At 51.0% G+C, this 42075-nt stretch carries 35 protein-coding genes and 1 pseudogene; 10 read left to right on the top strand and 26 right to left on the bottom strand.

The genetic code is table 11. The annotated features are described in order from the left end of the window. Window positions 1-95: 95 nt before the first annotated feature. From EOE67_RS19030 to EOE67_RS18990, 9 genes are all read right to left on the bottom strand, one after another. Window positions 96-2498 carry a beta-L-arabinofuranosidase domain-containing protein gene (locus EOE67_RS19030; protein WP_206099667.1) on the bottom strand — a complete coding sequence of 801 codons (2403 nt, stop codon included), beginning with the start codon at window positions 2496-2498 and terminating at the stop codon, window positions 96-98. A 188-nt stretch (window positions 2499-2686) separates the two neighbouring features. After that, window positions 2687-3631: a glycoside hydrolase family 43 protein gene (locus tag EOE67_RS19025; RefSeq protein WP_127700949.1), complete on the bottom strand. Its 945-nt coding sequence runs from the start codon at window positions 3629-3631 to the stop codon at window positions 2687-2689. Beyond that, window positions 3631-5064 carry an MFS transporter gene (locus EOE67_RS19020; protein ID WP_127700947.1) on the bottom strand — a complete coding sequence of 478 codons (1434 nt, stop codon included), beginning with the start codon at window positions 5062-5064 and terminating at the stop codon, window positions 3631-3633. Before EOE67_RS19020 ends, EOE67_RS19025 begins: the two co-directional genes overlap by 1 nt. 365 nt (window positions 5065-5429) lie before the next feature. Beyond that, on the bottom strand, window positions 5430-8285 hold the full coding sequence (locus EOE67_RS19015) for a TonB-dependent receptor (RefSeq protein ID WP_127700945.1): 2856 nt from the start codon (window positions 8283-8285) through the stop codon (window positions 5430-5432). Window positions 8286-8578: 293 nt separating this feature from the next. After that, window positions 8579-9556, bottom strand: coding sequence for a glycoside hydrolase family 43 protein (locus EOE67_RS19010; RefSeq protein ID WP_127700943.1), 978 nt, complete (start codon window positions 9554-9556; stop codon window positions 8579-8581). Between the two features lie 80 nt (window positions 9557-9636). Further along, complete coding sequence (locus EOE67_RS19005) at window positions 9637-13188, bottom strand: LamG-like jellyroll fold domain-containing protein (protein WP_127700941.1); 3552 nt, start codon at window positions 13186-13188, stop codon at window positions 9637-9639. Continuing rightward, a complete protein-coding gene (locus tag EOE67_RS19000; RefSeq protein ID WP_127700939.1) occupies window positions 13185-13835 on the bottom strand; it encodes a hypothetical protein in 651 nt (216 codons plus the stop codon). Before EOE67_RS19000 ends, EOE67_RS19005 begins: the two co-directional genes overlap by 4 nt. Before the next feature lie 364 nt (window positions 13836-14199). Next, window positions 14200-14358, bottom strand: a complete 159-nt coding sequence (locus EOE67_RS18995) for a hypothetical protein (protein ID WP_206099666.1) — start codon at window positions 14356-14358, stop codon at window positions 14200-14202. Window positions 14359-14416: 58 nt separating this feature from the next. Beyond that, window positions 14417-14701 (bottom strand): damage-inducible protein J, encoded by a 285-nt coding sequence (locus tag EOE67_RS18990; RefSeq protein ID WP_127700937.1) that lies wholly within the window; start codon window positions 14699-14701, stop codon window positions 14417-14419. 368 nt (window positions 14702-15069) lie between these two features. Here EOE67_RS18990 and EOE67_RS18985 point away from each other — a divergent pair, with 368 nt between their 5' ends. Further along, the gene (locus tag EOE67_RS18985) at window positions 15070-15819 is read left to right on the top strand and encodes an SDR family oxidoreductase (RefSeq protein ID WP_127700935.1); all 750 of its coding nucleotides are present in this window, start codon (window positions 15070-15072) and stop codon (window positions 15817-15819) included. Between the two features lie 63 nt (window positions 15820-15882). On the opposite strand, the gene EOE67_RS18980 is transcribed toward EOE67_RS18985, so the two are convergent. Continuing rightward, on the bottom strand, window positions 15883-16782 hold the full coding sequence (locus EOE67_RS18980) for a LysR family transcriptional regulator (protein ID WP_127700933.1): 900 nt from the start codon (window positions 16780-16782) through the stop codon (window positions 15883-15885). Window positions 16783-16914: 132 nt separating this feature from the next. Here EOE67_RS18980 and EOE67_RS18975 point away from each other — a divergent pair, with 132 nt between their 5' ends. From EOE67_RS18975 to ykgO, 3 genes are all read left to right on the top strand, one after another. Further along, window positions 16915-17679, top strand: a complete 765-nt coding sequence (locus EOE67_RS18975; RefSeq protein WP_127700931.1) for an SDR family oxidoreductase — start codon at window positions 16915-16917, stop codon at window positions 17677-17679. A 382-nt stretch (window positions 17680-18061) separates the two neighbouring features. Next, on the top strand, window positions 18062-18325 hold the full coding sequence (locus EOE67_RS18970; RefSeq protein WP_127700929.1) for a type B 50S ribosomal protein L31: 264 nt from the start codon (window positions 18062-18064) through the stop codon (window positions 18323-18325). Window positions 18326-18355: 30 nt separating this feature from the next. Then, complete coding sequence (gene ykgO, locus EOE67_RS18965; protein WP_127700927.1) at window positions 18356-18481, top strand: type B 50S ribosomal protein L36; 126 nt, start codon at window positions 18356-18358, stop codon at window positions 18479-18481. 125 nt (window positions 18482-18606) lie between these two features. Here ykgO and EOE67_RS21140 read toward each other — a convergent pair whose 3' ends face one another. The 3 genes and pseudogenes from EOE67_RS21140 to EOE67_RS18955 all read right to left on the bottom strand — a co-directional run bounded on the left by EOE67_RS21140 (window position 18607) and on the right by EOE67_RS18955 (window position 21800). Continuing rightward, entirely contained in the window at window positions 18607-19020 is a 414-nt protein-coding gene (locus EOE67_RS21140; RefSeq protein ID WP_420849794.1) for an RICIN domain-containing protein, read from the bottom strand. A 471-nt stretch (window positions 19021-19491) separates the two neighbouring features. After that, window positions 19492-20406: pseudogene (locus EOE67_RS21135) on the bottom strand (glycoside hydrolase family 43 protein); the annotation flags it as partial. 92 nt (window positions 20407-20498) lie between these two features. Continuing rightward, on the bottom strand, window positions 20499-21800 hold the full coding sequence (locus tag EOE67_RS18955) for an aldose epimerase family protein (RefSeq protein WP_240652880.1): 1302 nt from the start codon (window positions 21798-21800) through the stop codon (window positions 20499-20501). Window positions 21801-22107: 307 nt separating this feature from the next. Between EOE67_RS18955 and EOE67_RS18950 the strand changes: the two genes are divergently transcribed. Continuing rightward, window positions 22108-22338 carry a ribbon-helix-helix domain-containing protein gene (locus EOE67_RS18950; protein ID WP_127700923.1) on the top strand — a complete coding sequence of 77 codons (231 nt, stop codon included), beginning with the start codon at window positions 22108-22110 and terminating at the stop codon, window positions 22336-22338. Beyond that, complete coding sequence (locus EOE67_RS18945; RefSeq protein WP_127700921.1) at window positions 22335-22733, top strand: type II toxin-antitoxin system VapC family toxin; 399 nt, start codon at window positions 22335-22337, stop codon at window positions 22731-22733. Before EOE67_RS18950 ends, EOE67_RS18945 begins: the two co-directional genes overlap by 4 nt. Window positions 22734-22751: 18 nt before the next feature. Here EOE67_RS18945 and EOE67_RS18940 read toward each other — a convergent pair whose 3' ends face one another. The 4 genes from EOE67_RS18940 to EOE67_RS18925 all read right to left on the bottom strand — a co-directional run bounded on the left by EOE67_RS18940 (window position 22752) and on the right by EOE67_RS18925 (window position 27575). Then, window positions 22752-23339 (bottom strand): HAD family hydrolase, encoded by a 588-nt coding sequence (locus tag EOE67_RS18940; RefSeq protein ID WP_127700919.1) that lies wholly within the window; start codon window positions 23337-23339, stop codon window positions 22752-22754. A gap of 247 nt (window positions 23340-23586) precedes the next feature. After that, complete coding sequence (gene araA, locus EOE67_RS18935; RefSeq protein WP_127700917.1) at window positions 23587-25116, bottom strand: L-arabinose isomerase; 1530 nt, start codon at window positions 25114-25116, stop codon at window positions 23587-23589. Window positions 25117-25170: 54 nt separating this feature from the next. Continuing rightward, a complete protein-coding gene (locus EOE67_RS18930) occupies window positions 25171-25878 on the bottom strand; it encodes an L-ribulose-5-phosphate 4-epimerase (RefSeq protein WP_127700915.1) in 708 nt (235 codons plus the stop codon). Then, the gene (locus EOE67_RS18925; RefSeq protein ID WP_127700913.1) at window positions 25875-27575 is read right to left on the bottom strand and encodes a ribulokinase; all 1701 of its coding nucleotides are present in this window, start codon (window positions 27573-27575) and stop codon (window positions 25875-25877) included. The genes EOE67_RS18930 and EOE67_RS18925 overlap by 4 nt, the downstream gene beginning before the upstream one ends. A 139-nt stretch (window positions 27576-27714) precedes the next feature. Between EOE67_RS18925 and tal the strand changes: the two genes are divergently transcribed. Beyond that, window positions 27715-28671, top strand: a complete 957-nt coding sequence (tal, locus tag EOE67_RS18920) for a transaldolase (RefSeq protein ID WP_127700911.1) — start codon at window positions 27715-27717, stop codon at window positions 28669-28671. Between the two features lie 186 nt (window positions 28672-28857). Here tal and EOE67_RS18915 read toward each other — a convergent pair whose 3' ends face one another. The 4 genes from EOE67_RS18915 to EOE67_RS18900 form a co-directional block, all read right to left on the bottom strand. Continuing rightward, window positions 28858-29160 carry a type II toxin-antitoxin system RelE/ParE family toxin gene (locus EOE67_RS18915; RefSeq protein ID WP_127700909.1) on the bottom strand — a complete coding sequence of 101 codons (303 nt, stop codon included), beginning with the start codon at window positions 29158-29160 and terminating at the stop codon, window positions 28858-28860. Then, window positions 29160-29408, bottom strand: coding sequence for a type II toxin-antitoxin system ParD family antitoxin (locus tag EOE67_RS18910; RefSeq protein ID WP_240652881.1), 249 nt, complete (start codon window positions 29406-29408; stop codon window positions 29160-29162). Before EOE67_RS18910 ends, EOE67_RS18915 begins: the two co-directional genes overlap by 1 nt. 278 nt (window positions 29409-29686) lie before the next feature. Continuing rightward, a complete protein-coding gene (gene tkt / locus EOE67_RS18905; protein WP_127700904.1) occupies window positions 29687-31702 on the bottom strand; it encodes a transketolase in 2016 nt (671 codons plus the stop codon). 113 nt (window positions 31703-31815) lie between these two features. Next, window positions 31816-33444, bottom strand: a complete 1629-nt coding sequence (locus EOE67_RS18900; RefSeq protein ID WP_127700902.1) for a sodium:solute symporter — start codon at window positions 33442-33444, stop codon at window positions 31816-31818. A 371-nt stretch (window positions 33445-33815) separates the two neighbouring features. On the opposite strand from EOE67_RS18900, the gene EOE67_RS18895 reads away from it, so the two are divergent. From EOE67_RS18895 to EOE67_RS18885, 3 genes are all read left to right on the top strand, one after another. Further along, window positions 33816-34532: a FadR/GntR family transcriptional regulator gene (locus tag EOE67_RS18895; protein WP_127700900.1), complete on the top strand. Its 717-nt coding sequence runs from the start codon at window positions 33816-33818 to the stop codon at window positions 34530-34532. A gap of 87 nt (window positions 34533-34619) precedes the next feature. Beyond that, a complete protein-coding gene (locus EOE67_RS18890) occupies window positions 34620-35399 on the top strand; it encodes an SDR family NAD(P)-dependent oxidoreductase (RefSeq protein WP_127700898.1) in 780 nt (259 codons plus the stop codon). A 244-nt stretch (window positions 35400-35643) separates the two neighbouring features. Continuing rightward, complete coding sequence (locus tag EOE67_RS18885; protein WP_127700895.1) at window positions 35644-36345, top strand: sulfite exporter TauE/SafE family protein; 702 nt, start codon at window positions 35644-35646, stop codon at window positions 36343-36345. A 62-nt stretch (window positions 36346-36407) separates the two neighbouring features. Here EOE67_RS18885 and EOE67_RS18880 read toward each other — a convergent pair whose 3' ends face one another. The 5 genes from EOE67_RS18880 to EOE67_RS18860 form a co-directional block, all read right to left on the bottom strand. Beyond that, complete coding sequence (locus EOE67_RS18880) at window positions 36408-37211, bottom strand: 3-keto-disaccharide hydrolase (protein ID WP_206099665.1); 804 nt, start codon at window positions 37209-37211, stop codon at window positions 36408-36410. Window positions 37212-37262: 51 nt separating this feature from the next. Then, window positions 37263-37898: a gluconate 2-dehydrogenase subunit 3 family protein gene (locus EOE67_RS18875; RefSeq protein ID WP_127700893.1), complete on the bottom strand. Its 636-nt coding sequence runs from the start codon at window positions 37896-37898 to the stop codon at window positions 37263-37265. A gap of 1 nt (window position 37899) precedes the next feature. Continuing rightward, complete coding sequence (locus EOE67_RS18870) at window positions 37900-39591, bottom strand: GMC oxidoreductase (RefSeq protein ID WP_127700891.1); 1692 nt, start codon at window positions 39589-39591, stop codon at window positions 37900-37902. Between the two features lie 123 nt (window positions 39592-39714). Next, window positions 39715-40677 (bottom strand): hydroxypyruvate isomerase family protein, encoded by a 963-nt coding sequence (locus tag EOE67_RS18865; protein ID WP_164852437.1) that lies wholly within the window; start codon window positions 40675-40677, stop codon window positions 39715-39717. After that, window positions 40674-41915, bottom strand: a complete 1242-nt coding sequence (locus EOE67_RS18860; RefSeq protein ID WP_127700889.1) for a nucleoside permease — start codon at window positions 41913-41915, stop codon at window positions 40674-40676. Before EOE67_RS18860 ends, EOE67_RS18865 begins: the two co-directional genes overlap by 4 nt. Between the last annotated feature and the right edge of the window lie 160 nt (window positions 41916-42075).

Below are 42075 nucleotides of genomic sequence, written 5' to 3'. Positions count from 1 at the left end.
AAAAGTAGGGCGTACTCACCCGAAGGGTAGTACGCCGAAGTGGTTTAGATGCACATGCGGCGTACTGCCTTCGGCGAGTACGCCCTACCCGATTTTTATTTTTCAGGCTCTTGTCGCATCAACCGAATGCCGTAAATGCCCCCGGCGACTGAGCCTGGATCGGCGACAAACTTCAGCTGATGTTTGCCGTTGCTCGATAAAGCCAATACTTCAGGCGGAATTAGGTAATCAACGCTATAAAAATCAGCACTGCCCGGTTGGCGAAGCTGCTGCGACACCGGCAAACTGACATCGGCTAGCTTTTTACCATTCAACCAGATACTAAAACTCCGGCCGACATCACCGGCGAAATAATCCACCCTCAGCACCCTCAATGGCGATCCATTCGCGACTGGTGCAACATCGGCCAACTGATAACCAAACCAAGCCGTGCTGTCGCGCCAATGGCGGCCCAAATGCATCCCGGCGCGGCTTTGCTCACCCTGATATTGATGTTCAACTTCAGGTTGTTGCTCGCCGGGGTTGATTTGATCCAGCGTCAGCGCGGTTAATTTTGCTGCAGCCTGCTGTTGTTGCTGGGCTTTTTCAATAAAACCCGGATATTCGGCTTTCGTCATTTGTTGCCAATACAGCTGATAACGGCTGTCGTGTAGGCGGAAAAATGGCATCAGCGTCAGGGGTTGTGCACCTGGATTTTTCACGGGCGCATTGACGCTAAACGCCAGCGGCACGCCTGGAACACGTTGTAACCCCGCCAAAAATTCGGCCGACTCGCCCACCAATAACGGCGCGGCTTCAGGTGGGCACTGTGGGCCGTCGGCGATATGCCCCATCCGGCCATCACCTGCGACAAACTGCAATGTTTCTTTGCCCAAAGGCTGCACGGCACTGGCCAATACCACCGGGCCATAGAGCGCGGCGACATACTGATGTTGCTCGGCAGTTCGCCCCGGCAATGGTTCCAGCGTCAATTGCGGTTTGAGTTCAAACTGAATTTCATCACCGGCGCTAAAAGGTTGGGTCACGCTCAGATAACCCGGTCTGCTGCGGGTCACCGTTAACGGTTTGCCGTTGAGCAGTAATTGCAGCGGCTGGCCCTGCAGCCAATCCGGCTCGCGGATACTTAAAGTTTGTAGCGACGCCGCAGCTTTAGTCACTCTAAGGGTGACACCATTCGCATCCGGGAATTCGGTCGCCAGCTGCAGCTGCAAACCACGTTCCGGCCAATCCAGCGTCGAAGGAATAAACAAATTCAGCAGCAATTCGTCGCCGTCACGGGCGTAAATCAGTTCGGCGTATTTACTATGGTTTTCGATGCCGGAACCGACACAGCACCACATCGAATCCTGCACCGATGAATAAGTGCGGTAATGGCCGGGACGCATCGAGGTGAAATATACCAGCCCGCCATGCTTGGGGTGCTGCGACGATAAAATATGGTTGTAACTGGTGCGTTCGTAGTAGTTCAGATATTTGACATCGCCGCTTTGGCTAAACAATAACTTACTGAGTTTCAGCATGTTATAGCTATTGCAGGTTTCCGGCCCTTCGGCATCTTCGACCATCGGCTGAAAATCGGCCGCATCATGAAAATGCTCGCGCACGCTGTTGCCACCAATAGCGACAGTGCGTTTTTCAGTGACGGTGCGCCAGAAAAAATCGGCGGCCTGTTGCCAGTCGGAGTTTCCGACACCATTTCCACCCGCTTGCCCAACCCGCCAAAAGCCAATCACTTTAGGAATTTGGGTATTGGCGTGCAGACCGTTTAGCTTATCTTGTTGTTTTAACAAAGGTTCGAGCAAGCTCTGCTGCGAAAACTGCTTGGCGAGTTCAAGATAAGCCTGGTCGCCGGAAAGCTGATATACATCCACCAGGCTTTCGTTGATGCCACCAGGTTCGGCAATCAGCATTTGCTGAATTTGCGCCGGCGTTAACTTCGAAACCAAGCGTTTTAGCCAATCGCCGTAATCCAGCAACATGGTTTTCGCTAAAGGCTCGCCGCCAAATTGATAGGCATCATGCAAACCGGCAAACACTTTGTGCAGATTGTACAGCGGCACCCAGGCTTGATTGAGGCTAAACAGTTCGGCACGTATATCGCCTTGCTGAATTTGCGCCCACAGCTTGCGGCTTTGCGGCACACCACCAAGATAACCCTTGAGCTGCGGATCGGTGCTCATCTGAAGCTGCGCACGCCGCAGTTCGCTCAGCATATAACGTAAACGTCGGTGTAACTCAGCATCGCCGGTGGCGGCAACCGCCAGACTTAACGCACTGAGATAATGGCCGCCGATATGCCCATCCAGGCCGCTGCTTTCCCAGTTGCCATAAGGCTCGGCTTTGGTGGCTAAACCGGCTTCGCGCAGGTATGGTGCCAATAACCGATCCGGTTCCAGCGCCAGCAGATATTGCACATTCAACTGCTGTGCATCGGCAAAAGGCCCAGTGGTCAGCTTGACCTGCTGCAGTGGAAAATAGCTGATCGACGTGCTCGCCAAGCCCGGTAGCGCCACGAGCAGCAGGAGGCTAGAGGCGAAATTTCGAAGAAACAATTTATACCCAAAATCATTGAAGATTCGGGTAGGCGACAAGTGAGTGAGACCCCAGGAGCATAGCTGTTCTATGTGACTGGGGCGAATGAGCGAAGGCAACAACCCCGAATTTTCAAGGATGACGGGTATAATCATTAAGGCTGACCAGGTTTACCAAACACCGGCATGCCGGTCTCATCCCACCGAATGGTTTTGACAAAAGTATGCCGATCCGGATTCCACAGCGGATCCCCTTCAATCTCGGTATATTGTCGCGCGTGATACACCAGCACATCGGTGCCATCGGCCAGCTTGGTAAAGCTGTTGTGACCAGGACCAAACATTTTCACTGACGCATCCGTGGCAAACACCGGCGCTGGTGCTTTAGTCCAGCTTTTTGGGTTGAGCAAATCGGCATCTTCCGCCGCGGACAATAAACCCATACAGTAATTTTCATCGGTGGCACTGGCCGAATAACTGATAAAAATTTTGCCATGACCTTTGAGCACTGCCGGGCCTTCATTGACCCAAAAACCGCGAATTTCCCACGGCAGTTCAGGTTTGGTCAGCAGCACCGGCGTACCTTTAATGGCGGTCGGCGACGCCATTTCTGCCAGATACAAATTCGAGTTGCCGGTAATGCCCGGGCCTTTTTGCGCCCACAGATAATAAAGTTTGCCCTGATGTTCAAAGGTGGTGGCATCAAGGCAGAAAGTGTCGATACCGCTGTCGATTTGGCCAGCAAACTGCCAATCGGCTTCGACCGGATTCTCCGCTGCCACGCTCACCACATACATCCGGTGCTGGAATAAATTGTCTTTAATTTCCCGACTTGGCGCCGCCGCAAAATAGATATACCAGCGGCCATCGTGAAAATGGATCTCCGGTGCCCAAATCAGCTCTGAATAAGCACCGGTATCCGGCTTGCGCCACACCAACCGCGCCTGTGCTGTTGCAAGCTCTTCTAAAGTTTTCGCCCGGCGCAGCTCAATGCCTTCGTAAGATGGCACCGAAGCGGTGAAATAATAATAACCATCGCTATGGCGATAAATATGCGGATCGGCACGCTGCGGGATCAAAGGTGTATTGGTGTTTAACATCAAGAAGATACTCCGGGTACTACGGTCATTTTTACGGAAGGTGTTGATTCTGCTGTTTGCTGTTGCTGCAACCCTGCCAAGGACTCTGCCTGCTGCGTCACCACCAGCCCCGCCAGCAAAGTACGGTAAGCTTCATCAGTAATGCGGTAGCGTTGCATCAGCGCACCGACCAGATAATGAAACACGCCAGGAATAATGGTCAGCATCAAGGCAATACCGGTCAAAGCCAGTTCGGTTTGTGCCACATCCGGCTGATAACCAAAACCGGCCAGCATCCAGCCGACCATTGCCCCTGCTACGCCCATACCGGCTTTTTGACAAAATGAAATGCCGCCAAAAGATAAACCTGCCACACGTTGCCCGGTTTTGCTTTCGCCATAATCGACCGCTTCAGCAATCGCCGACCAAAACACCGGCGCATGTAAATCGACTACAAAAGAAATCAGGAAAAACAGTACAAACGCCAGCACCACATCACCGGGGCCGACCAGCGCAAACATCAGCAGACTTAAAGCGCCCACCGCCATCTGGCTGTATTTAAACAGTTTTACTTTGCAATACACCTTAGTGATCCAGGTGGACGCGATCATCGACAAAATCGCCGCACCCACGCCGGTCGATAAAAACAACGACTGCAGCACCGTATCACCACCGAGGTAATATTTGGCGTAATACAGCGCCACCGAGCCGCGCACCACATAACCGACAGTACCCAGCACACATACGCCGCAAAGCACCAGCCACTGATCGTTTTTCAGCAGCAATGCAAATTGTTGTTTCAGCGGTTGTGGATCGACTTTATGTTGCAGTCGTTCGGTGGTGGTGAAAAAACAAAACAGGAAAAACAATACCGCAAGCGCAGCCATTAGCCCCATCGCCGCCTGATAACCAGCAGCGCGGTCGCCTTGCCAATAATCGGCACCGGCCAAAATCGGCACAATAATAGTCACTAAAAAGGCAGCGATTTTGGCGAAAAATAACCGGTAGCCGTTGGCGGACAAACGCTCTTTTGGATCATCGGTCATCACGCCAATCAACGAAATATAAGGAATGGTCACCGCAGTAAACATCAGCGTGACAAAAATATAGGTGGCATAAGCCCACACCAATTTGGCGTTGTAGTCCATGTCGGGTGTGCTGAAAGTGAGAAATACCGAGATGCCAAACGGAATGGCAAAAATCAATAAATACGGCCGGTACCGACCCCAACGACTGTTAAATTTATCGGTGATAAGACCCATTAAAGGATCGGTGATGGCGTCCAGGATCCTTACCACCAGCAACATCAGCGCCATATCGGCGGGATCCATGCCGTAAACGTCGGTGTAAAAGAAGGTAATAATCAGCATCATCGCCGAAATCACGACATTCACCGCCATATCACCGGCACCAAAACCCACTTTTTCTAACTGCGAAAGCTTGTAACCACTCATCTTGCGCTCCTGTCGGATGGATCTGCACTGCTACAGAACCACACGGCTAATTGGCAGACTGTCGCCGCCTTATAATTATGTTTTGAAGATAATATTGTAGGATAAATGAGCCGACAAGCTTTTTTGCCAATGGCACAGCAATCCTGCTCACTACTAAAAAAAGCCCCGGTCAGAACACATATTGACTGCCGGGGCGAAGTTCCTACTTACAACACACTACACACAACACATTAGATATTTCCCCTAAATCATTGACGTTGTAGGTAGGCGCCGAAGGAGCGAGACCCCAGGAGCATAGTTTACTATGTGACTGGGGCGAGCGACTGAAGGCAACAACCCTACAACGTCAAGGATGACGGGGAAATTTACATCGAATAACGCACACCTAAGGCAAAGGTCCGGCTATACAACGAAGTGCCAAAGTTATTGGTGGTCGCGTTATTACCGTAATAACTCTGATACACCTCATTCGTCAGGTTGGTCCCGTCGACAGTGACTTCAAAGTTGTCGGTGACCTGATAACTCAGCTGGAAATCCATACTGGACTCAGGACGGCGGCGCATTTCCAATGGGTTGGCGAACAAAGCGGCTTCGTAGTTGGCGAGGAAATCTTCACGCCATGAATACGATAAACGCATACCTAACTTATCTTTGTCATACGCCAACACCATGCTGTACGACGAATCTGACACGCCAAATACATCGGTATCTTTGTAGCCAGTGATATCACCGGCCGAGTTGGTATCCGGCGTGGTTTGTGACGATGACAGCACGGTGTAACTCGCCTGTACGCCAAAACCATCTAATACCGGCGGTAAATTGTCCGGGAACCAGACTAAACCAAGCTCGGCACCGGAAATATCACCGTTCGAAGCGTTGTACGGCTGGCTCAAGATAAATTTGTACGGCGTTGGATCAGTCGCTGATTTGTCATGCGTTACGGCACGGCGGAAACCCACCACAAAACCTTCCACATCACGACGGAACAAAGTGCCGTATAACGAGCTGGAATCGGCAAAATACCATTCCAACGCAAAGTCATAGTTGGTTGATTCAGTTGGTTTTAAATCAGGGTTACCACCACCGGCAGTACCATAACCAATACCAGTGACGTCTTCGTTATAAATAATCAGCGGGTTTAAATCACCAAACGACGGGTAACGCAGCGTTTCGGTATAAGCCAAACGCATTTGCAAGTCATCCATCAGTTCATAACGCAGGGTCAGACTTGGCAATAAAGTACGGGTTTTACTCTCTCCCAGCGTCATTGGCTGCGGCACACCAGGCGCGGTTTCCTGATAAAACTTCGAATCGGTATCGATGCCGGTATAACGTAAACCAATTTCACCATCCAGGGTACGGCCAGCCAGCTCAGTTTCGTATTTACCCTGCACATAAGCCGACAAGGTGGTGGATTCAATGTCAAAAGAACGGTTGAGCCCCAGTTTGCTCATGCCATACAAAGTACGGAATTCATCCGCATTGGCGCGGATATGATGACCATTGGCCACCACCCACGACGTTGGCACCTGTGCTTCGCCATCCATAAAACCGCTGTTGATTGAAGCTAAACCCTCAATAGACGCGACGTTCCGGCCACCACCACAACAACGATCCTGGCGGCTGAAGGCAGTTTCCGCACCCCGTTTGTCGTAACGGATACCGGTTTCAACTTTGGTGAAAAAGCCAGCCAGACTGTAAGACAAATCCGAGGTCAAGGTAACGGCGTCGCCTTCATCACTGTTGGCATTGTCGTACATGCCGTCAATCAGGTAAGCAGATGCTTCGGCCATGGTCGATTCATCCACAGCCGCAGTGGCCGGATCATCTTCAAAACCAAACCCAGGCATACCGTCATTTTGGTTAAAGTCGACGTTCAATTTGTAGTTATTACCCGGACGCACAAAGCGCATGGCAAAGAAGTCACTTTCGTATTTACTGGACTGATAGACGATTTCCGATTTCAGGCTCATGTCTTCATTGAGCTGCCAATTACCGCCAAAGGCGTACAACATACTGTCGGTTTTACCGGTCGATAAGTCACCGCTGGTAAAGACCCACGGATGCAACACTGAACGCGATTTCACGATATTGGTGCCAGGGTGATACACCACATTCGCCGCAGCTGCAGCCTGTGATGGATTCATCCCGGCATAGTCACCCCACCAATCGGCGAACGAGAACAATAAGCTGTTAAAACCTTCGTTGCGGTAACCGTTGTAGAATGTTTCAAACACATATTCAGCGTTTTCATTGGGTGAAAACTGGAACGACACGTTTGCTGCCGGACGTTCGCGCTCGCCATTGTAATCACTTTGGAAAATCGCATCCCGGCCTAACATATAAGCGGTTGGCTTGCCATTAATGTTAAAAGTAGAACCTGCGGCTGATGGCAAACCTTCGAGCAAACCAGCTTGCCAGATTGGATCTTCACTGACGCCACCCCGGTTTGGCCACACCCGTTCAAACGGTGTAAAAAGTGCGGTGGTTGATTCGGTCATAAAAGGCACCATCGCGCCAGCGGTCACGCTTTGATCACGATAGCGGATCCGCGAAAATGACAAATTCACCAAAGCACCAACCTGACCCTGAGCGGTATCCCAGCGATCGCTAGCCAAAGCGCTGATGGCCGGATTGGTGGCATCATTTTGTTCGTTGTAAATACCACGGCCAGACACAATAAACTTCGAGCCTTCAAAATCGAATGGGCGATGGGTTTTTACGTCAATGGCGCCGGCAATGCCACTTTCAATCTGACTGGCGGAACGGGTTTTATACACGGCCACTTGTTTTAATAAACTGGCAGGAATGTCCTGCAGCGCCACGGCAGTGCCGGCAGCGGTGAAAATATTACGGCCGTTAACGGTGGTGGTGATATCACTTAAACCCCGGATCGACACGCCAGAAACTTCGCCGGATCCACGGTTGGTCACCTGCACACCGGTCACCCGTTGCAACGACTCCACTACGTTATTATCCGGGAACTTGCCGATATCTTCGGCAACAATTGAATCAACAATTTGTTCGTTTAATCTTTTGATACCTAAAGCTTTATTCAGACTGCCGCGGATCCCGCGCACCTGGATCACTTCAACTGCTTCAGTTTTATCTTTTTTAGCGGCTTGGTTATCTGCCGCTGATGTGTTGGTTTCCTGCGCATAAGCAAACTGGCCGGTCAGAACCAGCAGGATAGCGCTGGACAAATGGCTTTTCTTAAACATGGGTCGTCTCCCGTCGTTGATTTGTATGCCTTTGTTCCTTCGCTGCCAGAAGCTAACGCTTCGTTGCGCTGCAGGAACCAACCCTGTACTGCCCGGGCTTTTTTGGCTTATTTTTTTTACTGCTTTGTCCATTTGTCAGATCTGCATTGATATCACTGCAAAACCGACACTGTCAAATCTTTATAGCTATAATACTATTGTATGACTAATGAGCTGTCAATCAAAGATTCACTTGGTTTAAAACTTAATTTTTTAGTTTTAAACCAATGATTTATTTACTAAAAGTGGTTGTTTTAGCGAATACCTTCGCTGGTCATGAGCACCCGTTTTAACGAACCGTCCGGGTTATAGTGCAAAAGATCGATGGCGACTGAACGGCGAAAGCGTCCGCCACTTGGCTCTTCACCGTTTGGGCCATCTTTAGGCGGCAAAGCGCCGGTGTGGTAAATAAAATACGATTGGCCTTTGAATTCAATAATCGACTGGTGATTGGTTTCGCTATTACCAGCAATTTCATTCAAGATGCCGCCGTATTGCCAGGGGCCGTGAATGCTTTGACTTTTGGCATAACAGATTTTTTCCGGGAACTCGCAGGCATATGAAAGATAATAGGTTTTATCTTTTTTATGTAGCCACAAGGCTTCGGTAAAGTCTTTTAAAGCAATGACTTTAATCTCGCCGTCTAACTCGGTCATACTGGCCTTTAACTTGACGTATTTGGGTACGCTATTGCCAAAAAACAGATAAGCCTGACCATCGTCGTCGATAAAAGCCGCCGGATCGATATCGTCCCAGTCGTTTTTAGTCTGGGTGGTCATCTCGTTGGTGATTAACGCTTTACCAATCGCGTCTTTATAAGGACCCAACGGACTATCTGCGACTGCCACCCCCACAGCAAAACCGGGCTTGTCGTCTTTGTGTCTTACCGTGGTATAAAAGTAAAATTTGCCATTGCGTTCAATAGCATGCGCCGCCCAGGCATCGCCTTTAGCCCAGTTAAAATCGGTGGCTTTTAACACAGCGCCATGGGATTGCCAGGTTTTCATATCTTTCGAGCTAAATAACAACCAGTCATGCATTTCAAAAAATTTGTCGTTATGCGGCGCTTCATCGTGGCCGGTAAATAAATACACGGTATCGCCATGCACCATCGCCGCCGGATCTGCGGTAAATACATGATCAAACACTGGATTTTTGGCATGTAGCGGTGCGCTGACAGCCGTCAACACTATGGCAGCGATTGCGGTTAGACGACATAAATGCTTTTTCATCAAATTCCCTCGAAACTGGCGCCTTGGCAAATATCTGCTTCGGCGCCTTTAAATTATCATACAAATATATGTTCGGTTACTTATGGCTGCGACAGTTGCTGCACTTCCTCGGCGGTAATCGCCTCGCCATAGATCCGCACTTCATCGAGCAAACCTTTATAAGGTGTATCCCAGAAATTTACGCCCAGGCCAAACCCTTTAGTCCCGGCTGCGCCAAATACATTCGGGAAACCGTTGCCACTAAAGCGTTGCTGACCGTTGAGGTACAGGGTCAACTCACCGTTTTTCACCACCACCGCCAGATGCGACCAGCTATTCAGCGCAATGCGTTGTCCCATACCCGCGTCATACCAGGCAGTGCCTGACCAGAGCATGGTGTTTTCGCCGACACCACCATGACCGCGTGGTACCACACTTATCCAGCTGCTGAGATTGGCATAACCAAAAAATGCCGTGCTGAAATTGGTTAAGGCTTCCGGATTTAACCACATCGTCACGGTATAGCTATGATCGGTCAGCAGATTATCCGGTAACCGCACACCAGAGCTGCCATTCAAACGCAGCGCCTGGCCAACCACACCCGCCTGATAACTTAAACTGCCACCGGCTTGATCCAGCCTTGCCGCAGTGCTGCTACCACTGGCAAAGTTGCCGGTTGCATCCAACAGATTTTGCCCGTCAAAGCTAAAGTGCGCGACCGGTACCGGCGGTGCTAACGATCGCACCGTCACCACAAACTCACGCTGCAGCAGTTGACCGTTCAGCGTCACCGTTGCCGTTAACGTCACTTGCTGATCCGGCTCATCAATACCAGGACGCACCACTTTGCCATCCAGATGAATGGTGCTTTCATCACTGGATTGCCAGGCGATCACGGCAGCATAAGCGCCACTACGCGGCATTACCAAATCCGAACGAACGGCGCTGATGTCGCCCAAATCTAGCTGATTGACTGCCGATTGCAGCAATTGAGCGTCGGTTAAGCGGTCGATATCCAGCGCCTGAATTTCCGCGGCCGTGAGTGCCGTTTCATAAATCGCCAATTCATCAATCAGCCCCTGGAATGGGATATCCCAGTAATTAATGCCTAAGGTAAACAAGCCTTGGCTATTGCTGAAAAAGTCCCGCAGATTGTTGCCGCTAAAACGCTGCACGCCGTTGATATATAACCGTAATTGGCCTTGTTTGACGCTAAATGCCACATGACTCCATTGCAAAAGCGGAATACGCATGCCGGCGCTCCCATCAAACCAGGCTTGCGAGCCACTCCACAGCATGGTGTTTTGATCCCAGCTATTGGGCACCAGACTGATCCAGTTATCCGGCGATGCTGCGCCAAAAAACGCCGTGGTGAACTGGGTCAAAGCGGCCGGGTTTAACCACAGGGAGACGGTGTATTCAGAACTATTAATCAGCCCATCGGGTAACCGCACGCCGTTATTGCCATTTAGCTGCAGTGCCGAACCGGCATGACCGGCGACAAATTGCACAGTGCCGCTGCTATCAGGACGGGCGCCGGTGGCATTGCCATTGGCCAAGCGACCGGTGCTGTCGACAAGGTTTTGCTCAAACCGATACCAGGCAGTGCGATTAAGCGGTGTTCTGGCTTTGACCAGTACCGTAAAGGTTTTGGTCACAGTAGCGCCATCGAGCGAAATCGTCGCTTGCAACACCACTTGTTGATCCGCACTTCCGGCAGCAGGGCGTTCAACCCGGCCCGAGGTGTTGATCACCATGGGCGAGCTGGAGCTCCACAGAATTTGTGCGCCTTGCGCCCCCAATACCGGCAAGGTTAAATCGGTGGTGGTTGCAGCTGGTAAATTCAGCGCATCAGACACTGCCTGCAGCACTTGCGCATTGGTTTGCGGCGGTAACCGACTGCCCCACACCGCTTCGCCCGTTGCTGATAACGCACTGAAAGTCGGTACTAATTGCTGCAGGTTTTCGTTGTATTGCCAGGCCAGCACGCCTTTGAGCGTACCAACACCCGCCAACTGCAAGCTGATCTGATTATCCGCCAGCAACTGATAACTGCCGCTATAAGCGCCGCTCACTACACCGTTTTCCAGGCGCAGATAGGTCGATTTATGCACAGTGCGGTTGATATCTTTGCCATGGAGGATCAGCTGATACACGCCTTGCACATCCACTGGGTCCACCACATTAGCACCCTGCATCGGTGTGTAACGATGTGGCGAAGCCACCAACCAGCCATCGGCATTGACAAACATTTCATGCACCCGAATTTCATGGCCTTCACCACGATCCGGGAAACGGGTATGTAAAATTAACAGATGTTTGCCGGTAGCGACGTCAAAGTAAGCCGAGTTATGGCCAGGCGCCATATAACCGTGATCCGTGCCCGGATCGCCAGGATGGGCATCAAATAAATGGCCGCCCATGATTTTCACGCCAAAGGGTGCAATCGACGACCAGCCACCAGATGCGCCAATCATATTGCGGCCTTCAGCGTCCAGGAATGGTCCTTGTGGATTACGCGACCGGGCGATGCGCATGTTGTAACCATCGTTTTGGGCAAAACCGCCAAAGGAGGTAAACAGGTAGTAGTAATCCGACTCCGGGCTATACAGCATGTAAGGGCCTTCAATCGCACTGTAATAACCACCCATAATTTTGGTGCCATAACCCTGGCCTGGCAGCGGGAAACCGGTGCTTGGACTTAATTCCATCACCCAAATACCGCCAGAATATGACCCATACACCATCCACAAGCGGCCGGTTTTATCAAAAAACACATCCGGATCAATGGCATTGGGGTGAATATTGCCGTTGTAGTTGTTGCCGTCGATGCCAGGGTTTTCACTGCCGCGATGGCCGCTTTTCAGAAATAACCCTAAGTTTTGATACGGGCCTTCAATATTGCTGGAAACGGCTAAACCGAGGTAAGAGCGCGACGAATCACATTCGCCATTTTCCGGCGAGGCGCAGTGGTTGTAGTAAAAATAATATTTCCCATCAGCCAGTTGAATGACATCCGCCGCCCAGGACCCCATATGGTCACCGGACCAGGCAATGCCTTCAGCCGCTTCGCTGGCGTAAGTGGCAAACAGCGGATTGTTGTTATCGACGCCATCGGAAATTTTGGTCCAGTTCAGTAAATCCGGGCTTTTCGCCGCAGCTAAATGCGAGCCAAATACATAAAACTGGCCGTCGTCGAGCCGGATCACCGATGGGTCATGCACTGAAGCATTTTGATAATTCACTGGCCCGGCCAGGGTTGGATCCGGCTGGTTCGGGTCTTGCTGCTGATAAAGCGCAGTGCTGTAACTAAAAGCACCACGGCTATTGGCGAAATAAATCCGCACCGCTTTGGCGATATCGGTCACCTGAAAATAGGGCCGGCCGCTTTCGTCCAAACCATCAGCATTGGTGACGGCGTAACTGCTGTTTAGCACCACCAGGCGCAGCGGCGCTGTCGGCACCGGCGTTAAAGTAATTTTATTGTCGGTGTAATAACCCACATTACGCACCGCTACTTTGGCACCTTGGCTTATTTTTGCTTCAGGCGCCAGTTGCCAGTTGGCATGCGCCTGAGGGCTGTTCAAGGCTGCGGCCAAAGCCAGCGGTGTCAACAGCAGGCTGAGCCAAAATTTTTGTAATGGCTGGATCATGATTGTTGCTCCTGCACTGCACCAACTGCGGAGCCGACACCGCCACGACGCAGCAGCCATAACGCCGGCAGCAATAACAACGCTGTCGCTGGTGCTGGCACTGCGTTGTTGGCTATGCGTAGATTTAAATCGCTGACGGTCAACATATCACCGAGCTGAAAATCGTTATCCTGCAAGCCAAATTCCAGCGTCAACGCCCGACCTGTCCAACTACTGATGTCAAAGCTGCCGCCAGCGGTTAAATCCAGCACGTCATCGGTGGCAAGGTCACGCAGCTGGGCAAAATAAAAATCATCAGCGCTGCTAAGCCAGGACAACACGCTCAGCGACAACCACAGGCTTTGACCACTCGCGAGCACATCAAATTGCAGATCCTGAAATAACACCAGGCTCCAGTTTTCTAAATCTTGCTGATAAGCGGTGCTAAGCGTCAGGCTATTGCCCGCCAGACTAAAACTTTCCGGAAACAAGCCCGCGATACTGCCACTTTGAGCCGAAGACTCATTGGCTGCCGGATCAAACTGGCTGACTTGCGCCTGCCAATGCTCAAACCCCTGACTAAAATCCGGATTGAGAATGCTGGCCTGGCTGAAACCGCTGAATCCCAGCAATAACGGCAACCAGCAGCGTAAAGATGCTTTGTTCATCGTGCTCTCCTGTCGTGCGGCCAGTCAGGCTGGCAGCTTTGTTGTTCTGCTTAAACGCAGATTTTATGCACCGGCGCGCAAACACCGGTGTTGGTTCAAATGGCGGATCAAAGGGTGGATCTCCTCTTCGAACAGACTTCTGAAGTCCTTAGGCCACAACATCTCCAGGCGATCCGGCCAACAACAGGCAAGAGCACAACAACTCACAGGAAAACGGCCACAACCTCAGGGCGGCTTTGCCAATTTAGCAAAACCCACCATTAAAAGTATTGTATTACAATATTAATAAATCAAATGCAGGGCGAAAGTAAAGGCCTGTTTTGGGTAACTTTGTCGGAGGGTTGTTTTTAAAGGGATTTTTGGCTCAATCAACCCAATACACCACGACCATTGAGATCTCCGGAATGATCAAAAGCCGACCGCGCATACCTGCACGTTGCACGCCCAGCATTGGATATTGCAGCAAATGTTCAACTTTGGCTTCAATCAGGTCATCGGTTTTTTCAGCGGCAACCGGGTTCACTTGATAAGAAATTCAAAGATTTGCTCGCGGTGTTGTAGCGATCTTTCTTCCCAGAAAATCATTTGGCGTGCCGGTTGCGGATTTTCGCTTTCTGTTCGGCCATCCGGTTTTTTGCACTCTGATGGTCAACAAAGCTAGTTTCCCCCGCAGCTAATCTGGCAAAAGCTTGATCCACTTGTTCAGTTAACCAAGCGTCCTGCGCCAGGATTTTGCGTTGTTGCGCTGCCAGTTGCTCAGTCAGTTCACGACAGGCATCGCTCAGCGTCCGGCCCTGACTTTCGGCCATTTGCTGCGCTAAACGTTTGGTTTCGTCATCAACACGAAATTGAATGCGGGTGTCCATATCGTACTCCAGTAGTACTCCTGACATACGTGAGTACAAATGTTAGCGCTGACTGTAATGACGAACAATGCCGACAACCAAAATGATCGGAGTTACGTTCATTTGGATTCCCCCGGCGTACTGCCGCTGACGCGGTGAGTACGCCCTACCTTTGGCGCCGAATATTGAGCTGTTAAAAACCAACCGTAGGGGGCGACTCGCCACCTTCATTCATAAAAGCTGAACTAATCATCAACATTCTGGGGTTTGTTTGATATTTCCTAAGCTCTTATCTTATGTCCACGGCAAGCGCCGGATGAAATGAACCGGCCGAGCCAGCAACAATAGAGCATGCGACAGCCGAACCAAACCAATCTGAGGAGTTTTATATGAATCGTTTTGCAAACAAAACTGTATTAGTCACCGGCGGCAACAGTGGTATTGGTCTGGCGACAGCCTTGCAATATGCCAGAGAAGGCGCACGTGTAGTGATCACCGGGCGGGATCAGACGACTTTAGATCAAGCCAAAACGCTGCTTGGACCCAATGCTATCGCGCTGCAAAATGATCAGGGTGACATCAAAGCATCCAAGGTGTTGGCGCAACTGCTGCGCGAACAAGACATCCGGCTGGACGCGATCTTTATCAATGCCGGTGTCGCGAAGTTTGCGGCTTTTGCTGATATCGATGAAGCGCTGTGGGACCAAACCTTTAACGTGAATGTCAAAGGAGCCTACTTCACCATTCAGGCGCTGACGCCGCTGCTGAATCCTGGCGCCGCCATTGTGCTGAATGGCTCGATTAATGCGCATATCGGCATGCCTTCATCATCGGTTTATGCCGCCAGCAAAGCGGCGCTGATCTCTTTGGCGAAAACGTTGTCGGCAGAATTGTTGCCGCTGGGTGTGCGGGTTAACGTGGTGAGTCCGGGTCCTGTCGCGACGCCGCTGTATGGCCGCCTTGGCATGGAATCTGCGCAGCTGGAACAGATGGCCGCGGCGATTCAGGCGCAGATCCCGCTCAAACGATTTGGCACGCCCGAAGAACTGGCCAGTGCCGTATTGTTTATGTCGTCTGCTGAATCGGCGTTTATCGTCGGCACTGAACTGATTATCGATGGTGGGATGAGCCAGCTATAACAGCCTAAGCAGACCGGATTACCGCCACACGGCGCCATTTATGGTGATGTGTGGCGCTGTGTTTTAACGTTCCCAGGGCGGCGTCCCAGCAAAAGCCTCCACCAGATAATCAACCAACACCCGCACTTTAACGCTCAGATGGCGACGACTTGGGTACATCGCCAGTACATCAATATCCGGCAATCGATAATCTGGCAACAACGGCACCAGCGCGCCCGAAGCGATATCCGGCCCGATTAAAAAACCGGGTTGCCAGATAATTCCGGCACCAGCCAACGCCATTGCCCGCGCGGTATCACCATTATTGGTATGAATTTTCCCTTTCACTTTGACCTGATGCGCTTTGCCGGCGCTGTCGGTGAATCGCCATTCATCACCAGAGTACAGATAGGTAATGCACTGGTGGTCACGCAATTCTGCCGGAGTTTGTGGGAAACCGAATTGTTTTAAATACTTCGGCGCTGCGCATAAAATATTGTGTGAGCTGGCCAGCTTACGGGCTGCGTGGTCAACCGAGCCACTTCTGGAGATCCGGATCACCAAATCATAACCTTCCTCCACGATATCAACGACCCGGTCATTCAAGGTGATATCCAGCTCCAGTTCCGGATAGCGGCGGCTGAAATCCGGCCACAACGGCGCCAAATGCAAAATGCCAAAACTCAGCGGCGCGTTGATCCGCAAACGACCACGCGGCTGGATGGCGGCCGAGGACACCAGCGCTTCGGTTTCGGCAACTTCGGCCAGGATGGTTTTACAACGTTCAAATAAGGCTTCGCCGCTTTCGGTTAACGACAATTTCCGCGAACTGCGATTGAGCAGCCGGCAACCCAAATATGCCTCTAAGTCATTGATATAACGAGTGACATTCGCCGGTGATGTATCGAGCAAATCAGCGGCTTTACTGAAACTGCCTTTGTTGACCACGGTCATGAATATTTCGTACGCCCTTAACCTGTCCATCCGATCTCCTAAAATTCATAAAAGCTGAACAATGGCTTCATATTCAGCCGCTGTTTCACTGAATTACAAATCAATATAGTGCATTGCAACGGAACATTGGGTTTCGGTAGTACTTAAATTGAGGGCTCTAAAATGAACAAATTAACCGGTAAAGTAGCCATTGTGACCGGCGCCAGCTCAGGCATTGGCCGAGCGACCGCTTTGTTGTTTGCAAAAGAAGGCGCCAGTGTGGTGGTCGGCGCACGGCGCGAAGCAGAACTCAGCAGTCTGGTGGCGCAAATTAAAGCCGCAGGCGGCGAAGCCACGGCACTGGCGGGCGATGTGGTATCGGAAGTTTACGCTAAAGCATTGGTTGAACTGGCGGTGCGTCAATATGGCCGGCTCGATATTGCGTTTAATAACGCCGGCACTTTAGGCGAAATGGGGCCAAGTACCGAAGTATCGGGGCAAGGCTTCACCGACACTCTGCAAACCAATCTAACCAGCGCGTTTTTAGGCGCAAAATACCAGCTGCCGGCGATGATGAAACAAGGTGGTGGTTCGATTATTTTCACCTCAACTTTTGTCGGCTACAGCTTCGCTTTCCCCGGTGTAGCCGCTTATGCCGCCAGTAAAGCTGGTTTGATTGGCTTAACCCAAGCTCTTGCGGCGGAATTCGGTCCACAGCAGATCAGAGTCAATGCGATATTGCCAGGCGCCGTGGACACGCCAATGTACCGGGACATGAACGAAAGCACTGAATCACAAGCATTTATTGCCAACCTGCACGCATTAAAACGGGTGGCGACGGCGGAAGAGCTGGCACGTTCGGTGTTGTATCTGGCATCTGACGATTCATCTTTTGTCACCGGCACAGCGTCGTTAGTAGATGGCGGTGCTTCGATCACCAGAACTTAACCGTGCATGGCGGACTTTTTTGAAGCTCATCACATGGCGTACTACCGCTGACGCGGTGAGTACGCCCTACCCTTGGTGCCGAATATTGAGCTGTTAAAAACCAACAGTAGGGCGTGACTCGCCGCAGGCAGTCCGCCACGCATGATCAAACTACTCGCTTTACAACAGTAAAGTCTGCTGATTTTACAAAATAAAAAAGTCATTAGATTTAATAGTTTGTACAAAATGTATCAAAAATTCTGCAACTGGACCCGCCTGCGTTTGTCATTCCGATGCAAGATTAGCTCGAATTTGCAATTGACATCAATTCTCATTTAGGTAAAAATTGTTATGTTATCACATTATGTATCTTGCAATGTTGCAGTAATCACAAAGGCCCGTTATGAAAAAAAATATTCATCCTGCGTATCGCACAGTGTTGTTCCACGACTTGTCTGTTGATGCATTTTTTCTGGTCGGATCGACCATTGATACTAGCCGCACTTACCAGTGGACGGACGGTGAAACTTACCCCTATATCGCATTAGATGTGTCCAGCGCGTCCCACCCCTTCTACACCGGTAGACAGAAAGTGACACAAACCGAAGGCCGTGTGGCCGCGTTCAGCAAAAAGTTTGGAGCTCTGGCCAAAAGCAGCCGCGGTTAATCAAAGCAGTTAATAAAAAAGGAGTTAGATATGAAAGTCTTATCGTCACTGAAATCGGCCAAAGAGCGCCACCCGGATTGCCAGATTGTGCATCGGCGCGGCAAAGTTTTTGTCATCTGTAAAGCCAATCCACGCTTTAAAGCGCGGCAGCGCTAAAGACTTAACCGGTCCATTCTGACATCGGGCAATGGCTTGCAACTGGCGCATGGCGCACTACCGCTGACGCGGTGAGTGACGCCCTACTATCCATTTATTGTTCGTCATAAAATAGCGCTACTCGGCTACTTTGGTGCCCGCAAATGAAATACCTGACAAGCATGACCTAGCTTCGGCGCTTGCGCTAATGCCGTACCATCGGCAAGGCCGCAGCTGGATAAATCCACCAGTTGTTTGCTATAGCCGTTTTCCAGCAGCAAACCACCACCGGTGACCGGGGTCAGTCGCCACAAAGCAGTTTTCGCCTGACAGCTGCCCTGCACTAAACCAGCGCCAGGCACCACCGCGTCATCTTTCACCTGCAGGCATAACTCTGGCGCATGCGCTGGTTGTAGCCTGACAAACCCTTTTTCACCGGCTTTGACTTGCCATTGTTGGCACAACTTGCCGCTCCAGGCATCTTGCTGCACTTTTGCTCCCATGCTTTTGGCGCAATCGGCGACAGTCACTGCTTTACCGGATTGCTGGCTTAGCAACACGGCATTTCCTACCGGCAATAATTGCCAGGACTGGCAACGCAAATCGTTTTCAGCACATTCGGTTTTGGCTACCGCTGGTGTAGACAACGACTGTAACTGCCCGTCAAGCCAAGTAAATTGCTGCTCCGGCTGTTGCTGCCAGGGGCTGAGTTGATAGCCTTTGCTGGTGCGCGTTAAAAACTGGCCGGTTGCCGGATGATTCAAACGCAGGCCATCGGTCGCTAACGCATCGGCAACCCAGAAGCTGGCGGCATCGCCTGCCACACCCGGATCTGTGCCCGAAACCACACTCGAAATCGTACAACTGGCTTTACTCACCTTGCCTTTGGCGTCCGCAGTTAAACACAAACCACCTGCTTGCAACTGCAGCCGTTGTCCCTGAACTTTGGTAGTTAAAGGCGTATGTTCACCGGAAGGCGCCGCCACTTTCACACCAGGCGCCAATGGCTTGCCAAATACCGGCAGGCCGTTTTGATCAAAGCTGAATTTTTGTGCACGTAACGAACGGCTTGCGCTGCAACCATCGCTGGCTTTGTCATTGCCGTGATACACCAGCCAATGTTCTTTGCCGTCCGGCGATTTAAAAAAGCCGTTATGACCAGGACCAAACACTTGTTCGGTACGGCTAAATACCGGTTGTGGCGATTTTTGCCAATGCGCCGGATTCATCGGGTCGTCGCCGGTCAGTTCCAGCAAACCCAGTTTATAATCGGGCGTATCGCAAAAACTGGCCGAATAAGTGACAAAAGTACGGCCCTGATGCTGCAACACTTCAGCGCCTTCGGTGACTTTGCGACCACTGATTTCCCAAGCAAGCTCTGGTCGCGTCAGCACCATTGGCTTGACACCAGCGGTTAAAGTCCAGGGATTGTCCATCGGCACTATCAGATTTAGCTGCTGATCGCCTTGCCACTGCGAATAAATTAAATACAGTTTGTCTTTAAATGTCAGATAGTTACCGTCTATATTCCAGACATCCGGCATCATCGTGCCTTTGTACTCGTAGGGCCCCATTGGATCGTCACCCGCACTTTCCAGCACGTTCAGATGTTGATGATCTAGGGTGCCGTCCTGACCTGCGGTGTACATCATGTACCAGCGATAACCGTTCGGACCTTTTAAGCGGTGAAACTCAAAAGCCCAAAAATTACAGCAGCGTTTAGGATCGGTGGCCGACCAGACGTTAATGGGTGTCGCAGTAGCAAGACCAGCCAGCGTTGGCGATTTACGCATCACCAATTCCGAGGTCCAGGTGGTTGTCGTCAGGTAATAGTTACCGTCAAAATATTCCAGCCACGGATCGGCGCCGTTCGGGAATAATGGATTGGTAAAGCTGCCATCGCTGACAGCAGCGCTTTTCACCGCATCAGCCTTGTCTGAGGTCATCGCCTCGGCAGGAGTCTGCGCCAAGCCAATCGTCACCAGCAGCGCTAAGGTCGAAAGAGTCGCTAAATTCAGGGTCATGGGTCCATCCTTCCTTAAGACTTAGTGCTAAACCGATACACAATCTGCGTCGAATAGGTCTCGCCTGGTTTGAGCAAGGTCGATGGGAAAGTGCTTTGATTGGGCGCGTCCGGATAATGCTGCGGCTCTAAACAAAAACCACTGCGATGTGCATACTGCACGCCTTTACCGGTCAGGCTGCCATCAAGGAAATTACCGGAGTAAAACTGCACCGCCGGCTCTTCAGTCCAGACTTCCAGCACCCGGCCACTTTTTGGCTCCAATACCCGACCAGCTAACACCAACGAGTCATCCACTGTCGCTTTTAATACAAAATTATGATCATAGCCCAGCCCCAGTTTCAGCTGCGCATCCTCAGCAGCAATGTCCCGGCCGATGGCTTTGGCGCTGCGAAAATCAAAAGCTGTGCCTTCCACCGCTTGCAACTCACCGGTTGGAATTAAGCCCGCACCAACCGGCGTAATTTGCGCCGCCGGAATTTCCAGCTGATGCTCTAAAATACTGCCGGAGCCTGCCAGATTAAAATAGCTATGCTGGGTTAAATTGACCGGAGTGGTTTGGTCGGTGGTGGCCTGAAATTGCATTTGTAGTTCGTTGGTATTGGTCAGGGTATAAATTACTTTTACCTGCAAATTACCGGGATAACCTTCTTCACCATCCACACTTAAATAACTGAGTTCAACACCCACGCTGTCCGCATGCTGAAAAGGCTGCATTTGCCATAGTTTTTTATCAAAACCCTGCACCCCACCGTGTAAATGATTGTCGCCATCATTATTGGCGAGCTGATAGCTTTTGCCGTCAATCGCGAACTGACCTTTGGCAATCCGATTACCAAAACGGCCGATAATGGCGCCAAAATACGGGTTATTGTCGAGATATTGCTGCAGATTGTCATATCCAAGCACGATATCGCCCGGCTGGCCCTTCGCATCCGGCGTGATGAGACGGGTGATAATGCCACCATAGTTGGTGACGTCCAGCTCGACGCCGTGACTATTTTTCAGCGTCACTAACGATACTTCCCGACCGTCTGGCAACTGGCCAAAAACCTTGCTTTGTACACTCAATGCTGCGTTATTCATTTGTTTCACTTGTTGAGGATCCGCTGTTGCTGCTGATGGCGCTGAAGATGTTGCCGTGGCCGCTGGCTGAGTTGATGTCGAGGATGTAGGTTGCTGCGCCGGACCACAGCCGCAGAGCAACAATACCAACATCGCCATCGAAAAAGATTTGCCCGAGGCTAATGCCGGACGGCAAGCCAAACGAAAAGTTTGGCAACCTGCACCTTTGCTGAAAGTCATTAAAATCGTCATAGTCCACCCTGTTTTTTGAACATTGTTGGTTTGATTATTTTTTGTAATTTTATAATACAATTGATAGGTTTTAGGCAAGAGTTTTATTTGGGATTGCGAAAACCAAGAGTAAGCGCAACTACATGCCGATCGCCAAAGGTTCCAGAGATTGTGCAAGCCCCGACGTTCAGCACAATGCCTGCAATCTTTAAAGATTCGACAATAAAAGGTGCTATCCAGCCACAAACTAAGAATTTTGGGAGTGATGGTTGGCATACCCTATAAGCGCAATTATACTTGCACTTATATGTAAGGTTGGAGGTGACCTATGGCGCAAATTACTATTTATCTGGACGACGAGCTCATCCAGAAGGTCAAACAAGCCTCGGCTGAGGCGAAGGTGTCGCAAAGCCAGTGGATTGCGGATCTGATCCGCCAGCAGTCCCATACGGATTGGCCGTTAGCGGTGCGGGAGATGGCTGGTAGCTGGCAAGTATTTCCACAGCAAGACGAACTGCGTGCCGAACAAGGTGATGATATACCGCGAGAGTCTCTATGAAATACGCGCTGGATACCAACACCTTGATTTATTTTTTTAAAGGCATGGGTAAGGTCGATCAAAAACTATTGGCCAAGATGCCAGGTGATGTGTTGATCCCGGCAGTTGTCTTGTATGAGTTGGAAACGGGCATTGCTAAATCGCAGGCGCCGGCGAAAAGACGTGATCAACTGAATGAGCTGTTAAAAGTGATTCAAATTATTCCATTTGATGCCAAAGCCGCCCGAATTGCTGCCGATGTGCGTGCTGATTTGGAACAACAAGGCCGCATGATCGGCCCACTGGATAACCTGATTGCCGCTAGTGCCAAAGCGGCTGGGGCGATACTGGTGACACGTAATGTCAGCGAGTTTTCCCGCATCGCTGGTCTGGCTGTTGAAAACTGGTTTGATTGAATGAGCAGCACCACTTACTCAATCACACAACAGCTGCCCATCCTTCACCAAAATACAGTCCATCCCTGCGGCGAGCGCTGCTTGCTGGCCGATCGCAGTATCTTCAAACACCACACACAGCTCTGGTGCCACACCAAGCTTTGCGGCAACAGTTAAAAAGGTTTCCGGATGAGGTTTGCCAAAAGTCACATCGCTGGCAGTGACCACTGTCGGCACTAATTCCAACAGCCCGGTTTGAAGCAGCATTTTTAACGCATGGCTGCGTTCAGCACCGGTGCCGATGCCAATTTTTATTGAAGGCAGGTAATGTTGCAGCACTTCCAAAGTGCAGGGGATCAATACCGGCGCTTCATCCATTTGTTCCCACATCGCAGCTTTGAACGCCGCCACTTCGGCAATATCATGGTTCAACTGATATTTTTCGTTCAGCAGCACCACCGTTTGATCGGTCGGCACCCCGCCTAAACTTTGCATATACACCAGGTCAAACGGATAACCGTAGCGTTCACAGGTCAACTGCCACGCTTTGCCATGGCCGGGCATCGAGTCGATAAGGGTACCATCCATGTCAAAGATGATGGCTTGGTATTGGTTTAGATTGATCAATTGATTACCCTGCACTGTCATTGGAATTTAAATCGGTACGCCCGGTAGCGAAACTTGCCGATGGTAGGGTGTACTCACCCGAAGGGTAGTACGCCATTTTTTCCCTTGAAAGCAAAGGATTTTTTAAGTAATTAAGTGATTAAATCTGCAGTCAACTTGCAGCTAAAAAATCACGGCGTACTACCCTTCGGGTGAGTACGCCCTACTGTCGATGATTAAACAATCGCAACGAGGCGGGTCTGCCTAACTAAACCCCTTGGTTTAAATGGAAATAAGCCGCGCTATGCCGTAAATCGGTCTTCAACTGACGAATATTGGTGCTGCCATCAATAATCACTGTTTCAACGCCAGCCATTTCGGCGAAATCGACCATCATGTCGGTGGTGACTGATTGGCTGAATACGGTATGGTGCGCGCCGCCGGCGTGGATCCAGGCTGCTGCTGCGACATTCAGATTTGGTCTTGGCTCCCACAAGGCTGAAGCCACCGGTAATTCCGGGGTGCCGGCTGGTGGTACGACGGCGTCGACTTCGTTGATTAAAATCCGGAATCGGTTGCCTAAATCAATTGGCGACACGTTAATGGCCGGGCCTGCTGCAGCGTTAAACAACAAGCGTGGCACGTCACATTTCACGCCAATGGTATGGCGATGCACTTCCAGTTTTGGCTTGGCGGCGGCAATTGATGGGCAGACTTCCAACATATGCGCGCCAAGGACCTGATCGCGGCTGCCAAAATTGTACCCCCCGAAGTTATATGTGTAGTCTTCCATAAAGGAACAACCACCAGCCCGGCCCTGGCCCATCACTTTCATAATCCGCACCATGGCCGACGTTTTCCAGTCGCCTTCGGCGCCATAACCATAACCGGCCGCCATCAGGCGCTGCGTGGCGAGGCCTGGTAAACCGGTTAAACCAGCCAGGTTTTCAAAGCAGTTGGTGAAGGCTTTAAAGCCGCCCTGGTCGAGGAAACGGCGCATGCCAAGTTCCAGCCGGGCTTCGTTTTGCAGCATCTTGAGTGCATATTCATCGGTAAAAATGCTGTCATGACATTGATAATCCTGACGATATAAATCGAGCTGCGACGCCACATCGCCGTCGTTCACTGCATCTACCACCGCCGCTAAATCGGCCAGACCATAAGCATGCACTTCATAACCAAATTGAATTTGCGCCGCAACTTTATCGCCTTCAGTCACCGCCACCTGACGCATATTGTCGCCAAAGCGTGCCACTTTTAACGAGCGGCTTTCTGCCCAACCTAATGCCGCGCGGCACCAGTCGTTGACATCGCCCTGCAACAACGGGCTTTGCCAATGACCCACCACCACTTTGCGCTCTTTGCGCATGCGGGTGCCGATAAAACCAAATTCGCGACAACCATGCGCGCTCTGATGGGTATTCATATAATTCATATTAATTTCGGCCCACGGCAGTTCAGCGTTGAACTGGGTGTGCAGGTGCAAAAATGGTTTTCTGAGCTCACTTAAGCCGGCGATCCACATTTTGGCGGGCGAAAAGGTATGCATCCACAGCACCAGGCCGACACAATCCGGATTGGCATTGGCTTGCTGGCAAACGGCAAAAATTTCTTCCGGGCTTTTCACTGTTGGCTTACAAACCAATTTGACCGGCAAACCGGCTTGCTGATTTAAGCCAGCGACAATAATTTCGCTGTCTTGCGCGACGGTCGCCAGTACTTTCGGGCCGTATAAATGTTGCGAGCCGGTGACAAACCAAACTTCTTTGGTGGTGGTGAATGAGTTTGTAGCAATCATTTGAATTTCCTCAAAATTAGTTTCAGATCTGGCCGCTGAACAGGCGAGCCAGAATTATTTGGTTTGTCCGTAATAGGCGTTTTTGCCATGTTTTCTGAAATAGTGTTTGTCCATCACCGCGCGGGCGAGCACATCACCCTGCGGTGCTAAAGTTCGGGTCAGGTACGCCATGCGGGCGATTTCTTCTAAAATCACCGCGTGATACACCGACTTGGCGGCATCTTTGCCCCAGGTAAAAGGCGCATGACCAGCCACCACCACCATTGGCGCAGCATTTGGATCCAGCTCAGCAAAACAACGCACGATCTGCACGCCGGTTTCTTCTTCGTAATCGCGTTGCACCTGCTCATTCGACATCTCGGCGGTACAAGGCACGGCGCCGTAAACAAAATCAGCATGCGTAGTACCTAAACAAGGGATCGGCAACTTAGCCTGCGCCCAGGCAGTGGCGTAGGTAGAATGGGTGTGCGTCACTCCGCCGATATCGGCAAAATGCCGGTACAAATGGGTATGGGTTTTGGTGTCGGACGAGGGTCGCATGACCTGTCGCACAGTCCCCTCTACGATTTGGTTTTCTAAGTCAACAATCACCATATCGTCGGCGCTCATGTTCTCGTAGGCGACGCCGCTGGGCTTAATCGCAATCACGCCTTTGGCACGGTCAATTTGCGACACATTGCCGAAGGTGTAGATCACCAGCCCGCGTTTTTGCAGCTCTAAATTCGCTTCAAACACTTCCCGTTTTAATTCGGTGTAGCTCATGCGGATACTCCTGCGGCTTGTGTTGCAGCGTTGTTTTTCAGCTTGCTTTGCTGCTTACTCTGTCCTTCAACAAATTCACCAAGCTGCTGATATTGCGCATATAACTTGTCATACACTGGCACCAGCTCCGGCTGCGGCTGATAGGTTTGGCAGACCGGTGACGCCATCACCTCTTGCGCAGCAGCGACATTTGGAAAAGCTCCGGCAGCGACAGCAGCAAAAATCGCTGCACCTAAGGCACAACTTTGTTCACTTTCCAGCACGTCGATGTCGCAGTTCCAGACATCGGCGCAAATTTGCATCACCAGCGGCGACTTTTTCGAAATACCACCAATCACCGTAATTGAATCAACCGGCACGCCTTGGGCACGAAAGCGCTCATTAATGGCGCGCGAGCCAAAGGCAGTGGCTTCTACTAAAGCGCGGAAAATATGCGGTGCTGTGCTACCCATTTTCAAACCCATAATGGCCATACTGACGCGCTGACTGGCATCAGGTGTACGCCGACCGTTCACCCAATCCAGCGCCGTCAGGCCGTTTTGGCCGGGTTTAAGCTCAGCCGCAGCTTTGGATAAAGCGCCAATGATGTGATCTTCGGCCGCGGCAATACTGTCGGCTGGTAAACCTGGCACTAACGACAGCGGAAAGCTCAGCAGGTCGCGAAACCAGGCATATAAATCGCCAAAGGCCGACTGCCCTGCTTCCAGGCCTATCATGCCCGGTACGACCGAACCATCAACCTGACCACAAATACCCGGCACGGTTTTGTCGCCGAGCAGTGTTGGATCGGCGACCGTAATATCGCAGGTCGAGGTGCCCATCACTTTGGTCAGCACGCCAGGGCGAACCTTGGCGGCGACTGCGCCCATATGGCAATCAAAAGCGCCATAACCAATGGCAATGCCCCGCGGTAAACCCAATTTTTCTGCCCAGTCGACAGTTAACCGGCCAGCGCATAAATCCGAGGTGCGGGTGTCTGGGTTCAGTGTGTCGACTAACCCATCTAACAACGGGTCAATCGCTTTAAAAAATGCATTGGGCGGGAAGCCGTCCCAGTTTTGATGCCACATCATTTTATGACCGGTGGCGCAGCGGCCCATCCGGAAATCAGCTGGGGCTGTGGTCCCGCTGAGCACAGCGGTGATCCAGTCACAATGTTCGACAAAACTATAAGTCGCAGCGCGTACTTGCGGGTCCTGCCGCAGCACATGCAGCGCTTTGGCCCAGAACCATTCGGAGGAATAAATGCCGCCCATAAATTTGAGATAATTGATGTTAGCGTTCGCATTAGCTGCAGCTGTAATTTCCGCCGCCTCTTCCACTGCGGTGTGGTCTTTCCACAGCACAAACATCGCATTCGGGTTTTCAGCAAATTCTGGCAATAACGACAGTGCCACGCCGTCTTGGTTAATCGCGACCGGCGTTGAACCCGTGGTATCGACACTTAAACCAATCACTTTGGCGGCGCTGCCAGCCGGCGCTTGTAGCCACAGGCCTTGCAGCACTTGCTCCAGACCGTCTAAGTAATCTTGTGGATGCTGGCGGAATTGATCCAACTGCGGCGCGCAATACAGCCCTTTCGCCCAGCGTGGATAGTTCACCACATGGCTCGCCAGTTCACGGCCATCGGCGGTATCGACCAATAAAGCCCGAACCGAGTCCGAGCCGTAATCCAGTCCAATCACGTAATGCGACATATTTTTGAGTTCCCGACAGCTTCAAGATGACCTACAAATTAATTGTATGATAATATCACCATTAAATGACTGTAAAGCCTATATCTGAATATATTTTTATATGACAATAAAATTATCGGGATCACATAAGGAATTATCTATGACTGACCAGTTAAGCCAGCTGAAACAACTGACCACAGTGGTAGCGGATACCGGCGATTTCGCCTCGATTGCGCAATACCAGCCGGAAGATGCCACCACCAATCCATCGTTGATTTTAAAAACAATTGAACAAAGCCAGTATCAACATTTGGCCACAGAAGCGCTGCAATTTGCCGCCAGCACTTTGGCGAATGGGACTCAAGCGCAGCGTATAGCGCTTGCCGCAGACAAACTGGCGGTACTGATTGGCCACCAACTGATGCAACAGGTACCGGGTTATGTGTCGACTGAAGTAGATGCGAGGCTGTCGTTTAACAGCATGGCGACCATCGAAAAAGCCCATCAGTTGCTGGATCTGTACCAACAACAAGGTGCCGACACCAGCCGGGTGCTGATTAAAGTCGCCGCCACCTGGGAAGGCATTCAGGCCGCCCGCGTGCTGGAGCAACAAGGCATTCGCTGCAACTTAACGCTGATTTTCAGCTTCGCCCAGGCCCGCGCCAGTGCCGAAGCCAGTGCCTTTTTGATCTCACCTTTTGTTGGACGCATTTTAGATTGGTATAAAAAACAACAGCCTGACGCAGATTTTTCTGGTGCCCAAGACCCAGGTGTGCAGTTTGTGCGCAAGGTCTATCAGTACTTTAAACAACATCGTTACCCCACCATTGTGATGGGTGCCAGTTTTCGAAATACCGAAGAAATCCGCCAACTTGCAGGATGTGACCGCCTGACGATTAGCCCGAATTTGCTGGCCGAATTAGCAGACAGCCATCAACCTGTCATCCGCCAGCTGCACGCAGATGTACCTTTTATCGAGGTGCCCGGCGCATTAACCGAAGCAGAATTTCGCTGGCAAATGCTGGAAGACCCAATGGCCACGGATAAATTGCTGGAAGGCATTCGGCAGTTTGCAGCCGATCAGCAGAAGCTGGAGGAGTTGTTGAAAGCAGTTTGAGATGCAGCGTGAAGGCTTAAATGACCATTCGGCGTACTGCCGCTGACGCGGCGAGTAGCTCCCTACTTTTTTATTTAAAAACATAACCTTGCGTAGGGCGTCACTCACCGCGTTAGGTGCGCCATGGTTCAATTCAATTTACAGTGGCTGAGTGATAAAACGAACTTAATGAACCCTGAAATTGTATTACCACAAATCCATTAACCTTTGTGGTGCATCCATGTCCTCGTGCAGAACCCGAACCACGAGGATTTCGGTTTCACATACCCGATAAAATATTGAGTGATGCTCGACCGGCAACAGACGAAATCCAGGACGCACATGGGCGTAGTCGGTACCAACAGCCGGATGTTCGGCGAGCTGTTTCATGGCCTTTTCCAGCTGGTCCAGGTATTTATCGGCCTGCTCCACACCCCATGCTTCACAGCTATAGACCCAAATTCCAATTAGGTCTGATTCTGCTTTCGGCGTGATACTCAACTTGAACACTAGCTGGACGCCTTCAGCCGCAGCCGGCCTGCGGCCCTGACAGCCGCCATATCGAGCGGTTTCGGCTCCCCGCTTAACTCACCTTCAATCAGGGCATTTCGCAGTAACGTAAGACGCTCTTGAGCCTGCTGATCTCGTCGGATAAGATCGCGAATATATTCACTATCATTGCCGTAGTGTCCGCTCTCAATTTGGGTTTTCACCCAATTGTCTTGCTGCTCAGTCAGCGTGATGGTTTTCCGATGCATACTCAATTTCAGATACTCCTCAAGCCTCAACAGTATGACAATATCATACCATGCGTTTTTAGAGAATCAATCTAGTGGAGGTCGCATAAGCGCGGTCGCCATGGTCCAATTTTAAGTGGTTGAACGGAAAATTGCAGTTAAATATCAAATGATTATTCAATTTCAACAGATCGTAGGGCGACACTCACCGCGTAAGCGGTAGTGCGCCATGGGCAAACTTATCGTGGGTGGTGGATATTAAATGCGGCGGACTGCCTGCGGCGAGTCGCGCCCTACTTTTAAACTGCTAATTCCAACAACTGCCGTGCCTTTGCAACCACTTTCTCGGTGGTAAACCCAAAATGCTCCATCAACACCGGGCCTGGTGCGGATTCGCCGAAGCTGTGCATGCCGATGATCGCGCCGTTGCGGCCGACGTATTTATGCCAAAAATCGCGATGTGCAGCTTCAATCGCCAGCACTGGCGAAGTTAATGGCAGCACGTTTGCCTGATACGCCAAATCCTGCGCATCAAACACATCGGTACTTGGCATCGATACCAATTGCACCTGATAACCTTCGCTGCTCAACGTTTGGTATGCTGATAATGCCAGCTCCACTTCAGCGCCGGTCGCCAACAGCACCAGCTGTGGCGCGCCCTGACAACCACGCAGAATATAACCGCCGCGGGCGATCAACGCCGGATCAATCGCCATATTCACCACCGGTGCCACATTCTGCCGACTAAATACCAAAGCCGTTGGGCCATTTTGCCGTTCAATGGCATGACGCCAGGCGACGGCGGTTTCGGTGGCATCGGCCGGGCGCCAGGTCGATAAGTTTGGCGTCAACCGTAAATTAGCCAGCTGCTCTATTGGCTGATGGGTAGGGCCATCTTCGCCCTGCGCAATCGAGTCGTGGGTAAATACAAAAATGCTTTGAATGCCCATCAGCGCCGCCATCCGCAGCGCGTTGCGACCATATTCCATAAACATCAGGAAAGTCGCACCAAACGGCAGAAAACCACCATGCAAGGTGATGCCATTGATGATGCTATTCATACCAAATTCGCGTACGCCGTAATGCAGATAATTGCCATCGGCCGCCAGATGTAAGGCTTTGGCGTTTGGCCATAACGTCAAGTTTGAACCGGCTAAATCGGCTGAACCGCCGAGCAATTCCGGCAATATCGCAGCAAATGCTTCGATACTGTTTTGTGAAGCTTTGCGGGTGGCGATGCTCTGGCCTTTTTGCTGGGCTTTTTGCTGACAGTCGCGAATAAACAAATCAGCTTTAGCCGCAAAATTCTCCGGCAATTTACGTTGAAGCACCCGGCGTTCAAATTCAGCAGCTAATTCCGGCTGCGCCTGTTGATACCGTTGCCACAACGCCAACCAGGCTTGTTCCCTGTCGGCACCAGCCGCCACGCAATTCCAGGCCGTTGCGATATCGTCCGGCATAGTAAAACGCGGATAATCCCAGCCCAGTTGCTGCCGCACCGCGGCCACTTCAGTGTCCCCCAAAGGCGCGCCATGGCAATCATGGGTACCGGCTTTGTTGGGTGAGCCAAATCCAATCACCGTTTTACAACAAATCAGTGTGGGCTGGCTGGTATTGGCCTGCGCCTGACGAATCGCCGCGGCAATCGCCACAGCATCGTGGCCGTCGACATCGGCAATCACTTGCCAGCCGTAGGCTTTAAACCGCTCTGGCGTATTGTCGGTAAACCAGCCTTCGACGTGACCGTCAATGGAAATGCCGTTGTCATCCCAAAAAGCAATCAGCTTACCCAGTTGTAAAGTCCCGGCCAGCGAACAGGCTTCATGCGACAGCCCTTCCATCAGGCAACCATCGCCGAGAAAACAATAGGTGAAGTGATTCACCAAAGCTAAATCAGTCCGGTTAAACTGCGCCGCCAAAGTTTTTTCCGCAATCGCCATCCCCACCGCATTGGCAATACCAGCGCCTAACGGCCCGGTAGTGGTTTCTACGCCCGGGGTGTAACCATATTCCGGATGACCCGGTGTTTTCGAATGCAGCTGGCGAAAGTTCTTTAAATCCGCCAGCGACAGGTCGTAACCGGTCAGATGCAGCAGCGCATACAGCAGCATCGAACCATGGCCATTGGAGAGAACAAAGCGGTCGCGATTCGGCCAGGCTGGATTGGCCGGATTGTGTTGTAAAAAGTCGCGCCACAGCACGGTCGCAATATCGGCCATCCCCATCGGCGCGCCCGGATGACCGGATTTAGCTTGTTGTACTGCATCCATCGCTAACACGCGGATCGCATTGGCTAATTGATTTGTTGCTGACATCTTTAAATCCTATAAAAAACTTTGGTTTGAATTAGCCACGATCAGGAAGCTTTAGCCGCAACAGTCTGTTGCGGCTCGAAAATAAGACCGACGAGCTCGCCGGACAGGCTCCGTTACCAGAACCGGTAATAAATAAAGGCGGTGATCCCCAAAATAACGCCGGTATGGATGTAATCCCATTTATCCAGCCCCTGGCGCACATCGTTCCAGGTGTCTTTGCCGAGACTTCGCACCGTCAGGCCGCGAATATTGTCGTCGCTGGACGCTTTGGTGACGAAACTCAGTAAAATCACCACCGCGCAGACCACCACAAATAGCAGCACGCAGTAATACAACCAGTTCATTTCAACAATCCAGGCCAGCGGGCCACCGTGCAACGAGTCGCGAAACGGCAGCAACACCAACCGGATCATGCCAAGCACAAAACCGCTGACCAAACCGACATAACCGGCCGTTGGCGTAATGCGCCGACTTAAAATACCGAGCATAAAGACCGCAGCAATGCCTGGCGCAATCAGCGACTGCACACTTTGCAGATATTCATACAACACGTCGGCAATCAGGCTCATCACCGGGATCCACAAAATCCCCAGCACCACTACCACTACTGTGGCAATACGGCCGACTTTTAATAAATGCAGCTCGCTCGATTCAGGTTTATATTTCTTATAAAAATCAATGGTAAAAAGCGTAGCGGACGAGTTAAACAACGACGCCAGCGAACTCATCAGTGCCGCCAGCAAGCCACCAATCACAATACCTTTCACACCAGAAGGCAGCAGTTCCGCCACTAGCGTCGGGAACGCCTGATCCGGGCTATCGTAAGAAATAATGCCTTTGACCTGCAGCGCATGGGCGATTAAACCAGGTACCAAAAAGATAAATACCGGCAGCAGTTTTAAATAACCGGCAAAAATAGCACCGCGCCGAGCCGCTTGAATACCTTTGGCCGACAACACCCGTTGCACAATATATTGATCGGTACACCAATACCAAAAACCGATAATAAAGGAGCCAAAAATAATGCCAGGCCAAGGGAAATCAGCGTCGGTGGTGGCACGCATTAAATGCATATTGGCGCCATTAATGCGTTCGACTTCAGCCCAACCACCGACTTTATCGAGGCCAACCACCACTATCACGACAGAACCAATAATCAAAATCGGCGTTTGTAAAACGGAGGTCCACATAATGGCTTTCATGCCGCCGAGCACGGTGTAAAGTCCGGTAATTAACACCAGACCGACGGCGGATATCCAGAAAAAATCGATGCCCCAGATCGTATCAATGCCCAAAATGGATTGAAATGCCACGCCACCGGCGTATACCGTCACTGCCACTTTGGTCAGCACGTAGCTGATCAACGAAATCACCGACAGGAAAGTGCGCGACTGCGCGTTAAAGCGCCGCTCCAGAAATTCCGGCATGGTGTAGACCTTGCTACTCCAGTAAAAAGGCACAAACAACCAGCCTAGTAGCAGAATAATCCAGGATTGCAGTTCCCAGTGCGCCAGCGCCATGCCCGAGGCTGCGCCAGAGCCTGACAATCCGACCAAATGTTCCGAACCGATATTCGAGGCAAAAATCGACGCCCCAATCACCAACCAACCGGCGTTACGCCCGGCCAGAAAATAATCGGCGGTATCTTCTTCCTTTTGCCGCATCGAGTACCACACCACTGCGACCATCAAAACCAAAAATCCGACCAGCACCAGATAATCTAACGTACTGAGTTGCATCATATCCTTCGTCCATAGCTTGGGCACATCGTGATGCCTTCAGCGGTAGCCACCGGCATTGGACGCGCGTTATTGTTGTAAAAGCATATTATATTACAATATGTCTATTGAGAAGGGGGGGAACCGCACAGAATGTGCGCAATGGCAAAGATTTATGCTGAAGATCAAACGCGGCCCGCTGCAATCTGCTTGGTGGCTGTGTGGTATGCACCAGCTTTTTACGGAACTTATTCTGCGACTTTTCGCTTTAAGGCTTGAATTTTCTGCGGTTTTTATGCACCTTGGCAGGATGCTGATAGCTTTAAAAACCGCTGTCAGGTTTTGCGTCAAACATATGTTAATATGACAGACAATAGCGGAATTCAGGAGCCAACATGGGTCGCATCATCGAAAATTTAAATCTGTCCGAGCAGGTCACCAACGAGCTGGGCCGCGCCATTGTCGCTGGCGAATATAGCTGTGAATCTGGCTTACCGACAGAAGCCCAGTTGTGTGAAGAATATGGCATCAGCCGCACCGCGGTGCGCGAAGCCGTCAAAATGCTGGCTGCCAAAGGCCTGATTTCATCACGGCCACGCCAGGGTATCAGTGTCGAACAACCCTCCAATTGGAATTTGTACGATACCAGCGTATTAAAATGGTTGCTGAGCAGCAGCCCTTCTTTATATGTCCTCAAAGAATTTTTGCAAATGCGCCTGGCGATCGAGCCGGAAGCTGCCGCACTGGCCGCAGAATTTGGCCGGGATGAAGATATTGATCAAATTGGCAAAGCCGTTGAAGCGATGAAAGCTGCCGCCAACGATCCCAGCGGCAGCATGCATGACGCGGATTTGGCCTTTCATACCAGCATCCTGTTTGCCAGCGGCAACCGGTTTTTCTCGCACTTGCGCGACTTTATCAGTACGGCGCTGAACGTCAGTATTCAACACACCACGCCAGCTAAAGCCAACGATTTAGCGGTGGCTGACGATCACGCTAAAATCTACACCGCGATCCGCAACCGCCAGCCGGAGCGGGCCAGAAATTTGATGAAATACCTGATCGATGAAGCAAAAACCTTTATCGAGCTCGAAATCAAAAAACAAGGTTAAAAATTACCCCATACCACGACCATCTGCGCTGATAGCCAATAGCACCGTGACGGAAGTCGTAGCCTGACAAAAGATGTAGGAACAGCAATGCAGCAACAACTGACCCACAAAGCCAATTACCCGACACTGCGGGATAAAGTGGTTTTTATCAGTGGTGGTGGCACCGGCATCGGTGAGCGCATGGTGGAACGTTTTGTCTGGCAAGGCGCGAAAGTGGCGTTTGTGGATATTGCTGTTGACGCAGGCAACGCTTTGGTCGAAAGGCTTCGCCAGGGCGATGGCACTGCCCCGCTGTTTATGCCTTGTGATATTCGGGACATTCCGGCCTTACAAGCCTGCATCGCTCAGACGCAACAGCAATTTGGCAATATTGCGGTGTTGATTAACAACGCTGCCGATGACACCCGCCACCAGGCCGAAGAAATCACCGTTGAATATTGGGATGACCGCTTTGCGGTGAATTTACGGCACTATTTTTTTGCCGCACAAGCGGTGATCCCGCAGATGCAACAATTGGGTGGCGGCAGCATTATTAACTTAGGTTCCATTAGCTGGCGCCTCAAACAAAGTTGTATGCCGGCTTACACCACAGCTAAAGCCGGTATTGAAGGCTTGACCCGTACTTTAGCCGGTCGTTATGGCGAAGATCTGATCCGGGTCAACAGCTTGATCCCCGGCTGGGTCATGACTGAGCGGCAACTGGCGCGCTGGCTTGATGCCAACACCGTCAAAGAAATCAAAAGTCAGCAGGCGATTAAACAACCGCTACTGCCGGATGATATTGTCGATATGGCATTGTTTCTGGCCGCCGACGATAGCCGGATGTTGACGGCGCAGTCGGTGATTGTCGATGGCGGCTGGGTGTAAATACCCTTCATCCTTGAAGTTGTAGGGTTGTTGGCCGCCAACCTGGCTCATCGATGAAGTTGGGCACAAATTTTCTTTATTATCCACCGAACCACGCCTTGCCACAGCAACCAAAGCGGATGCTTTTCCAGCAACTTCAATAATTTCTGCTTTTTTTATCAACTGTAGCAGCAACTTGCTAATTAGTATTATAATATGCTTTAAGATTGATATTGCTTGCTAACCAGCCGATCGGAGTCGCTGTTTGATTGAATTAGTTCTGGTAAATCTGATCCTGCTGATTGGCGCCTGCCTGCAAGGCTTGCTCGGGTTTGGGCTGGGATTTTTCAGCGCCCCCTTGCTGTTTTTATTGGCGCCACACTATGTACCAGGACCGATGATCCTCAACGCTTTGTTGCTGACGCTGCTGATGTCGATTCGTAATCACCGATCTTTAGAATGGCGGCAAACCGGATATGCACTGACCGGTGGTAGTGTTGGTGTACTAGCGGCGGCGGTGCTGATGTCAAGCCTGGCGGTGTCGCAATACCGGATGTTATTTGGCGCTTTGATGATCATCGCCGTGCTGTTGTCGCTGATTGGCGCGCACCCGAAACTCAGTCCACGCAATAATCTAATCGCCGGTATGCTCTCAGGTTTTATGGGCACCACCACCTCGGCAGGCGGCGCGCCGATGGGCTTGTTGTATCAACATGCACCACCGCCACTGCGTAATGCACATTTGAGTATGTTCTTCTTATATATCAATATCTTTGGCATGATTGTGCTCTGGCTGAGCGGCATGTCCGGCTGGGCCGATCTGGTGTTATTTGCGCAGTCGGTCCCGGCACTCTTGCTGGGATGGGCGTTGTCGGATCTGGTCGGGCGGCATATTAATGCCCGCAGCTTGCGGCAGATGATCCTGACCGTGGCTTTTGCCTCCGGGTTGATGTCGTTGCTCCAGTAAGCAACAAGAGTTATAAACAAGCGGCTGGCAGCGCTTTAACTCAACGCTACCAGCCAGGTCATTTAATCTAACTTCCGTACCCAGATATTCCGAAAACTGACCTTATCACCATGATCCTGCAACTTCAGCGGCGCACAGCCATGCGCTGGTTGTTGCGGTGGGCCAATCCACTCGGTGGTGCCGAGAATTTCGGTATGGTTTTGCAGCAGCACGCCGTTATGCAGCACCGTGACAAAACCTGCCGCTAACCGCTTGTTTCCTTCAAAACGCGGCGCACGGTAAATAATGTCGTATTGCTGCCACTGCCCATCAGGACGCATCGCATTGGCCAGCGGTATGGTTTGTTTATATACCGAACCGGCCTGACCATTCGGATAAGTCGCATTCTGATACGAATCTAAAATCTGAATTTCGTATTTATCCTGCAGGAAAATCCCGCTGTTATTGCGTGCTTGACCGGTTTTGGCCGGATCAGCTTTGGTGGTGCGCCATTCCAAATGGAGCTGAATATCACAGAAATTCTCGACCGTCCGGATATCGCCGGTACCAGGTTTTACCGTCATTTCGCCGTTTTGAAGTGACCATTCGGCGGCTTTGCCACTGTTGACCGAGCGCCACTGCGTTAAATCAGCGCTGGTTGCGCCGAGTAACACCAGCGCATCAGAAGGTGCCGCTTGTGGTGCTTGGGCTGCGGCAACTTTGACCACTGCAGGCACCGGCGTCCAGACTTCCGTTTTTGCAGCCAGCGTATGGCGCTGCTGATCGGTCATCGCAGCGATTTCAGCCGCAGGTGGAAAATCACTGGCCAGCACGTTGCCGCTAAGCAACAGGCTAAAGCCCAAGCAGAAAATTTTGTTATTGATCATCAGTAGCTTACCTATATTCAGTCAGAAAAAGTTCGTCGGCTTGTGGTCGCTTTAGGTCGCCCAGGCGCGATCGCCTTTTTTATACGGCAACGCCCCTTCATATTTTCCAGGGATCGCCGAATAACGCAGCACTTCGGTCGCCCCGACTTTGGAGGTAAAAAACACAAACAAGGTCAGTTGCTTTAGCAAAGTAAAATAATGCGGTGTGTTATCCGCGACAGCTTTATTGGCACTGCTACTCTTACGAGAGTTGGTACTATCATTGGCCGCTGCATAAATCTGTGCATTTCGCGCTTTGGCTTCCGCATCCAGTTTTACCAGTAACTGATGACGTTGTTCTTTGGAAAGCTGCATAAAATCGAGCTTAAAGTCTTGCTGACTGCGAGCGCGTAATTGCTTTAACCCATCAACAAACCAGCCCTGTTCAGTCGCGTTGTAACAGTCGTTAATTTGCGTCGCCATCTGCGCACCACAACCAGCGTCTTTAGCACCGGGCGTGGTCGTTTTTGGTAAAATGGTTTCAGCAATTTCATCCAAAAGCGCGATATCGCTGACGCTGAATAACTTGCGGCCCGGCATAGCGGCTGAACTGGCAAGATTATTCAGACCCGCCGCCCAGACTTCACCGCCGACAAACGCCATACCAGTCGCAGCAGCAATCATTTTTAACAGTTCACGACGTTCCATGTTACAGCTCCCCTTTTTTCAGCGCTTCGACCGCAAAATTGGCGGCGCGCGCAGTTAAGGCCATATAAGTTAACGACGGATTGACACACGATGCCGAGGTCATACAGGCGCCATCGGTCACAAACACATTCGGCGCATCCCACACCTGATTGTTGCCGTTGAGCACTGAGGTTTTTGGATCCCTTCCCATCCGGGCTGTGCCCATTTCATGAATGCCCATGCCCGGGCCGTAATCACCGTTATAGCCCTGCACATTTTTAACGCCGGCTTGTTCGAAAAACTCAATGGCATCATTCATCATGTCTTTGCGCATGCGGATTTCGTTGTCTTTAAGCTCCACATCCATCGCCAGCACCGGTAAACCCCATTTATCTTTCACGGTGCGATCCAGAAAAATCCGGTTGTCGTGGTGCGGCAACATTTCACCAAAACCGCCCATGCCAATGGTCCAACGACCAGGTTCAGTCAAAGCTGCTTTTAAATCAGCACCAATACTGAGTTCAGCCACATCACGGCGCCAATTCTCACGACTGGCCGCGCCCTGATAACCAAAACCACGTAAATAATCACGTTTATCGCTGCCCCAGTTGCGAAACCTTGGCACATAAAAACCAGTCGGCCGACGGCCAGAATAATAGCTATCCTGATATCCCTCGACTTCGCCCCAGGCACCGGCATTCAGATGGTGATCCATCACATTGCGGCCCAGCGCATTGCTGCTGCTACCCAAACCGCCTTCCCAGACGTCAGTGGCGGAATTCATTAAGATCCAGGTCGAATTAAATGACGATGCGTTTAAGAAAATGATTTTGCTGGTGAATTCGACCGTTTGATTGGTTTCGCTGTCGATGACTTCCACGCCACGGGCGCGCTTTTTGTCTTTGTCATACAGCACTTGCGTCACAATCGAATAAGGCCGCACCGTTAAATTGCCGGTTTTCATCGCCACCGGTAAAGTCGAGGACTGTGTACTGAAATAAGCGCCAAACGGACAGCCCAACCAGCATTTGGCCCGGTATTGGCAATTAACGCGGTTCTGTTCCGGCATTGGTTTGGTGATATTGGCAGTACGGCCAATAATCAGATGCCGCGAGCCGCCAAAGGCTTTTTTGATCCGTGCCGCCACGTCTTTTTCAACAATATTTAAATCAATAGCCGGCAAATATTGACCATCGGGTAGCACATCCAAACCATCACGATTACCGGAAATACCGGCAAAACGTTCCACATAATCGTACCAGGGCGCTAAATCGGCATAACGGATCGGCCAGTCAACAGCGATACCTTCTTTGGCGTTGGCTTCAAAGTCAGCTTCGTTTAAGCGATAACTCTGGCGACCCCACAATAACGAACGGCCGCCCATGTGATAACCGCGATACCAATCAAAACGTTTTTTCTCGACATAAGGGTTTTCTTTTTCATTGGCCCACATGCCAAAGGTGCTTTCATTGAGCGGATAATCGCGTTTAAGCACCGGATAATCCTGCTTTTTCTGCTCCGTTGGCCGGTCGCGGTGCGGATAATCCCAGGCTTCTTTAAAAGCATTGGTATAGTCTTTGATATGCTCAATATTACGACCGCGTTCCAGCAGTAGCACTTTTAAGCCTTTTTCGGTCAATTCTTTTGCTGCCCAGCCACCGCTGATCCCGGAGCCGACCACGATAGCGTCGTAATGATTCGTTGCAGTTGTCATCGCTTGCACCCTGTTATAGCCGTCGTTCTTGCATTTATCCGGCTCTAATATTCATTGTTTTAATTATGGTTTATTACCAATCCTTGCTACCCCTGCTCTCCCAAACCGGGGCGTTCGGATCTGCTAGACGTCGCAGATCCGCACCGCCTGCGCCAGAGATAACACTCTGCCCTCCGGCGTGGTTGGCGTTGGAATAAACTCCTGTGCCAGATAGCCTTTAAAACCGGTCGCCACTATCGCGCGGGCAATGGCGGGGTAATTCAGCTCCTGACTATCATCAATCTCATGCCGCCCCGGTACACCTGCGGTGTGGTAATGGCCAAAATATTGATGCTGATCCTGGATGGTGCGGATGATGTCACCTTCCATAATTTGCATATGGTAGATGTCATACAACAGCTTAAAGTTTTCTGATTTCAGTCGCTTACAAAGCTCGATGCCCCAGGCAGAACTGTCCGCCAAATAATCAGGGTGATCGACTTTGCTGTTAAACAGCTCCATCTGCAGTACCACACCACGCTTTTCCGCCTGCGGCAGAATTTGCGACAAACCTTTGACTGCATGTTGCAGCGCGGTTTCTCTGTCCATGCCTTTGGCGTTGCCGGAGAAACAAATCAGGTTTTTGTAACCAGCATCAGCAACTAAATCGATGTGCGCGCGATAACGTTTAATCAGCTCTTCGTGAAACTGTGGGTTGCTCCAGCCGTCGACCAGATTCAACTCAGCGCCATTACACATTGATGAGTCGATGCCATATTGTTTCAGCACCGGCCAGTCCGCAGGGCCGACTAAATCGATGGCGGCAAAACCGAGCTTTTTCACCAGCTGACACAAAGCTTCAATTGATAAGTCACCGTAAGTCCAACGACTGACCGAATGTTGGATATTGCCTTTAAGTGGAGCGTTTGCGGCCACTGCATTACTTCCGGTGGTCGCCTGATCAGCAGTTGCCGCAAACACTTGGCTCTGCAACAAACTGCTACCAAGAACACCAGCAGTCAGTCCGCCAGCAGCCAGTTGTTTCAGCAATTGCCTTCTTGGTAATTGCGGTTCTGCCAATTCATGGGTGAACAGTGGTGAGCTCATACTGATTTCCCTGATTTTTCGCCAGTGACAGCCACAGTTTCGTTTTTAAAGATCAGCGCAAACAGTACCAATACCGCACCAGCAAATAACGCCGGGAACAACCAGATTTGTTGCCAATCCTGACCGGAAGCTGTGGTGTAAGCAGCCGTCACCTGACCGGCGACACTAAAGCCAATCAGCATGCCGATACCGTAAGTCGCGAGCGTGATTAACCCCTGCGCAGCACTTTTGTAAGTACTACCGGCTTTGCTATTGGTGTAAATCTGGCCTGAGACAAAAAAGAAGTCATAACAAATACCGTGCAGTGCAATACCAATCAATAACAACCACATACCTGAACCCGCGTCACCATAGGCGAATAACACGTAGCGCAGCACCCAGGCAGCCATGCCCAGTAATAAAGTGACACGAATGCCAAACCGATTTAAAAACACCGGTAAAGCCAGCATAAATAACACTTCAGACACCTGGCCCAGCGTCATTTTACCGGTGGCATTTTCCACACCAACAGCCGTCAGGAACGGATTGGCATTCTGGTAATAAAACGCCAGTGGAATACAAATCAGAATTGATGACAGGAAAAACAGCGCAAAGTTACGATCTTTGAGCATCGCCAGCGCGTCCAGACCCAGCAGTTGCCCCAGTTTTAATTCGGAACCCTTACCAGCTGGCGGCGTGGCTGGCAGCGTGAAGCTATAAAGGCCTAGCGCCAATGAAGCAACTGCACACATCAGGAAGGTATTTTTCAGCATGCCGGCAGCGATGGCGCTTTGGGCATCCCAGCCAAACAGATAACTAATTACCAGACCGGCGGCAATCCAGCCAACAGTACCCCACACCCGGATTTGGCCGAATTCTAATTCCGGTTTTTTCAGCTGACCAAAAGACACCGAATTGACCAGCGCCAGCGTTGGCATATAAGCCAGCATGTAGCCGAGCACCAGCGGGTAAAAAGTCGTGAAATCAGTGGCTTGATACATCAGGTACATCAGCACCGCACCGACCAGATGCAACACGCCCAACAAACGCTCAGCATTGATATAACGGTCAGCAATCAAACCGATGATAAAGGGGGCAATGATGGCACCCCAGGATTGGGTCGAAAACGCCATGCCGGTTTGCGGACCGTCGGCGTTGAGGTTTTGCGCTAAAAAAGTACCTAAAGTGACAAACCAGCCCCCCCAGATAAAAAACTGCAAAAACATCATACTGCTGAGGCGTATTTTTATGCTGTCCATCGTCGTCCCCCTGTTATTTTTTGATAGTTATTTTTAGTTTTATATAGTTACTTACCATCGTAGGGCGCTACTCGCCGCGTCAGCGGCAGTACGCCACAATCCGATTGCAAATTGCCGCCCGACGGCGTACTACCCTGCGGGTGAGTACGCCCTACGGTTT

This window comes from Rheinheimera riviphila (genome assembly GCF_004005945.1).
In the GTDB taxonomy this organism is placed as follows: domain Bacteria; phylum Pseudomonadota; class Gammaproteobacteria; order Enterobacterales; family Alteromonadaceae; genus Pararheinheimera; species Pararheinheimera riviphila.
The sequence above is the reverse complement of the archived record's forward strand: the minus strand, read 5'-3'. Positions and strand labels throughout refer to the sequence as shown.

What these genes read in the sequence shown, in the direction of transcription:
- EOE67_RS18950 (WP_127700923.1), top strand. Translation starts at nt 22,108, where the DNA reads ATGGCGCAAATTACTATTTATCTGGACGACGAGCTCATCCAGAAGGTC.
- EOE67_RS18880 (WP_206099665.1), bottom strand. Translation starts at nt 37,211, where the DNA reads ATGATCAATAACAAAATTTTCTGCTTGGGCTTTAGCCTGTTGCTTAGC.
- EOE67_RS18985 (WP_127700935.1), top strand. Translation starts at nt 15,070, where the DNA reads ATGAATCGTTTTGCAAACAAAACTGTATTAGTCACCGGCGGCAACAGT.
- EOE67_RS18910 (WP_240652881.1), bottom strand. Translation starts at nt 29,408, where the DNA reads ATGCATCGGAAAACCATCACGCTGACTGAGCAGCAAGACAATTGGGTG.
- ykgO (WP_127700927.1), top strand. Translation starts at nt 18,356, where the DNA reads ATGAAAGTCTTATCGTCACTGAAATCGGCCAAAGAGCGCCACCCGGAT.
- EOE67_RS19000 (WP_127700939.1), bottom strand. Translation starts at nt 13,835, where the DNA reads ATGAACAAAGCATCTTTACGCTGCTGGTTGCCGTTATTGCTGGGATTC.
- EOE67_RS18900 (WP_127700902.1), bottom strand. Translation starts at nt 33,444, where the DNA reads ATGATGCAACTCAGTACGTTAGATTATCTGGTGCTGGTCGGATTTTTG.
- EOE67_RS18925 (WP_127700913.1), bottom strand. Translation starts at nt 27,575, where the DNA reads ATGTCGCATTACGTGATTGGACTGGATTACGGCTCGGACTCGGTTCGG.
- EOE67_RS18865 (WP_164852437.1), bottom strand. Translation starts at nt 40,677, where the DNA reads ATGAGCTCACCACTGTTCACCCATGAATTGGCAGAACCGCAATTACCA.
- EOE67_RS19025 (WP_127700949.1), bottom strand. Translation starts at nt 3,631, where the DNA reads ATGTTAAACACCAATACACCTTTGATCCCGCAGCGTGCCGATCCGCAT.
- EOE67_RS18890 (WP_127700898.1), top strand. Translation starts at nt 34,620, where the DNA reads ATGCAGCAACAACTGACCCACAAAGCCAATTACCCGACACTGCGGGAT.
- EOE67_RS18975 (WP_127700931.1), top strand. Translation starts at nt 16,915, where the DNA reads ATGAACAAATTAACCGGTAAAGTAGCCATTGTGACCGGCGCCAGCTCA.
- EOE67_RS19020 (WP_127700947.1), bottom strand. Translation starts at nt 5,064, where the DNA reads ATGAGTGGTTACAAGCTTTCGCAGTTAGAAAAAGTGGGTTTTGGTGCC.
- EOE67_RS18970 (WP_127700929.1), top strand. Translation starts at nt 18,062, where the DNA reads ATGAAAAAAAATATTCATCCTGCGTATCGCACAGTGTTGTTCCACGAC.
- EOE67_RS18930 (WP_127700915.1), bottom strand. Translation starts at nt 25,878, where the DNA reads ATGAGCTACACCGAATTAAAACGGGAAGTGTTTGAAGCGAATTTAGAG.
- araA (WP_127700917.1), bottom strand. Translation starts at nt 25,116, where the DNA reads ATGATTGCTACAAACTCATTCACCACCACCAAAGAAGTTTGGTTTGTC.
- EOE67_RS18955 (WP_240652880.1), bottom strand. Translation starts at nt 21,800, where the DNA reads ATGACGATTTTAATGACTTTCAGCAAAGGTGCAGGTTGCCAAACTTTT.
- EOE67_RS18980 (WP_127700933.1), bottom strand. Translation starts at nt 16,782, where the DNA reads ATGGACAGGTTAAGGGCGTACGAAATATTCATGACCGTGGTCAACAAA.
- EOE67_RS19015 (WP_127700945.1), bottom strand. Translation starts at nt 8,285, where the DNA reads ATGTTTAAGAAAAGCCATTTGTCCAGCGCTATCCTGCTGGTTCTGACC.
- EOE67_RS19010 (WP_127700943.1), bottom strand. Translation starts at nt 9,556, where the DNA reads ATGAAAAAGCATTTATGTCGTCTAACCGCAATCGCTGCCATAGTGTTG.
- EOE67_RS18945 (WP_127700921.1), top strand. Translation starts at nt 22,335, where the DNA reads ATGAAATACGCGCTGGATACCAACACCTTGATTTATTTTTTTAAAGGC.
- EOE67_RS18990 (WP_127700937.1), bottom strand. Translation starts at nt 14,701, where the DNA reads ATGGACACCCGCATTCAATTTCGTGTTGATGACGAAACCAAACGTTTA.
- EOE67_RS18870 (WP_127700891.1), bottom strand. Translation starts at nt 39,591, where the DNA reads ATGACAACTGCAACGAATCATTACGACGCTATCGTGGTCGGCTCCGGG.
- EOE67_RS18860 (WP_127700889.1), bottom strand. Translation starts at nt 41,915, where the DNA reads ATGGACAGCATAAAAATACGCCTCAGCAGTATGATGTTTTTGCAGTTT.
- EOE67_RS18895 (WP_127700900.1), top strand. Translation starts at nt 33,816, where the DNA reads ATGGGTCGCATCATCGAAAATTTAAATCTGTCCGAGCAGGTCACCAAC.
- EOE67_RS18875 (WP_127700893.1), bottom strand. Translation starts at nt 37,898, where the DNA reads ATGGAACGTCGTGAACTGTTAAAAATGATTGCTGCTGCGACTGGTATG.
- EOE67_RS19005 (WP_127700941.1), bottom strand. Translation starts at nt 13,188, where the DNA reads ATGATCCAGCCATTACAAAAATTTTGGCTCAGCCTGCTGTTGACACCG.
- tkt (WP_127700904.1), bottom strand. Translation starts at nt 31,702, where the DNA reads ATGTCAGCAACAAATCAATTAGCCAATGCGATCCGCGTGTTAGCGATG.
- tal (WP_127700911.1), top strand. Translation starts at nt 27,715, where the DNA reads ATGACTGACCAGTTAAGCCAGCTGAAACAACTGACCACAGTGGTAGCG.